Here is a 57,671-nt window from a genome sequence, read left to right on the forward strand (position 1 = left end):
TATGAATTCATCTCCGCCACCCTGGGATTCAGCCCGAACTCAATTGACGGGAAGAAGGATCCCGAGATCCAGATGCTCTTGGATCAGATCGAAGAGAATGCCAGTCAGGCGGTGGGGATTGGCGAAGCGGGCCTTGATTACTATCACACCAAGGATGCTCCCACCAGGGAACGGCAGGCAGAGATCTTCAAGAGGGTGATAGCAATAGCTGAGTCTTTTGGCCTGCCCTTGGTCATCCATTCCCGGGATGCGGAACAGCCTGCCCTGGATATGGTCAAGCATCTGGAGAAAGTAGTCTTCCACTGCTATAGCGGCACCCTCCCCACTATGAGAGAGGCGCAGGATAGAGGATTTTATATCTCTTTGGCCACCAATGTATGCCGATCCGGGCACCATCAGATCCTGGCTAAAAACGTCTCCCTCGACCACCTGCTGGTGGAGACGGACAGCCCATTCCTCTCCCCTCGCAAGGGCAGAAATGAGCCGGCAAATGTGCTGGATGCCGTCCGGCTGATCGCCAGGATAAAAGGGCTGGAGCCGCAGGATGTGGCGGCACAAACGGCTGCGAATACCAAACGAATTTATAACATCCATTGAAATGACCTAAATTGATGAGACGTCTTGGATTATGAGCCTCCGAGATCGAGACCTCAAGGCCGAGACCTCCTGAGGCCAAGACCTCCTGAGGCAAAGACCCCTGAGGCAAAGACCCCTGAGGCAAAGACCCCTGAGGCAAAAACCCCTGAGGCAAAGACCCCTGAGGCCAAGACGTCCTGCGCAGGGATGAAGATAGGAAATCAGGCCATGACATCGAGAAAAGGGTCAACATGGATCGGATGACAATGCCTTTCGAGCATATAATGAAGTATCTGGGCTCTAGAAAGGAAAAGGGAAGAAAGCGGATCGGCCTTCTGGTAGATGGACCCAATATGCTCAGAAAGGAGTTCCAGATGGACCTGGAGGAGATCAGGGACATTCTGAAGGATTACGGCGATATCAAGATGGGCAAGGTATTCTTGAATCAGTATGCATCTGAGAAGCTGGTGGAAGCAGTGGAGAATCAGGGATTTGAGCCGGTGATCTGCACCAGCGATGTGGATGTCAGGATGGCGGTGGAGGGGGTGGATATGATCTACAATCCAGTCATCGACACCCTGGCCCTGGTCACCCGCGATGCCGACCTCAAGCCGGTACTAATGAAGGCCATGGAGCATGGCAAAGAGACCATCATCTTCGGCGCAGAGCCCGGTTTTTCTGTAGCCCTGAGAAATTCGGCCGATTATGTTATAGTGCTGCGCGATGGCCAGTATGTTACAGAATGAAGCATTGATCCTATGAGGTAGAAAGTGCAATTGCAGTTTGATTTATGTCCCTCCGCAAGTTCCGCCCAGAAAGGGCCTGTCAGGGAGAGATGGGGCTGGCTGGGGCCGCTTCTGGCACGGGCGGGGAGAAGAGTGGATTATAGAAGGAGGGATGAGTGGGGTGATCCAATAACTCCCAGCACCGGCTTGCTGGATCGCATTGGGGCACTGATGCCCGTATCCTACTCGGGCGTGATATTGCTGATCTGCATACTGGTGTTCTTCCTGGGATATTATATCCCAATAGTGGAAGAATTTGTGCAGAACTACCTGATACTGGCCCGCAATCACGCTCTTGAAATGCCCTGGACGATTCTGACTTACATGTTCGTCCACGGCGGCTTCAATCACCTATTCTTCAATATGCTCTTTTTATTCTTCTTCGGCATGGAGCTGGAAAGGAGGGTGGGGCCGGGGGAGTTTCTGCAGATCTACATCCTCTCCGGGATTTTTGCCGCCCTAGCCCAGATGGCAGTCAGCAGCGTGCCGATGGTAGGGGCGAGCGGGGCGCTCTATGGCGTCCTGGGATGTCTGGCCATAATCGCCCCCGAGATCCGGCTGCTCCTCTTCTTTATGATACCGATGAGCATCCGCTGGGCAGTGGTGCTCTTTGCCCTGATCGACCTTCTCTTCATGGGCTCGGCAGACAACATCGCCCATATGGCCCATATCGCCGGGCTGGTGGTGGGGCTGGCCTTTGGGCAGATGATGAAGGGCCAGGCTCAGTATTATTATCGGTGATCATGAGCAGGCTGTCATTTCGAGCTGCTTAGGCCTGCCGCTCCGGCGGGGAGGCCATGAAGGACTCTTGTGAATATATGCTCCACAGGATTCATTCTCTCGTCCTCTTGCCCCCTCCCCAATCGAAGAGAAGAATCCTATTTATCCTATCCCGGCTATACTATATCTCATGCCCATCCTCAGAGATGACAGGGATCTGAAAGAGGCCCTGCAAAGCTGCCGCACCATCTGCGTGGTCGGCATATCCCCTAACCCCTACCGGCCCAGCTACTTCGTATCCGAGGCCCTGCAAAAGCACGGCTTCAAGCTTTACCTGGTCAATCCCAACTGCGCCGGCCAGACCATTCTGGGAGAGAAGGTCTTGGCCTCCATCCATGATATCCCGGAGGATATCGATATCGTTGACGTCTTCCGCCGACCATCCGTCGTCCCCGCCCTGGCAGAGGAGGCGAAGAAGAAAGGCTTTCGAGTATTCTGGATGCAGCCGGGAACAGAGAGCCCAGAGGCCATAAAAAGGCTGGACCGGGAGGGATACAGAGTGGTGGCGGGAAGGTGCACCAAGATAGAGTCCAACCGGCTCTTGTAAGGCTGGACTCTCAAGAGATATTTACATTTATGGATCTGAAGATCCCACATCTTCTCAGCAAAAGCTAAATAACTGGCCGGGACTATTGGAATCGATGTTCTCCGCCTGTGATGAGTATCACTTCATCAACAAAGAGCTTGCTGTGCTGGCGAGGAATCTGCCCGATTCCCCTCTAGGGGAGATACTGAGCTATATTCTCTCTGCTCCGGGAAAGAGGGTCAGGCCGCTCATCCTGATCCTATCGGCAGAGGCTCTGGACATCCCTCCAGCTCATTCTATGAGCGCAGCGATGGCCATTGAGCTGGTCCACGCTGCATCCCTGGCCCATGATGATATCCTGGATCACGGCGTAGAGAGAAGGGGCTCGCCCAGTGCTCTGGAGCGCTTCGGCCCGGAGGCCTCTCTCCTGGCGGGCGACTGGCTCATCTCCAGGTCGATCGAACTGATATCCGGCTACAGCCAGGCGGTGATACAGGCGTTCTCCCGCGCTTGCATGGATATGGCAGAGGGAGAGCTTATGGACCTATCCTGCACAGGCTCGCCTGAGGAGTACTATCAGTGCATCTCCAAAAAGACGGCCTCCCTCTTCGCCACCTCGGCCAAGATAGGGGGGCTGATCGGCGAGGGGAGGAGGGAGGATGTGGCCCGGCTGGAGAGCTACGGGCAGCATCTGGGCTTAGGCTATCAGATTCTCGACGATCTGGAGGAATATCTGGGGCTTGACCAGGGAAAGATCTCCCAGAAGACATCAATCACCCTCCCCAAGATCTATGCCAGCCGAAAGCCCCGCACCACTGCGATACAGATGTGCATAAGGGCCATAGCAGATCACTGCGATCAGGCCAAGGCTGCCCTTGAGGGTTTGCAGGCGGATGACGGGATTGTGCTCCAGCTGCAGGAGATAGTGGATGAGATGACCGGCCGGGGACTGGAAAGATGCAGATCGCAAAAAAGCCTCTGCTGAGGATCGAGGCCTCGGCGGAGGGAGAAGGGATCAGGCTTTCAGCCCGCGGCCCGGCTGCCCTCCTGGCCGGCCCCATAATCGAGCAGATCAACAGGGTCTTTGCCACAGAGAAGCCCATAAGCTCCGGTCCGGACAGATTCATCTTCTCCACCTGGATTCCCCCTGCCCCGAGCGCTGCCTTCGACCGGATGCTCTCTGCCCAGGTGGGGGCGATGATCCGCCGCCCGGTGCCCGATCAGTTCTCCATAGCAGTGATGAAGGCCTGCCCCAATGACTGCCTGCACTGCTCTGCCCCCTCCCGTCTGGGAGAGGTTCTGAGGAGCGATGTGATCAAGAGGGCCATCTCCCAGGCCCTGGAGATGGGCTCGTATCTGATCACCTTCGATGGCGGAGAGCCTATGCTCCGCCGGGATCTGCCCGATCTGGTCTCTTCTGTCGACCACAGGGCAGTGGCAGCAAGCTTCACCAGCGGCTATCATCTGACGGCAGATATGGCCAGGCAGCTGAAGGATGCGGGCCTATATGCTGTGCGAATAAGCATCGACAGCCCAATCGAGGAGAAGCACGACCATTTCCGGGGGAGAAGAGGAGCCTTTCAAGATGCCCTCTCAGGGATTCGGAATGCCCTTGAGGCCGGCCTTCTGGTGGACCTGTTCATGGTGACCTCGCCACATAATATCGACAGCCTTGAGGAGGCGTTCGGCCTGGCAGAGGATCTGGGAGTGCACGAGCTATCCCTCTATGAGATAGTGGCTATAGGCCGGTGGGCTTCACATCAGGATGAGGTGCTCACAGCAGGGGATGTGGCCCGGCTGGAGAGCTTCCACAAGCAGAAGAATCGGATGGAAGGACCACGGGTCTCAGCACTGCCCTACCTGTTGAGCGCAGAGATGTTCGGCTGTTTTGCCGGGCGGCGGTGGATTCATGTGGACGGCGATGGGGCGGCACTGCCTTGTGCCTATATGCCTTTGGACTTTGGGAATATCAAAGAGAAGGGGCTGGAGGAGATCTGGAGGGAGATGAGCCGTTATCCCTGGTTTAAGGGGAGATGCTCCTGCCAGATGAGGGAGGCAGGATTCAGGGAGGCGCATGCCGAGGCACTGGGAAAGCAGCGGGGAATTCACAAGGATATCTGATGATTTTTAATATAATAAGCATTATAATTATATTTATATATTCGTGAGAGGGAAAAGGGATCGGGAGATAAAAAAGCAGAGCGGGAATGATCCTCCCGGTCACTATGCCGTCTTCATCTCCGCCGCCTCCTCCAGCCCCAGCTCCTTGATCGAGTCCTCTCTCATCTTATACTTCTGAATCTTTCCACTGACTGTCATGGGAAAGTCGTCTACGAACTTGATGTATCTGGGGATCTTAAAGTGAGAGATTCTTCCCCTGCAGAAGGCCTTGATCTCATCCGGGGATATCGATGCAGCATTCTTGAGCTTGACCCAGGCCATCAGCTCCTCGCCGTACTTCTTGTCGGGAACGCCGATCACCTGCACATCGCTGATGGCGGGGTGGGTATAGAGGAACTCCTCGATCTCCCGCGGATAGATGTTCTCACCCCCTCTGATCACCATATCCTTTAGCCGGCCGGTTATCTTGCAGTAATCGTTCTCATCCAAGGTCCCCAGGTCGCCGGTATGCAGCCAGCCCTCCTCATCTATGCACTGCTCAGTTGCTACTGGATTGTTGTAGTATCCTCGCATGATCATATAGCCCCGGGCACAGATCTCTCCTGTCTCCCCCCGGGGGACGATCTTTCCCGTCTTTGGGTCCACGATCTTAATCTCCGTGTGGGGCATGGGCCTTCCCACAGTCGAGACCCTCAGGTCCAGGGAGTCGTCAGTGGAGGACATGGTGATGCCAGGAGAGGCCTCAGTCTGGCCGTAGGTTATCACCACATCATGCATGTTCATCAGAGTGTTCACCTTCTTCATGAACTCAATGGGGCAGGGCGATCCAGCCATGATCCCAGTGCGCAGGGTGGATAGATCGAATCTCTCAAAATCGGGGTGCTCAAGCTCGGCCACGAACATTGTAGGAACTCCATGCACTGCAGTGCAGCGTTCCTTCTCTATAGCAGAGAGAGTGGCTTTGGGGTCGAAGTGCTCCGCCGGCAGGACCATGGTCGCTCCATGGGTTACACTGGCCATATTGGAGAGGACCATGCCAAAACAGTGATAGAATGGCACTGGTATGCACAGACGGTCTCTTTCTGTGAACTCCATGCACTCGCCGATGAAGTAGCCGTTGTTGAGAATGTTATGGTGGGTCAGCACCACCCCTTTGGGAAATCCGGTGGTCCCCGAGGTATACTGGATGTTGATGGGGTCGTCAAAGTCCAGGCTCGCAGCCCTCTCCTCCAGCACCTCATCTGGAATCTCGTCGCCCATTTCGAGCACATCCTCCCAACTGTACATGCCCGGCTGCTTCTCTCCCCTGATCAGGACTGCTGTTCTCAGGAAGGGCAGCTTCTCGGAGTGGATCTCTCCTGGTTTGCTGGCTGCGGCCTCGGGGCAGACCTCATAGAACATCTTGACATAATCAGAGCTTTTGAACCTGTCCATGAGCAGGAGGACCTGGGCCTCGGATTGACGGAGGGCGTACTCCAGTTCATGAGTCCTGTAAGCGGGATTGATGTTCACCATGATGATCCCCGCTTTGGCGGTGGCGAACTGGGTGATGATCCATTCTGCTATATTCGTTGCCCAGATTGCCAGGCGGTCGCCCTTCTTCATCCCCAGGGCAATGAATCCCTTTGCTGCCCGGTCCAACTCCTTTTGCAGCTCGCGATAGGTATATCTTTTTCCCTGGTGGATGGAGACAATTGCATCATTATCCGGATACTTCTCAGCAATCTCACTGAACATGTCGCCGATGGTCTTTCCAATAAGCGGTTTTTCTGAGCCGCGAAATGCATAGCTGTGGGAGATTCTGCCTGGCATGGGGTTCCTCTCAATCCCTCAGGGAATATAATGGTATCTCAGGCAGAAGAGGATCATCCTATCATTTCATATGTAATTCAGTTTCGTTGATCTATTTATCCTCATCCATCGCTTTACTGAGCATGAAGAGCCCATTCTCCCTGATATTGATCTTAATGATGCTGGCAGTGATATATCCGGCATCCGCCCAGTATGCGCCTCCGGCTGGCTACAATACTGGCTACAATACTGGCTACGATACAGGCTATGATACTGGCTACGATACAGGCTATGATACTGGCTACGATACAGGCTATGATACTGGTTACAATACAGGCTATGATACCGGTTACGATACTGACTACTACACAGATCACAATGCCGACTACACCTGCTGGCAGTGTCCCGTCTGCGGATTTACCATCGGCTTGACATCCGCCGAGGCAGATAGCATCGATCCTTATGACCTCTGCCCGATCTGCTATTCCGCATATGCGGGCAGCTTCATTCCTGTCGACTGCTCAGAGAACATGAACTCTCAAGAGAGAGAGGACGTTAGCATCTCCGGCGGCAAAGAGGATTCATTGGACCGGACCGCCCCGATCGCCCCCATTCCATACCGCTCGGATAAGAGATCGGGCAATGATACTGCACCTGTCCGGGATGAACTCTCACCGAGAGGAAAGATACTGATGGTGCTCCCGCCTGACCAGTATCAGGAAGAGGAGCTGAATGTGCCCCGCAACTACTTCCAGAGCGCTGGCTACCAGGTCCAGCTGGCCTCCAAAGGGGTGAAGACGGCCACGGGGATGGACGGAGAGAAGACGGAGGTGGATCTGGATCTGGATGAGGTGAATCTCTCTGAATACATCGCCGTGGTCTTCGTGGGCGGCGAGGGGATCTACTCGGATGAGCTGCATAAAGATCCAGGCTACCAGAATCTTGCTCGATCAGCCCTAAGAGAGAAGAAGATCGTGGCCGCCATCTGTCTGGGGCCCTGGATCCTGGCGGATGCCGGCCTCCTCCAGGGCAAGAGGGCTACTGCATCTGATACCGACCACATCAAATCCAAAGGAGCAATAGTAGCAGATGAAATGGTGGTCCAGGACGGGATGATCATAACAGCCAGCGGACCCGATGCCTCCCAGGAGTTCGCCAGGACGGTGCTCGCCGCCCTGGAGGCCTCCTCCAGCACTGCCGACAGCCTAGATCTATCTCAGGAGCCAGATCAGTAGAGGAGAAGTAGGAAAACAATAGAGCACAGGTCACCTGTAGGCTGCGCGAGGGGGGGGGGGCAATTAGCTTTGGTGAACGGGGGGGGGGGGGGGGGGGGGACTCCCAATAAGAGCTAAGATTTTTATGCTTTAGAATTAAAAAGGGCACCAAATGACCGAGGTCCGAGACCCAGTGCACGGCTACGTCCGGCTGGAAGGCCTGGCCCTGAGGCTGGCCAACACCCCTCAGATGCAGAGGCTCCGCTGGATCAAGCAGCTTGGGCTGGCAAACCTGGTCTATCCCGGGGCCAACCACACCCGCTTCGAGCACAGCCTGGGGGCCTACTACATGGCCTCTCTCCTCACCGATCACCTGGGGCTGGAGGAGGAGGAGAAACAGGAGGTCTGCGCCGCCGCCCTCCTGCACGATGTGGGCCATGGCCCCCTCTCCCATGCCACGGAGTCGGCTCTCGCACCCTTTCTGAGGACGGAGCACGAGAGCGTCATCGATATCCTGAAGAGGGGAGAGCTGCGGGAGGTGCTGGAGGATCACGGCCTGAAGGCCTCTGATATCCAGTCCTTCATCAACGGCCAGGGCAACGGGCAGATCGTGAGCGGGGAGATCGATGTGGACCGAATGGACTACCTCATCCGGGACGCTCATTACACCGGCGTGGCCTACGGGGTGATAGATCATCTGCACCTCCTGCAGAAGATGACCTTCCATCAGGGCCAGTTAGCAGTGGAGGCAGGAGGAGTGCAGGCGGCAACATCGCTGCTCATCTCCCGGCTGCTCATGCACCCTGCCGTCTATTTCCACCATGTCTGCCGGATCTCGGAGTGTATGATCTCCTCCGGGATCAGAAGGATGATCGATGAGGGCGAAAGCCCTGCTCGGATAAAGAGGATGGACGACATCCAGCTCTTCACTGCTCTGGAAGAAGCAGGCGGCTATCCGGCGGAGATGGCCTCCCGCATAAAGTCCCGCCAGCTATTCAAAAGGGCGGTCTATGTCGATCTGGAGAGCCTGGAGCCATCACTATTGAGGGTCAGCGAGAAGATCATCGCCCAGGAGATAGCGGGGGAGGCAGGGATGGATGCCGACTGGATCCTGGTGGACAGGCCGCCCCTTCCAGACAGCCCCGAGGGCAGCTTTCCCGCCCTGGTGGGGGAGGAGATCAGGCCCCTGCGGGAGGTCTCGCCCCTGGTCAGCATCCTGGAGAGAGCCCAGAGGGCTACATGGCGCTTTGGCATCTACGCCCCGGCGGAATTGAGAGATGTGGCGGCAGGAGCTGCCAGAAGGTGCCTGAACCTGAAGAAGGGCACAGTGCAGCATACATTCTCGGACATCGATAACGGTTACCTTTAAGTCAATAGAAGTGAGATTGATTCCAATGGCATTTTCCGGAGAAGGAAGAGGATTAAACAAGAATATACTGGTCAAGACCATCCAGACGATGAACCAGCACCTGCCAAACAGAAGGCTCAACCTCACTGAACTGCTGGCAATGGAGAAGCCGGGAATCAGGGGAAAGGATAACACCTTTTTCGTGATGGATCGGTCCGAGCTCAAGCTGATCTCCGAGTCGCTTCCCAGATTCCTATGGAGCCGCCTCAGGCTGCCCATGCTCATTGAGATGTCGCCAGATTTCGGCAGTGGCGGAGCGCGCATTCAAGGTGAGGCAGAGGTGGAGCTGACGAGCAAGATCCTGGACAAGGAGAGGCCGTTTGGGTCCAGGCAGCTTGTGATCTACCTCCCAGATGTGCGGGAGCTTCGCCGGAAGCTTCCTACAACTACTCAATATGCATTCGTCACCAATCTCCGGGATAGAGAGTTTTAACGGCTGAATGAGCAGTGCCTTGGGGGCACTGGAGGATTCTATGGCAGAGGACAGGCTGACAGAAGGGGCAAGACAGTTTAAAGAGAGGATGAATGCTGGTGCCTATAAAGAGGCAGCAAAGATCAAGTCGGACTTCGGCCTCCCCAATTCCATGCTGATGGATGCAGTCAGTGCGGCATATGATGCCAACATGAAGAAGGGGGATTATTCCATTGCAGCCGAACTGGCCAGGCAGTATGATCTTCCCGGCGAGCTGCGCCTGGAAGCAGCTCAGAGATCATTCCATAGAAAGATTGACAGCGAGTTCTACCGGGCTGCAGCGGAGTACGCCAAGGAGTTCGGGCTGCCGGAGGATATGGTCAGGCAGGCGGCCACCCAGGCCTTCAATAAGAGCATGAGCATGGGGATGGTCAAGAATGCTGCCGAGATCGCCGATGACTTCGACCTTCCCAGGCCGATGAAAATGGAGGCGGCAAAGAGGTCCTTCGAGCAGCATATGCAGGCCGGCCTCTACCGCAAGGCTCTGAAGATCGCCCATAAGTACGACCTTCCAGAGGAGATGGTGGCAGAGGCAGAGAAGAAGATATCCTGAGGCCTCAAAAGAGGCTTCGGGCTTGAGATTAAAGGCTTGAAGCTTGAGGCTCGCACTGACCTCATCACTGGACACATGCCGAAAGTAGTGCTGACAATAGGCGGATCGGATTCCGGAGGAGGAGCAGGGATCCAGGCGGACATCAAGACCTTCTCCGTCCTGGGGCTGCACGGGACCTCTGCCATCACCGCCATCACCGCCCAGAACACCATGGGAGTGCAGCATATCTATCCCCTTCCCCCGGAACAGGTGAGAGCGCAGCTTACGTCGATAACAGAGGACTTCTCCATAGCCTGGGCCAAGACCGGCATGCTCCACTCAGCACAGATTGTGGGTGTAGTGGCCGATCACCTCTCAGCAAATGAAATTCCTCTGGTCCTGGACCCTGTGATCGAGGCTGAGGCTGGAGGAAGGCTCCTCCGGCCGGAGGCTGTATCCGCCCTGATAGATCATCTGATACCCATAGCAGGGGTGGTAACCCCCAACATATTCGAGGCTGAAGCGCTCACCGGCATAGCAGTCTGCGATATGGAGAGCGCAGCTCATGCCGCCCGGAACATCATAAGCCTGGGGGCGCAGGCGGTGATCATCAAGGGAGGGCACCTGGATTGCACCGATCTGCTCATGATGAAGGATAGGAGCATCCTGTTGCCCTCAGAGAGAATACCAGGAGAGAACCATGGCATAGGATGCACCTTCTCTGCCGCATTAACCTCTTTTCTTGCCGGGGGCTGCTCACTGGAGGAGGCCGCCCGCAGGGCGAAGGAGTTTGCAAAGAGCGCCCTTCGCGGGAGCCTCAGGCTGGGAAGGGGGGCGGGCCCGGTGAATCAATCTGCTGCTCAAAGGGCTGAGGCAAGCCGATACCGGGTGCTCTGCGACCTGGAAAGGGCAATGGACCGGCTGGAAGAGAATCCCGATCTCCTCGATCTCATGGCAGAGGAAGGAGCTGGACCGGCCATGGCCGTTCCCGGTGCCAGCTGCCTTGAGGATGTGGCAGAGCTGAAGGGAGGAGTGGCGAGGATCGGGGATAAGATATGCCGCCGGGGAGGCCTTCGCTTTGGAGAGAAGAGCAATAAGGCGGCTGTGATCCTGGCGGCAATGAGGATAGATCCCCGGGCCAGGGCAGCCCTCGAATTGGCGCCTTCTGCTCTCTCACTCTGCAGGGAGTCTGGCTTCTTGATAATGGACGGCACTATGGGTAGCACTACGGACAGCACTTCGCGGCACAAGATGGGAGCAGATGGCCGGGGCCAATTGAGGGGGGAGGAGGGATCAAAGGGGAGAGGGTCGAGCAGAGAGGCGCCAGGCCATTTGCAGGCCGGCTCAACACTGCTGCCCATTGCGATATGGGATGAGGGAATTCATGGAAAGGGGCCCAGGCTTTATCTGTTAGGGAGCTCAGCATCCTCTCTGATCGAATTGGCGGCCAGAATGTCCGGCAGCCACGATCCTGCGCCAGGGTTATAGCAGTCTGTCAGATGATAGTAAGATATAAATTGTGGGGCAGGGATGCACAAAGGAATTGCTCTAGCTGGAGTGTTGATTATGGGAAGCGTTAAGCCTAGTTATATCAAGAATTTCGCGACGGATCTATTAAGAGAGCATGAGAGCTCATTTAGCGCCGATTTTGAGCAGAATAAGTTGATGGTATCCGAGTATACCGATATCAAAAATAAAGCCATCCGCAACCGCGTAGCAGGCTACATATCCAATGTGATGAGACAGAGAAATACGAGAAGAGAGGTCGAGGTTGATGTATAGCGGCGTGTTTCCTGCGATCATCACGCCATTCTTAGAGGACATGAGCCTGGACGAGGAGGGGCTGAAGAGAAATGTGTTGCACCTTTGCCAGACAGGTATAGCGGGGATAGTGCCCTGCGGAACCACTGGCGAGGCGGCCACTCTTACCATTGCAGAGCACAAGCGAGTGATAGAGATCACAGTGGAGAACTCGAGCGTGCCGGTGATAGCAGGCACTGGCTCCAACAACACCCGTGAGGCAGTGGAGCTGACCTGCCATGCTGCAGAGGCGGGCGCTGATGCTGCCTTGCTGATAACTCCCTACTACAACCGGCCCAATGATCGCGGCATGTTCGAGCACTTCAAGACCGTGGCCGAGAAGTGCAATATCCCAATGGTGCTCTACAATGTTCCCAAGAGGACGGGAATCGACCTCAAGCCGGAGCTGGTGGCAAAGCTCTCCCGGATAAAGAATATCGTAGCAGTAAAGGAGGCCAGCGGAAGCCTCTCTCAGCTATCTCAAATAATTGAGCAGACCCGGGAAAGTGACTTTTCCGTCCTCTGCGGCGATGATGACCTTACGCTTCCATCCATAGCCCTGGGGGCACAGGGCGTGATCTCTGTAGTGGCCAATGTCGCCCCCAGAAAGACAGTGGCCATGGTGAATGCCATGCTCAAGGGCGATCTGGAAAAGGCGAGATCATTGCACTATGAGCTTGCCCCTCTGGTCCGGGCGATGTTCCTTGAGACCAACCCCATCCCTGTGAAGAGCGCCCAAAAATATCTGGGATTGGCGGGCGGGCCGTTGCGCCTTCCCCTGGCGGAGATGTCCCCGGATAAAGAGAGCATTCTCAAGGGGGTCCTGGAGTCTCTGGGCGAGAGGGCATGACTCGGATTGCAGTAACTGGGGCTCTGGGTCGCATGGGCACTCTGGTCATCCAGGAGGCGGCCAGGATCGAGGGAATGGAGCTGGTGGCGGGCCTGGATGTTATCGGGGCAGGGGAGCCTCTTCCGGGGGGCCTTCTGGTCAAGGATGCCTCCCGGCTGGAGGAGGTGATAATAGAGAGCAAGCCGGATGTGCTAATCGACTTCACCATCGCCAAAGCAGCAGTGGAGAACGCCTGCACTGCGGCCTCTCTTGGTGTGGATCTGGTGATAGGAACCACGGGCATCTCTCCTGAGCAGCACTCCCAGATGAGAGCAGCAATCGAGGGCAATGTGGCAGCAGTTATAAGCCCCAACTTCGCTGTGGGAGTGAACCTCTTCTGGAAGCTGGTGGCAGATGCTGCCGCCTCTCTCAAGGGCTATGACTTCGATATAGAGATCATTGAAGCCCATCACAACCAGAAGAAGGATGCACCAAGCGGCACTGCCCTGGCCACTGTGCAGGCCATAAGAAGGGCGCGGGGAGAGCCGGATTCGCTTGACGCTTCCAGCGTGGTTTATGGCCGGAAAGGGATTATGCTCCGGGGCAAGGAGATCGGAGTGCATGCTGTGCGAGCCGGGGATATTGTAGGAGATCACACTGTCCTCATGGCAGGTCCGGGGGAGAGGCTGGAGATAAAGCATCAGGCTCATAGCAGGACGGCCTTTGCCAGTGGTGCAGTGCGGGCAGCCAGCTGGGTGGCGGGAAGGGATCCAGGAATCTACAGCATGGGAGATGTCCTTCAATCGAGATGAATCGAGTAGCTGAAAGGAGCCTGTCCCTTTTATATGGGAGAGAGCAGCTGGACCCTTTTTCTCAGTCGAGGAATGTGATCGGCTTCTGTGGCATTTGCGATTCAGAGCTGGAGAGCCTGGCATACTACTGCACAGACCAGGAATGGCTGATCTCAGCCCGCTGCAAGAGAGGGCATCTGGCACTGCTTCGTTACGACAGGGAGTGGAACTGGAAAGAGGACCTCCCTTTAGAATTTGTTAAGGAAGAGATCAGAGTTTCCGATCTGGACGGGGAGATGCTTAATTCCGTCTTCACCCCGGCAGAGATCAGGGATATGATCGCCTGCCAGCAGGGTCGGCCCTACACCAGGCAGAACATCTACCGCGCCAGGGCGAAGTACGAGAGGTTCGAGAAGCTATTTGGGATCAAGATCGAGATTTAGTCCTCCACAAGTCTCAGTGGCGTTTTTCCGTGAATACAAGCCTGACATTGAGCAACTGGCCCTCCTCGCAAGACTCCCTTATCCCACCTTCAGTAGAAACGGATGTTGTTGGCACCACCAGAACCCTGAGATCGGCGAACCCAAAAGTCATGATCTTAGAGGGCTTCAAGGATTACATACCACATAGCATTACGTTATTGTCTATCTCATCTTTGAAGACTATGTGATATTTATAAATCTAGAACACATGATAAAGCCTACGAGGCAACAGAAGGTCCAATGAATCGCATTTTAGAGGATGATAGAATGCTCACCGAACTAAAGCAGGCAAATATTCCAACAGAAGAGTTTGCCAGAATCATAAGAACCATAGGTAGACGCTGAGATCGTCCTCCTCTTCACCTTTTTCTCTTCTTAATTCTTAAGGATTAGGTCATATGCATTAAGGATTAAGCCATATGCATTAAGGATTATGTCATATGCATTAAGGATTAAGGGAAATGATCTCAAGATAATAAAAAAGGTCAGCGGATTTAACCGCTTTTCAAATGCTCCTCACTTCGGGCTCACAGGATTTATTTGCTGATTTTTTTCTCCAACTAAGCATCTGCAGGTCGCCAGCCCTCATCGGTGGAATAGGGAAGAGCCTTGCCGTCAAAAATTATGCGTATGCGCCTTTCGCCCTGGCTACCAGTGACCTCCTCAGCAATGATCGTAAAATCTATCGCTGACATGATAGCGTCTCCGAATTGCTCGTTCATCCATCGTTGGATAGCTGGTGCATATACATCAACTGCCTCGTGAAGGCGGTAGATTGCTCCAGCTTTCCATCGTACTGGTGGAGTGCGAAGTGGATCTAGCGTCCCTGCCTTCAAGTCGAGCTGCTTTTCTAGGCACTCTTGCGTGGTCGCCTCCAATGGAGCTTGTCCGCTCAGGATCGCTCCAATACGAATCGGTAGTAGGTTGCAATTTTCTCCCATCGCTTCGAGGGTCAGTCCTTTATCCCGCGCTGCCTTATTCGCAATATCGAGAGCCTGCAGACGGGCCTGATAACTTTCAATAGCGAGGTCATCGCCCTTACTGTTCATTAGTTGTTTCATCTTCTTCTCCTTTCTACTATTGGCCCAAATGCCCCCTTCATTCAAGTACCTTTGCATGCGGATTCAAGCATTGTTGGCATGGGTATGATGAGGCGGCAGAGGCATTTGGAAGGACGATCGAGCTAAATCCAGCAGAAAATCCTTTTGATTGGATCCTGAAGGGTAATGCCCTCCGTGATGGAAAAAGATATGATAAGGCCATTTCGGCATATGAGCACTCCCTGCAGATCGACCCCGATTATCCCGATGCGTGGATGGGAAGGGGCGAGGCCCTCTCCGCCCTTGGAAGAGGCGAGGAGGCCGAGGCTGCTCGTGCCCGAGATTGCGGAACTACATCTTCTTTTTCCGCTCAATATCTCAAGGCGACGTGTTGCATACGACTTCAGCCAAGAGCAGCCTCGGCCTTGAGATCTTCTACTGGACGGAAGGTGTCTGCGCCGTAGCCGGCAAGCTTGGCCAGGAAGCGCGTTCTTGGTATTCCTGGGGCTGCCCCTGAGGGCCATCTTCCCAACTCGTAGAGCTTAATTGGGGATAGGAAAGCTCGAGTTCAATTACTCACATAAAGCAGCGAAGAGCCATTTTATTGGAGTGAACCTCTGATAGTAGACAGGTAGTTAAGCAACGGCATTTAAAGCAACCTCCAATTCGAACTGATCCAGAGACATGTAATTCAGTGCCGAATGCAGTCTCTTCTTATTGTAAACCTTCTCAATAAAATGCCAGATGGTTTCATAGGCATCAACAAATGTCCCGTACTCATTAAGATATACCTCCTCGACCTTTTGAGTCTTGATAAAGCACTCCGCAAACGCATTGTCATATGGATTTCCTTTTCTGGACATGCTGATCAGAATATTATGGTTTTTAAGACAGTCAACATAATCTTTAGATGCATACTGCACCCCTTGATCTGAGTGATGGATGAGCCCAGTTAGAGATTTTGACCATCTATTCCTCAATGCCTTGGCCAATGCATTCATGGCCAGTTGGCCTCCCAAACTCCGGCCCAGATCCCAGCCGATACACTTTCTGCTAGCGAGATCCAGGATCACTGCCAGATAGATATGCTCATGCCGCAGTTGGATGTATGTGATATCCGACGCCCAGACCTGATTCACTCCGGTCACAATGGTGTTCTTCAGAAGGTTTGGATACACCGGCAGTCCATGGCTGGAATCGGTTGTTACTGGCTTGAACTTTTTCTTCTTATGGCACAGCAGGTTATCCAGATGCATGAGCCTTAGCACCCGCTTGTGGTTGACGGGATAGCCGCGATGATGGAGCTCTGCAGTTATCCTTCGATAGCCGTATCCAGGAAATTCCAGAGCAATATCTCGAATCTCATCTCTGAGAACTGTATTTTCGGCGATCTCAGAGGCATCTGAATTTTGCTCTATTCGCCATTTGCAGTAGCCGCTGCGACTCACTTCCAATGCCTGACATGATTGAGATACGGACAACTGAAGGCTGCTCGAATGAGCTTCCTGGATGATCATATACTGCCTCCTAGCGTCGGTTTTAGTCTCTCCTCCCGGACCTTCTTCTGGGTCATGGCGAATGCTTTTTTTAAAAGCTCGTTCTCAGCATGAGCTTGACCTAGCAACCTCTCAAGCTCGGCGATCCTGGCCTCGTACTTGCATATGTTGCCATTGCCGCTGAATGCTCTTTCTGGATTCTCGGCCAGTTCGTCTCGCCATCGGGATGGAAGGCTGGGGTGGACACCATATTCGCGGGCAATCTGGGCCAGGGGTTTGCCGGACTCAAGCTCGGCTACTACTGATATCTTGAATCCTCGGTCGTAGCGCCGTCTGGTCTTTTTCATATGATTCCCTCCATGAGTTGCCATTGCTTAACTCATTGTCCACTCGGAGGGGTTCACTCCACATAATAGTTAATAATAATTATAGTATATAAATTATATTAAAAAGTCTGCTGGTTTATAGGAGTTCTCTTCGAGCGTTAAGTTCTTCATCAGAAAGATCAACTGAACACGCGATTCGATTAAAGTAGGAAGGATCTCGTTGGCTGGAGCTATTCTTAGAGTTAATGTAACCGAGATTGGAGAGTTCATTCGCTATCAATCATGCGATCGCCGTTTCAAGTTAGATTATAATAATCGCGAGGAGGCAAAAAATGGAATTCCTTTCTTTGATCGGCTTTTTAACCCTTTGGATCTTGTGTTAAAGAGGGCAGGGGATGAAAAGGAGGACGAATGGGAGAGGCAGCTTAATAGTGCTGGCTTCAATAGCATTGTTTTCAACTCACAAAGTTTAAGCTTCAATGGACCGACTCTTGATGATGAGCAGGGTGCAACCTGGGAGGATTTTGCTCGAAGCATCCAGGATCTTGATATTAATCAGCCTGCATATGCACGTCAAGTTAAGATCGAAGCGGCAATAGGTACTTTTAATGTTGTGGGGAAAATCGATTTTATTCTAGTTTTATGGGAAAATGGGCTCCCTAAGCTAAGAATCATTGAGTGCAAAGCAAGTCGAAGAGATCGTACGTATCATCGGATTCAAGTTGTGCTTTATCGCATGATTGTGCAACGCTTGATGGAAGATGCTGCTTTATATGCTGGTGAGATCGCAATCGATCCACAGACTATTGAGTGTGTAGTAGCAAGGATCGATGAAAACACAAACGGTGTCCAAGATATACTTGCGTTGAACCCTTTAGAAAGTTTAGATCAAGAGAGAGAGGATATCGAGCGTTTGCTCGCAGAAGATGGCAGGCTTATGCAGATAGCACAGCAAGATATCCAGGATTTAGAATATCAAATTAATGAAAAATGTAATACGTGTGTATTTAATGTTTACTGCCTGCCGGATAGTGGAATTAGGCATAGGTTAGAGCTTCTGGGCATAGAGCCATCAGTAGTTCGAGCTTTAAAAAAAGTAGGTATATTAGATATTGACCAGCTAGCAGATTTCGATTTGGAGGGAACGCTTGCCGACCGCATAAGAAGACAACCGGGGTTCTCAGAAAACCTAGAGATACTGAGGCTAAAGGCAAGAGTCCGCCTACGAACTCTTCCTGGAGGGGACACAGATATCGACTCCTATGAAGTCCAACCTTTGCCATTTTATTCAGATCGTGGGCAACTTCCAGAGCACACAATTAATGATCAGAGATTAATAAGAGTATATCTTTCTATAGATTATGATTACGTAGAAAATAGGATAGGCGCACTTGCCGCACATATAACCAAGAGTGAGGGCTTAATATATACTCGATTCATCGAGGTTGATGGAAAATGGCAACCCGATCCGGAAATAAAGGAGGCCTGGCTAACAGAGCAGGAAGGAGACGAACAAGCCTATAATGACATTAGGCCTTTGAGCAGATTTAATGAAAGCATAGCGCGCTTCAAGACCTCTGAATGGACGGGAAGATATGATGAAGATACAGCAGCTGAAAGAGAACTAATCCAAGGTTTCTTGCATGAGCTTACGGTTGCAATTTCCGAAATCGCAGAGGTAGATCGGGCCCCGATCCATTTTTATGTCTGGTCTCGGGCAGAAATGTCTCATCTCATTGAGGCTTGCTCACGAGCAGGCTCGGCGCTTCTGAGTCACTTAAATGAACTCCTCGGATGTCGCCAGGGGCTAGAGCAGCTCATCTACTCTTGCCTTCAAGAGGAAATTAATAACCGCTTTGCGTTGGGATGGACCGGACGCGGACTGGTAGTTGCTACAAGCCTTAAATGGTTTGGGTGGCGCTACCATTGGCGCCGTCGTGTTGGCGGATCGGATGTAGATCTAGATCGAATATTCACACAGGATCTATTTGATTTTAAAACAACTTTAGCCATTAAAAGAAGTAGGATGAGTGCAGACGGGACTCTTCAATTTGAATGGGCAAATCCCCGTGATAATGGTGCTTTTAATCATCAATTTGAGATCCGCGGCAGGTTCTTTGATTCCCTTCCAGCTCCCTATTGGCATGCTGTCTGGAGATCACTTCCTAACTCAACTGAGCTTCGAGATAGGAAAGTTGCAAATGCCATAGAAAGGTATAATGCAGCAAGAGAGCCTCCTGGACTCTTGAAAGCCTACCTGAAAGCAAGGACGCATGCATTAAGATGGATAGAAGAGAGAGTCCGCTTCAAAAACCCGGACATTGAAAAGCCGCCTATAGTCATATCCGAAATAATGGAGTTTACGCTTGGCGTAGATAGCATAAGGAGATCGGCAATTGACTTCCTCCAACTCGACCAGCATGTTAGGATCACTGATTGGATTGCGTCTCACCTTGTACCTCCCGCAAATAGAGTCCCCTTAGGAAGGACCATTCCAGTTAGAAATGTTTTCGTAAGAGATGGCGACGTAATTGCACAGATAAGCCTTGAAGGGTATGGCTTTGATTACGACGTGATGGAGGCCAACTGTAGTATTGGTGAAGGATCTTTCATCCGCTTAACACCATGCTCAGATGATCCTTTCCAGGGACAAACCATTAGGCAGTTGCTTAATGCAGGTAGCACTTGCATAGTACGCGCCATTAACTGGCAGGCGAGAAAAGTCACTTTACATATTCTACCCATGAGAGAACCAGATAACTATCGCCTGCGAAGCATACCTCACTCAGAGGAAGGTAAAGTATTCGATTTCGCCACAATAGATGAAAGTCCGTCCGACTTCGTTGCTCCACGGGTTGAAAAAGCATTAAGCGTCAATGGGCTTTCTCCCATTTATCAATGGCTTGATCCACAAGATCCACGTATACCTCCACAGAATCTCATAGAAATGGATAGACAATCACGATTTAGAGGCTTTCTTAAATCCTTAGTCCTGCCGGATGGCAATAGATTAGATGAGGATCAGATCGCGGCATGTATTAGCGGTCTAAACACTCGAATTCAGCTGCTCCAGGGACCGCCTGGAACGGGGAAAACCAATACAGCCGCGGTTGCTTTGCTGTTAAGAGTTCTTGCTCGCTTTGCGGTCGTGAGCCTCTAATGGGTTTGAGTTTTGTAATATGGAAAAGTCAAGAGTTCCTGCAAGCTCCAGACATGATCGATTAAGCCAGCTTGCTTCGCGGGACTATTGAACTTCGTTATGCCCATCTCATTTCTATATTTTAGAGCACGATGCTTTCGGCAGTAGTTGAAGTGCGCGAAATATAGGGTCATTTGGTTATTCAATTCTGCAGTCTCCTTAGAGAAACCTATGGTTTTCCTTGATATGCGGTTATTATCTTGTCTGCATGTCAGGTTTTGCCGTTCAATGTAGCTGGTAGATATCATTTTGTGGTCTATATCTTTTCCAAATATGATTCTCTTGACCACTTTTTTAGTCTACCGTTGACCCTCATTTTAATGACTTGAGCATATTGTAATAGTTCATCTACGATTAATTTAGACTTCGAGGTCGCCCTCGCTTGCCTGTTGGTGCGAACGGCTGTAGTTTTCCATATTGCTTTCGAAGAGCTGCTGCATATAGTCTTAATCCATCTGTCACAAAGAGCGGCATTGATCTGAGTCTTTTGGCAGTATTTGAAACGAACTGATCTGCATTTTCCTGAGATCGCTCACCGATAACATGTGAAAGCACCAACCTGCAATTTGCAGCCATGCTTATCCAGATCCAAGTTCCTTTATCTTCGTATTCACCTTCTCTGGGTAGTGTTTTTCCCCACAAAAGTCCATGCCTCGTCCATCTCTACCTTTGGGGTCTCTACATCCTTCAAGACAACTTCATTGACTTTTTCACTATGCTTTGCTGCTTTCGAGATCCAAGTGCTTACAGTAGATGGTTTTGACTCAAGGATCTCAGCTATTCCTAAGACACTCATTCCACGCATGGCCATTTTTAGAGCCAGCTTGATCTTTTCTTCGTTTGTTCTTGTGTCATAGAATGCAGTGTTAGTTCTATCACAGAATCTGGTACCACATGTGTGGCAAATATATTTCCTGACCTTGCCGGAGCTTATCTTGTAAGTTCCGTACACAGTGACGTTTCCTTTCCCAGCAATTCCAAATAGATTGCACTGCTCATTCGGGCATGCTACATCCAAGAATCGAGGCTTTGGACCTCTTTTGCCCATTTTGCTACACCCCATGTAGCATATAGGAATAGGTTATATAAATAACAGCCGATTGTAGATTCACGACCGATATTCGACGCATGGTTAATATGAGTGACGATTCTGAGTTTTTCAGGACTGCGTCTCAACTTAATATAAATATGTATTTGGAAATAACCAACAATAATGGATCATACATTATCGATGAAAAAATATATCAACGCCTATATGAAAGCAAGATGATAAACTACTTCGATCATCGCTTTGGGACTTTTAGTGGTGTATCTGAAAAAGATATTAAAGCCGGACATTGCAGAGAATTAACAAAATCCGAAAGAGATTATTCAGATCAAATCGCATTGCCCAGATATTGGATGGAATCTGCAGTTGTTAAGGAAAAATTAGATAATATCGCTTGTGGAAGAGGATGGCTCTTCATTTATCGAATGATAACAAATGTAACAAATGAGCGCACATTAATAAGCAGTGTGATTCCTAAAAATCCTGTAGGGAATTCTGCATATCTTATTTCATCAAAAGAAAATGGTTTTAAAATTGCGTGTCTATTATCTAATTTCAATTGTTTCGTGCTCGATTATTTTGCAAGACAAAAATTAGGTGGAACAAACTTAAATGTCTTTATATTGAAACAACTTCCTGTAATCCCCCCCAAATTCTATAAATCTAATAGTCTAGGTGTCATAGTTCCTAAAGTATTGGAGCTCACCTACACCGCCTGGGACATCAAAGCCTTCGCTGACGACCTCTGGCGAGAGGCCGACGAGTCCCTCCGCGCCGCCCTCAAGCAGCAGTGGGACGAGAACGTCGCCGAGACCGATGGCGGCCATGCAGGCACAGAGGCCCCTTCCTGGGCTGAGATAGCGCCGGACGGCTTCCCCTATCCGCCCTTCAAGTGGGATGAGGAGAGACGGGCCAGGCTGCGGGCGGAGCTGGATGCCATCTATGCGCATCTGTATGGGCTGACAAGGGAAGAGCTGGATTATATTCTGGAGACCTTTCCGATAGTGAAACGGAAGGATGTCGAGAAGTACGGGAGCTATCGAACCAAAGAATTAATTTTAGATTATTATGAAGAATATTCTGATAAATTAGATTATGTGCATGTGGAGGTAAAATAGATGGAAGGGCAGCAGGAGAAAGAGAGGCTAAATCCCTTTGGAGCTCTAGAGGATATATGTACGGCTTATCGAAAATACGTCACCTCCTTCCAGAGGTTCAAAAACCCCACCATCAGGAACTGGGTCGATGAAAAGTTGAAAGAAGGGACTCTCATCTCTAAAGGACCCTACATAGAGCTTAACCGAAGATATCTCCACGGCGATTCTTTCGACCAGCTCGTGAGCGAGGGCCTAATCCATCCCAACTCGCCGAGGTGCTTCACAGCCAAAGCTGAGGACAAAGAGTCGCCGCTGGTGGACCTCCATAAGCATCAATCCGACGCAGTGAGGACGATCGCCTCAGGCAAAAATACTATTATCGCCACCGGGACCGGCAGCGGGAAGAGCTTCTGCTTCGGGATACCAATCATTAGTGAGTGCCTCAGGCTCCAAGATGAAGAGGTCAAGGGTGTCAAGGCGATCATAATCTACCCGATGAACGCTCTCGCAAACTCCCAGTATGATGATTTTGCCTCCAGGCTCGAAGGGACTGGGCTCAAGATTGCCCTCTACACTGCCGATACCCCCAATAGCCGCGAGAAAGCCCTAGCCAATTACGCCTCTACGACAGGAAGGGAGAAGCCACGAGACTCCGAGCTGTTGTCGAGAGATGAGATCAAAGATACGCCACCAGACATACTTCTCACTAACTATGTGATGCTTGAGTATCTTCTCACCCGGTTCGAGGACCGTAACGCCATATTTCCTGAGGGCAGAACCGCTCTCAGATTCTTAGTGTTGGACGAGGTTCACACTTATACGGGAAAGCAGGGAGCCGACGTCGCTTACCTCATCAGAAGGCTTAAGCAGCACACCAGAACCGCAGGCGATCTTAGATGCATAGGCACCAGCGCCACGGTTCAGAGCTCCGAGGGAGGGAACGCATCAGAGGCCATATCAAAATTCGCTTCTCGGCTATTCGGCGAGCCCTTTGAACTAGACTCGGTGATCACCGAGACCCACTCCGAACCGGTTATTGATGGCGAGCTTTTCCTTCCGGAGAACGTTTTGGTCACTGAGGAAATGGTCGATAAGTATGATGGCACCCAGGAGACTACCATACCTCTCATCATGGCCTTGACAGGCTCCGACCACCTGCAAGAGACCGATGCCAAGAGCCTTGGCAGGACATTGGGTGAGCAGAGGACTATTCAATTTCTCGAAAAGTCTCTCTTCGAGAACCCTATGAGCCTTTATGACCTCGTCGAAACCTATAGGTTACAGGTTAGACCGAACTCAACAAAAGAGGAATGCGACCGAGAGATCAGAGCCGCTCTTCTTGCTGGGATGAACGTTGAGATCGAGGTAAGAGGCAAGTCCCAGCCCCTGATGATACCTAAAGTCCATGCATTCTTCAGCCAAGGAGGCGAGATCAAAAGCTGCATCAGCCCTGAGTCTCCACATATGAACGGTGCAGGTGAGGTGATCTGTCCGGATTGCTCAAGAAACGAGAAGATCAGAAAGACCTTCCCCCTGGTCTTTTGCAGAGCCTGTGGCCAGGACTATTACTCCATCGAAATCACACCAGAAGGCAGTCTCAAACCTAGAGATATGGACGATCTCGATATCGAGGGCGACCCAGCCTACATCCTTCTCGGAAGATACAACCGAGAGATCACGCCACCTCCAGACCAATGGCTGAATCCCGGCGGCACACCAAGAAAGGAGTACAGAGAGTACGTTGATTTGGATGAGGCTGAGTATTGTCCCGACTGCAATAGGCTTTATAGAAAAAAAGATGTTGAAAAGTGCATCTGCAGCTCAAAGGTCCTAGTTACAATAGTGCCTCACCCCTTCCTCTTCTGCCCATCTGAGGATTGCGGCGTCTATTACAACAGAAGACCCAGAGAATTCAACAAGCTCTTCTCCTTCGGCACCGTGGGAAGGTCAACAGCCACTGATGTTATTGTATCTCACAACCTTAACACCCTTCCCCGTGATGAAAGAAAAATTCTGGTATTTAGCGATAATCGCCAGGACACCGCCTTGCAAGCCGCCCATATGAACAACATCCAGAAACGGCTCCATTTCCGACGTGGGCTATACAGAACCCTGGAAAGAGCTGGAGAGCCAGTCGAGCTCCTCGATATAGGAGACATGATCTTTAAACTTCTCAACGAAAAAGGTGCGTTGCCCAAATACACCAAGTCCACTTCAGATCAAAAATTCTCGGTGTTCTCCAGCAAGTCAGGAGATACTGCCTTTAAAGAATATCTTCGTTTCAACACTGTCCTTGAACTCGGCTCGTCTCCTAGGAGGAACCAACAGAACCTAGAGAACGTGGGACTCCTTCAAGTGACTTACGACGGACTCACCAAACTCGCACAGACTAACGACTTATGGGCAGAAATTCCAGAATTCATGGAACTTAGCGAATCTGCACGTGAAGATTATTTGACTGGCTTTCTGGATATCATGCGCTACAGGACTGCGATAGCATACGACTACCTTCTCGATCACGATGGATTTAAAACTAAAATAGAGGACAGGCTCGACGAGGATGTTCTCTTCCATGACGAACATAGGACCTACCAGCCTGAGGGCTACAGCGATGACGCCGTCAACAATACCCGAAAAGCGCAAGTCCATAGGCTCTCGTGGAAAACAGGACCTCATGTTGTGTGGACGATGAAGATTCTCGGTGCTGATAGAATGCGGTCTGAGAAGATCGTTAAAATAGTGGCTCATGTACTAGTTGAAGCTGGAGAGCTTCAATGGGTGTACGTCCACAAGTGGTTGCGTGGAAAATTGCTAATGATCAATCCAGAAGCTATACGTCTCTCCGCCATTAAAGATATTGTTCTGACACATAAAGCTTGCAAGAAATGCGGAACTGTCCACCACTTCAAAGAAGTGGGTGTCTGCACCGGTGCCAAATGTCAAAATCTCGTAGATGAGGACTTTTCTAATAACTATTTTAGGTACGAATACACCCGGAACTTCGATCAAGTAGTTGCTCTTAAAGCTGCAGAGCATAGCGGCCAAATCGATGGCGAAACCAGAAAGGAGCTCGAGACAAAGTTCAAGGATCCGAAAGATCCTCTCAACGTAATTGTCTGCACCCCTACCATGGAGCTAGGAATAGATATTGGATCTCTCTCGGCAGTCTATATGAGGAATGTCCCTCCCTCTCCCTCCAACTACGCCCAGAGGGCAGGAAGAGCCGGCAGAAAGTCCCAAACCTCGATCATCAACACCTTTTGCGGCGGTGGATCTAAGCGAGGCCCCCACGACCAGTATTTCTATCGGTATCCTACGAAAATAATAGCTGGAGAGATCAGCACGCCTAGATTCCTCCTGGATAACAAGGCTCTCGTCATGACCCACATCCATTCTTTTGTTCTAGAAAAGATAGACGAGAAGGTCCCCCAGAAGATTGGGGAGATCCTGGATATCGAGACCGATGAGCTTATGATGAGGTCCGACTTCAAAGAAGCCCTCGATCAGGCGGTCAAAGCGAGACGAAATGATATAGTTAGATCGATCATGGAAGGGTTCAAAGCCGAGATCGAGGAGTATGACTGGCTCGATGAACAGTTCATAAAAAACGTCGTCGATCGTTTTATCCTGGATTTTGACAGATCCTTCGATTTTTTTAGAGATGAGTACATCCAACTTCAAAAGGAGTGGTATGAGATTAATGTTTTAGCGAGGAGAAGTCCACCCTCCAATGAACAAAATTGGAGAAGAACCTCGATAGAGAAGAAAATGCATAATATGCGTGAAGGCAAAGAGAATTATTTTACTTACCGCTACCTCGCAAGTCGGGGATTCACACCTAATTACGGTTTTCCAGCAAATGTGACCACTCTCTTTCTCGATCATAGGGGTAAACGAATCGAAGAATCCGACCTACAGAGAGATAGGGCTACGGCGATAAGAGAATATGCCCCAGGAAACAGTATCTACTACCGAGGAGGCCGATACCAGATCATCGAGGCACGTTTAAAACAAGATCGTCCGGACACAAGAAAGCTGGTAATATGCCCAAATTGCGAAACTTATTACATTGGAGAAGATATTGCGATCAATGCAGCCTGTAGAGTATGTAGGTCACCTCTTAATGAAATTATTCCATACGATGCCATCGAGATACCTGATCAATTTGCAGTGAGGCGTCAGGGCATAACCAGCGACGAGGAGGAGAGGATGCGACGAGGATACCACATAAACAGGCATTATCATCAAGGCCCCAAGGTGAGATTCTGGGAAGCTGTGGACATCGCGGGGCGGATCTTTTCTCTGTGTTATGAACATAATGGTAAAATTTTAACTGTTAATACGGGGACGAGGAAAGCTGAAAAGGATGATCAGGAAAACGGGTTTACTTTATGCAACGCCTGTAAGAGATGGATATTTGGTGATGAAAACATCGAACGTCATATAGATCCCAATGATGATAAGAAATGCAGACGGAATGGAACAGAAGATGAAATAACCCGTAGAGTTGTTCTTTACGCAGAATCCTATCATGATGTGATTACAATCGATTGCGATCTTCCTAGAGAAATCGATTCCGAATACTCAGAAGGATTCTATCAGACTCTCTCTCAGGCGATAATCCAAGGTCTACAGATAAAAATGAATATCAATGTGGATGAGGTAGAAACGTTCCTCATGCCTAATCCCGAGAGGGAAGGAACCTTCCGCATCGTTCTCTATGAGGGTGCAGAAGGCGGAGCTGGATTCCTCAGATCACTTCAAGAGACCGGCGAGATGCATGAGGTTGTGGGGCTGGCCCGCGAGATACTCCATGAGTTCGACCCCGATGAGGCGAAATGCGATCGGGCATGCTATAGCTGTCTATGTAACTACTATAACCAATCTGTTCATGAGATTTTGGATCGCAACCTGGTTCTTCCGTTCCTCGCAAGAATAGAACGATCCAAATTGATACAGGTTGAACCATCACCCGACAGATTCGATGACCTTCTAAAGCAATGTGAATCTCCGTTAGAACGAAGTTTTCTTGCTGTCATTAGAGAGCGAAAGCTACCATTTCCCACAGAAGCTCAAAAAACATTATACGAAGGTGATGCGCCAATTGTGCAGGCCGATTTCTATTATGAGGAGGATAGATTAGCTGTTTTTGTAGATGGGCCTAATCACGACAAAGATTATGTAAAAGACAGTGATAAGAAAAAGCGCGAGAAGCTTGATGAACTTGGCTATCGCGTTTTCGTAGTTAGATTTGATGAAGACCAAAATGAGAGAATAGATGCTTTGGCGAAGCATCTCGGTATTAGCGAGAGCGAATAATTGGATGGATTGTTGACGATATTTTATATCGTTCTACAGTCCGACTTGCCTGACTCATGAGCTGGGTATCATTAAAACCGCAGTGAAGAGGGGATGAAGAAAAGGGGCTGGCGGCACTTGGTAGTCGAGGAAGGTAGAATTCGACCGGAACGGTTTGTAATGCGGTCTTCCGCTGAGATCGAGCTCATCCGCAAGGGCCAGCCTCTGCAGATTAAAAGTTGATATCATTCTAATGTGCAATGGCTATCTTCAAAGGCGAATTGCCTAGCCATTAGCGAAATCATGTATCCGCCGGTCCAAATTTGACCCCCCGCGCCGATCCGATTTTGACCCCCTTAGACGACTAACATGACTCATAGAGTATAAGTTCACGTCTCGCTACTTTCTGCGGAAACTCTCTCCGTTCATGTTCAGTATCAGCGCGCGGTGGGTAATCCTATCCAGAATTGCTGCGGTTAGAGTCCTGTCATGGAATACCTTCACCCAATCTGAAAATCCCAGGTTCGAGGTAATGATAATACTCATAGTCTCATATCGTGCTGCAAGCAACTGAAATAGCAATTCAGCGGCAGCGAGATCAAATGTTATGTACCCAAGCTAATCAATTATGAGGAGATCAATTTTTTTCAACTCGATAGTTCCCCTCGCATGCTCTGATCCCTACCGAAATAGCCATATGAGTCTTGCCGGTTCCGGAATTTCCGATGAGAATAACATTCCCCCCCTTCTTTAAGAAACGCAAGCGTTTCCTCCAACCCGCGATCTCCCCATCAGCGAACTCCATGCCATCAGCCCCGAACTTTGTCTCAGTGGCGGAGCCACCTCTCCTCCGCCATCGGCCCTCTCACTCGATATATATCGCCGGCCTTCCCGGCTCCGCCTGACGGCTTTTCCCCTTGGGGTCTGCTCCTGGCTCCTCCGCCGAAAAGACCTCCACCGGCACGCCCATGCTTGCAGCCAGATATACCCTTCCCTGAAGAGCGTCTCGTACTCGTCCAGCTCCAGGGCCTCTGCGCTAAGAGAATGGGCCGCTTTGGCCAGCTTCTGAGCATACTTGGGAGCATCCTTCTTGTGCGCGGCTATAGCAGGCGACGCCATGGCCTCCTTCATCAGAGCACCCATGTCCAGCCTTCCGCCACTGGCCTGAGCAGTGCTCAGAGCCAGGCGCAGCATCTCCTTCTTCCACTGGGGGGTGGTATAGAGAGTGATCTTAGCAGGCTGGGCCCCGGTGACATTGATGATCTCCTGCACATCATCTATCGTCCTCTCCAGGAGATCCTCCGCCCGCTCCGCCTGCTCATCGATCAGGGAGTCATCTGCCTTCGGCCACTCTGCCAAAGAGGCATAACCTCCCCCAGCCCGGAGGCCCAGATCTCCTCACATACATGCGGGGTGAAAGGAGACATCATCCTCACCCAGGCCGAGAGAACAGCACGAAGCTGGTTTCTCCCTCCCCGGCGCTGATACCAGCGCAGATCGCCCATAAGCAGATAAAAGGCACTCTGCAAGGCCCGGCGGGTGTGAACCTCCTCCATGGCCTCAGTGGCCTCAATGATGCGCCTTTGCAGCCGGGAGAGCATCCAGCGGTCGATGAGAGTCTTCTCAGCATTCTCGTCGATGCTCCCATCGGCCAGTATCTCCCGCGCCAGATTGTAGAACCTCTCCAGATGAGCGCGGGTGGACTCAACCCCGTCGTTTCTCCAGTCCACATCCGCCGTCCCCTCAGCATTGCCCAGAATGTAGAGCCTGGTCACATCCGCCCCGTTATCGGCCACCGCCTGGCGCAGCGTCAGGAGGGGTCCTTTGGACTTGGACATCTTCTCCCCCTCCAGGGAGACGAAACCGTTCACAGCCATAGCCCGCGGCCAGAGCTGCTCGGGGAATATGGCCACATGATGATAGAGGAAGAAGAGAAGATGGTTGGCCACCAGATCCTTCCCCGAGGTACGGAGATCTACGGGATACCAGTAGGCAAAGTCGTCATGTATCTGCTGTACCATCTGGGCAGACAGGCCGGTGAGTTCAGCAACATCGGCGGCATTGCCATTGTCCATGAAGATATACTCGAAGAACTCCGGCGGCAGATTGTCGACCTTCATTCCCGCATTGACATACTTGGCCAGGATGTAATAGGCCATGTAGATGGTCGAGTCTCCCAGGGACTCAATCAGCCACTGCTTATCCCAGGGCAGACGGGTTCCCAGGCCCTTGCGCCTGGCACAGGCCTTGTCCTTCAGCCAGTCGATCTTGTTCTCGAACTCCGCCCGGTACTCCGGCGGTATTATATCCATCCTGGACAGGCACCACAGGACCCTGCCCTTCCACTGTGGATTGGAGTACTCCAGGAACCACTGGTCCCGCACCATCATGATGACACATCTGTTGCCGCAGCGACAGATCACCGGGGTGTGGGAGAACTCATAGAAGATCTCTGCTATCCCCTGGTCGATCAGATCCCGGAGGAGGAGATCCTTGATCTTGCTCACCGCCACGCCCGCATAGCGGCCGGTATTGGGCTTTAAGACTCCATTATGAAACTCCCGCCGGTAGACCATCTTGGTTGCTTCCTCCGCCCGGGGATCATTCTGATCCACAACCCCCAGTTCTCTTACTGCATCCACCGCCGGGAACTCGCCATAGCCCGGGGACTCAATCAGGGATATGAACTCGATCGCCCTCAGATCCTCTTTGATGCCGTACTGGCTGAGGTCTTCATCATAAAGATCCTTCAGAGCCAGATAATCGTAGGGGGCATGGGCGGGAACGGACATGACGATACCTGAGCCGCTGTCCGGGTCCACGAAGCCTGCGGGCAGAATGGGCACCTCCGCCCCGGTGAGGGGATTGGTCACCCTCTTGCCGATGAGATCCTTTCCCGCTATCTCTGCCCCCCAGGCCACAGTCCTGTCGGTATAGGTCAGCTTCTCATAGGCCTCAGGAGAGATTATCCAGCTCTCATCGTTCACCCTCGCTATAACATAGGTGACGCTCGGGTTGAGCCAGAGGTTGGTCACTCCGAAGACCGTCTCCGGCCTGAGGGTGGCACAGGGCATAACAGTATCTCCCATCCTGAACTTGATCAGGGCAAAATCCATGATGGTGGCATCCTCGCCCTTGAGGATGTCGTGATCCTCCACTGGATTCCTGTCGTGCGGACACCAGCGCACTGGATGGCTGCCCTTGACCACATACTCCTGCCTGTGGAGTATGCCGTACTGCCATTCAATGAACTTGCTGTAGGCGGGATCGGTGGTGGTAAACTCCCGCCTCCAATCGATGGAGTAACCGATGGACTGCATCGCCGCCTTCGCCTGACGGCGGAAGTAAAGGACTATCTTCTCCGGGGTATTCAGGTTGGCCAGCTCCTCCTCGGGGATGCCGTGCAGCCTGGTGTAGACCTCCCAGATGAGAGGATCTTTGTTGGCTATCAGCTCCGAGAGGCCCACAATGGGGGTTCCTGTGGCATGAAAGCCCATGGGAAAGAGGACATTGTAGCCCCTCATCCTCTTGTAGCGGGCCAATGTATCTCCTATGGTGAAGGTGCGGGTGTGGCCAGCATGCAGATTGCCATTCAAATAAGGATAGGGTATGGTCAGGAGATACTTCTGCCGCCCGTCGGGCTCTGGCTCGTAGACTGCATTCTCCTCCCAGGCCCTCTGCCACTTGGCCTCGATATTTTTTGCAGAATACTTTTCAAGCAACTCAATTTCCTCCAGTCTCTGTGGCCCGGATCCGCCTGGTTTTCATCTTCTCCAGGCGCCTTGCTGCCTCTTCCACCCTCTTCGTCTCCCGGGTGATGGAGAAGCGGATGTAGCCCTCGCCATGCTCTCTGAATCCCACTCCCGGGGTGGCCACAATCCCCGTTCTCTCCAGCAATTCAGCAGCATAATCGATGGAGCTTCCTCCCACCCAGGCCCAGAGATAAAGGGTCGCCCTGGGCCTCTCCAGCTCAAGGCCGATATCCCTGAGGGCTCTGTACAGTATATCTATCCTCTGCTGGTAGACCTGGCGGATCTCATCCACCACCTCTCTTGGGCTATTCAAGGCCGCAATCCCCGCATCCTGTACTGCACCGAAGGTTCCCGAATCGATGTTGCTCTTGATCTTGCCTATTCCTGCTATGACATCGGCATCTCCGACCACCGATCCTATCCTCCAGCCGGTCATGTTATAGGTCTTGGAGAGGGAATGAAACTCCACTGCCACATCCTTTGCCCCATCCACCTCCAGGAGGCTGGAGGATCGATTGCCATCGAAGTAGATCTCAGAGTAAGGGTTGTCATGCATTATGATGATACCATTGTCCCGGGCAAAGTCGACCAGCTCTTCGAAGAACTTCCTGCTGGCCGTCGCCCCGATGGGGTTGTTGGGATAGTTGAGAAACATGATCTTCGCCCGCCTGGCGATCTCTGCCGGTATGGCATCCAGGTCAGGCAGAAAGCCGTTCTCCTTTAGCAGTGGCATGACGACCGGCTCTCCGCCGGCAAAGGCCGTGGCTGTCCGGTAAACCGGGTAGGCGGGATCGGGAACCAAAGCCAGGTCACCGGGGTTGATAAAGGCCAGCGGCGCATGGGCAATACCCTCCTTGGAGCCGATCAGCGTCAGCACCTCATCCTCTGGATCCAGGTCAACATCGAAGGTCTTCTTATACCAGTCTGCAACAGCCTTCCGGAAGGCCAGCTTTCCCTCATATGACGGATACTGGTGGTTCGATGAGTCATCCACCGCCCGCTTCAAAGCTTGAACAATGTGATCGGGCGTCGGCAGATCAGGGTCTCCGACGCTCAGGTCGATCACATCCACTCCTCTTGCCCTTGCCTCCTGTTTCGCCTTATCGATGCCGGCAAAAAGGTACGGCGGGAGATTCTTTATCCGATCGGCATACATTAGGTTCTCTCCATGGAAGATGCATTTATATGATGACGGTCATTCTTTTTTTGGTTCCAGTCCAGGTCATTATCCCGCAGGTACTACTTTCACGTAGTATTTAAGATCAGAGGGGCCCGGAGAGATCTTTGAAGGCCTGAGCGGATCTGGATGGATCTGGGTGGATTGAAGATACATCAAAATAGCTGCTGCAGTTCAAGGGAGATTGATGCTGGAGATAAAGGATTTAAGCCGCTGGCTGCCCCAGGAGGTCATTGAGTTTTATGAAGGGCAGGGTTATAGAGAGCTTTATCCTCCTCAGGCAGAGGCCATAGAAAGAGGTCTTCTGGAGGAGAAGAGCATGTTTCTTGCTCTGGCGACGGCTTCTGGCAAGACCCTTCTGGCAGAGCTTGCCATGCTCAAGGCCGCTCTGCAGTCCAGGCGCTCCCTTTATATCGTCCCACTGCGTGCCCTGGCGGCAGAGAAGTTCGACTCTTTTCAAAGGTTCAGGAGGCTGGGGATAAGCGTGGGCATAAGCACAGGCGACTTCGACAAGAAGGATGAGCGCCTGGGCAGAAATCAGATAATAATCGCCACCTCAGAGAAGGCGGACTCATTGATGAGAAATGCTGCCTCATGGGTGCGGGATCTTGCCGTTCTGGTGGTCGATGAGATCCACCTCTTAAACGATGTCGGCCGGGGTCCGACCCTGGAGATGACCATCACCAAGCTGCGCCACTCCAACCCCGGATTGCAGATCATCGGCCTTTCAGCGACTGTCGCCAACTCCCGTGACCTGGCAGACTGGCTGGATGCAGAGCTGGTGAGCAGCGATTGGAGGCCCATAGCCCTCAAGGAGGGGCTCATCTGTCAGGGAAGGCTGGTCTTCCCCGAGGAAGAGAGGGCCCTTGAGGGGAAGAAGGAGGATAAGAAGGACGAGGCCATTGCCCTGGTCAGGGACACCCTCTCCCAGGATGCCCAGATACTGATATTCGAGAACTCCCGCAAGAATGCTGAGGCGGCAGCCATAAAGATGTCCAACCTCATTCCTCTCCAGCCGCTCTCAGAGGCCCTCTCGGAGAGCATTCTGGCCACAGGAGAGAGCGAGACCTGCCACCGCCTGGCCTCATGTGTCTCCAGGGGCATTGCATTTCATCATGCTGGCCTTCTCCCCGAGCAGCGCAGGCTGGTGGAGCAGGGATTCCGGGAGAACAAGATCAAGGTCATCGCCAGCACACCCACCCTGGCTGCCGGCCTCAACCTGCCGGCCAGAAGGGTGCTGATAAAGAGCTATCGGAGGTATGAATACGGCTTGGGCATGGTCCCCATTCCGGTGATGGAGTACCGCCAGATGGCGGGCAGAGCAGGGAGGCCAGGCCTTGATCCTTATGGCGAATCCTTCCTCATGGCCAAGAACAACTCGGAGATGCTCAATCTGAAGGAGCGCTACATAGAGGGCTCGCCTGAGGAGATCTGGTCGAAGCTGGCCAGCGAGAGTGCTCTGCGCACCCATATCCTCTCCACCATCGCCGCCGGCTTTGCCCGGACAGAAAGAGAGTTGAAGGACTTCATCGCCACCACATTTTATGCTCATCAGCAGGACCCCTGGCACCTGGATGCTGCATTGGAGAAGGTCCTGGCCTTCCTTGCAGATAACGGGATGATAGTTGATGGCCCGGAGGGCGATCTTCTGCCCACCAGGCTCGGCTCTCTGGTCTCTAAGCTGTACATCGATCCCTTGAGCGCAGTTATAATGCTGGAGAACCTGGGCAGTGAAGAGGGAAATGGGGATAGGAGCAAAAGGGAGAGGGTGGCGAGAAGGCCCTCAGATCTCTCCCTCATCCATCTCATAACCATGACCCCGGATATGTCCCTGCTCTACATCCAGTCGGCAGACGGCTGGGTGGAGGAGTTCATCGATCTGAATCAGAAGGAGCTTTATGAAGAGGAGAACTACGACTATCTCCTTCGCGAGGCCAAGACCTCGGCCATGCTTCTCGACTGGATCGGGGAGGTTAGAGAGGAGCTTATAAGCGACCGGTATCGCATCGGACCGGGCGACATCCGCCGTTCTGCCGAGACTGCAGAGTGGCTGATGCACTCCCTGGCAGAGCTCTCCAAGCATCTTGACCTGGGGATCACCTACCGGGCAGAGCAGCTATCGGTTCGCCTCCATTACGGCGCCGGCCAGGATCTGCTCACACTGCTGGATCTGAAGGGCATAGGAAGGGTGAGGGCAAGAAAGCTCCATCAGTCCGGCATAACCAACCGGGAGAAGCTCAGGAGCGCCGATCCGGCGGAGGTGGCCAGGCTCATTGGCCCGAAGATCGCAGAGAAGGTCCTCCTTCAACTGGACCAGGAGGAGAGGGCAGAGAGAGCAGAGGGGGAGAAGAGTATGAAGGAGATAGGCCTGACGGGAGCGGATGAGCCCCCCTGGGGATATGACAGGAAAGGAGGAGGGGGAGGAAGGGAAGAGGGAAGAGGAGCAGAGGCGAACGGGGATATGAGATATCAGAAGACAGGTCATCTGCAGGCGCAAGGAGAGCTGACGGCCGAAAGAAAGAGGGCTGCACGAAGATCAAAGCAGGGGAGGCTGCCTTGAACTGGCTGAAGAAGATCTTCTCTGGATCTGGATCAGGGGCAGAAGAGAGCCTGAGGCTGGAGGATGTTGATGCCTGGCTGGACGATAAGGAGACTGCAGTTGGCTGGGAGGAGAGCCTCTCCGGGCTGTACCGCCGGCTGGAGGAGCAGGCAGAAGAGCTTTCCGGAGATCTCTCTCTTCTGGCCTCTGCCGAGCCTGATCCGTCCACTCCCCCCAGGCTGCTCCGGGCAGGTCTTGCTGCACGGGGAGAGGTGGTCAAGCAGATGGGATCGCTGCAGGAGAAGATCGATCCGCCCAGGAAGCGGGACCTTGAATCGGCCAGCGAGCACCACTGGGCTTTGGTCAAGGGCCTGGAGAGGACAGCCACCACCTTCGGGCGGGCGCAGCGCTATGTGGCAGCCCTCTTTCCCAAGAGCCTGGAGGCTATAAACTCCGATCTGGGCCAGATCAGCCGCACTCTGGTCGATCTGGAGGAGGTGATCGGCAGGAGAAGGAGGCTGTCTGAGGAGATCTGGTACTCAAAGGAGCTCGCCGAAGAGCTGCAAAAAGGGTTTGCAGCCATGGAGTCTTTGAGGGAGAAGCTGGCGGGAGAGGAGGAGCATCTCGCCCGCACCTCTGCCCGGCTGAGGGAATATGAGCAGAGGGAGAAGAGCCTGGCGGCAAGCGATACGGGCAGAAGGGCAGAGGAGCTGAAAGCGATCTTAGAGGAGAAGAGAAGGGAGAAGACGAAGACGGAAGAGGAGCTGAGATCTCTGATCTCTCCCCTGACCAAGGCCCTGGGCAGGATCACCAAGCAGAGTTCAAGCGAGAGGATCAGACTTGAGCATGGCGAGGTCTTTCTGAATCTTTTGAAGAGCCCTGCCCAGGTCTCAAGCGCTGAGATCGCCGGCTCCCTGAGAGAGCTGCGCTCTCATCTGGCTGCTCTGGGGCTGAAGGATAGAAAGAAGGAGAAGGTTCTGGACCATATCGACCAGTTGATCAGCAAAAGGTCCCTGGAGCTGGCCCGCTCCCGCCATTTTGCCCTGGCAGAGGAGATAGAATCCCTGGAGGGGCAGTACAGGGAGAGCAGCAAGGAGGCTTTGCATTTGAGGGAGTCCATCTCTCAGGATAAGAGGGCTCTGCGCAGCCTGGAGGGGGCAGCGGAGCAGAGCCGCCGGGAGCTCCTGCAGCTGGAGGAGAGGATGAGATCAAAGCAGTCCGAGCTTAAGGAGAGGCTGACCAGGATCGCGGGAAGAGAGATGCGCCTTGATCTGTCAAAGAGAAGCGGGTGATGGACTGCTGGTCAACCTGGGGGGGATAGTACCCCTGTCCACAGTGGACTGGCGGGGACGGGCGGCCATGGTGGTATTCCTGCGGGGCTGTCCCCTCCGCTGCCCTCACTGCCACAATTATGCTCTGCAGACCGGAGAGAGCAACATCGAGTTTCATGCCCTTGCCTCCCGAATAGTATGTCGGATCAAGGGCCTGCAGACGCCTGCTATTGCATTTAGGGCCAGCACCCGGCAGATCAGCCTTGAGGATGCATCAGTTCGGGCAGCATCCCGGCCATTTGTTGATGCCTTTGTCCTCTCAGGAGGCGAGCCTCTGCTACAGCCAGAGGCCTCTCTCAGGCTGTTTGGCCTGGCAAAGAGCCTCTCTTTGGCCACAGGCCTGGAGACCTCGGGCTTCTATCCCGGCCGGCTGAGGGCATTGCTGAAGAGCGATGTGGTGGACAGGGTCTTCTTGGACCTGAAGACGGAGCTCAATGAGCCTGCCTACCAGATGGCCACAGGCATAACCGGTGTGGCCGACCGGGTGCGGGAGAGCCTGGAGATCTGCTATCAATCCGGCGTGGCAATCGATGCCCGCTGCACAATCTTCCCTGAGCTGCCCTCCAAAGACCAGATAAGAGAGATCGCCAGGACTCTGGAAGGGCTGAGCCGGCTGTACCCTGATAGCCATCTGGAGAGCCTCACCCTTCAGCAGGGCCATCCCAGAGAGGGGGAGCCGTGGTTCGAGCCGGTGGCTTTAGAGGAGATGCAGGAGATGCAGGAGATCGCCCAGGCTGCAGGAGAGGGAATTGCAGTCCAGGTAGGAGCGCCAGCAGTGATCAAGTGGGCTGGCCAGATCGCCAAGAGCATATGAATAATGAGAGATGAAGAGAGGATGAAGATAATCGGTTTTGTGGGCCTGCCGGGCTCGGGAAAGGGCGAGGCCTCGAGGATTGCCAGAGAGCGGGGCCTGGTCGTGGTGGTTATGGGGGATGTCATCCGGCAGGAGGCTGCCCGGCAGGGATTGGAGCCGACCGACCAGAACCTGGGCCGGATAGGAAATGCTCTGCGGGAGAGGGAGGGTCCGGAGGCCGTAGCCAAAAGGACGCTGGAGATGGCCCAAAGGACGGGAAGGGATCTGGTTGTAGTAGACGGCCTCCGTTCCCAGGCAGAGGCGGACTTCTTTCGCTCCCGGGCAGAGGAGTTCTACTTAATCGAGGTTCAGGCAGCAGCAGACGTCCGTCTGAGGTGGCTGGAGAATAGAGGGCGTCCGGACGATCCAAAGGGATGTGAGGAGGATAGGGGCGGTGCCTCTGCTGAGGCTTGGGCAGTGGACAGCGCCGCCTCTGCCCTGAAGGAGAGGGAGGGGCGGGAGAAGGGCTGGGGGTTGTGCCAGGCTATGGAGAGGGCGGACTACAGAATAGACAACTCCGGAAGCCTGGAGGACCTGCGCCAGAGGGTGGTGCAGCTATTGGACCGGATCACTGCAGACGGCGGCAAAAATTGAGGAGCGGGACCGTCGAATACCGGACCGCAATAACCTTTTTCCCCTGCCAGCACCTATCCAGTTGGTATGACCGCCAGCCTCGCCATCTATAGCGGCCTGAAGCATGCCGGGATAGACTTTGCCGTATCCGTCCCCTGCGTCAACCTGCAGGAGCTGCTCGTACTGGTGGAAGAGGACCCGGATATCATTCATCTGCCGGCCACCAGAGAGGAGGAGGGGGTGGGCCTTTGCGCCGGCGCCTGGATGGGGGGGAGGAGGCCCGCCCTTCTGATGCAAAACTCCGGCCTGGGAAACTGCATCAATGCCCTGGCCTCTCTGGATATGCTCTATGGCATACCTCTGCTCATGATCATCAGCCATCGCGGCGGCAAGGGGGAGCCGATAGCCGGCCAGGTGCCCATGGGAGATCTCACCATTCCTCTCTTGCAGACCCTGAATATCCCCTATAAAACGCCCGCCCGCGGAGAGGGTGAGGAGGCAGTGGTGGCATCCTGGAAGGAGGCCCGGGAGAGGCGCCGCCCAGCCTCCGTTCTCCTGGACCTGGAATACTGGAGGGAGAGATGAGGCGTATTGAAGCCATTGCTCTGGCTGCCAAATCCGCTCAGGAGCGAAATGCGCTATTGATCTCGAATATTGGCTATCCCAGCCGGGAGCTGTACTCCGTCCACGACCGCCCGGAGAATTTCTACATGCTCGGCTCCATGGGCATGGCCTCCTCCATCGGCCTGGGCCTCGCCCTGGCCCGACCGGAGAGAAGGGTGATGGTCCTTGATGGCGATGGCTCAGTTCTCATGAATCTGGGAACATTGGCCACCATCGCCCAGCATGCACCGGACAACTATCTGCTCGTGATCCTGGACAACGGCTGTTACGGCTCCACCGGCTCTCAGCCCACCTGCACCTGCTATTCCACCGACCTTGCTGCTGTTGCCCGTGGAGCGGGGATCAGGAATGTTCAGAAGACCGATGATCCCGAAGGCCTTTCCCGGGCTCTTCAGGGGCAGGGGGTGGTGGTGGCAAGGGTGGAGGCGGGAAATGCCAGCGTTCCCGTAATCGATCTGCTCCCGGAGGAGATTATCAAGAGGTTCATCAGATCCATTCTACCGGCTGGCTCATCCTGAAAGAGCCATCGAGAATCCCGCTCTTCAGCTCTTCTGCCAGCCTCAGTGCCCGCAGCTTGTCCGACTGGCGCAGGACCACAGGCACAGTGCGGACTGTTCCAGAAGAGCTCCTCATCCTCAAGGCCCCCAAACGGCAGCGGAAGGCACCATTTGGGCATTCAGTCACGCACAGGCCGCAGTGAAAGCAGAGCGATGTATCCCTGCAGGCCGATCCCGCTCCCTGATTGCGGCGGACGGCCTGCATGGGGCAGGCCCGTTCCACCAGGCAATGCCCGCAACCCCTGCACCTCTGGGGATCGAACTCGACCTCCAGGTCCACCCCCTCCCCCCAGACATCTCCATAATCTGCCTGACCGATTCTCCTTCTGCTGTTGATATCATTGACCGGCAGGGGAATCTCCCCGTCTTTGCGGGCAGTCTCATCGATTATGGTGGGGCTTATCACGGGGATGGGCACAGCCAGAGAGCAGATGCATTCCGGGCCCGCGCCGGTCATAAAGCCGCCCATATACTCTGCAGACATTTTATGCATATCCGCAAATCCAGCCAGATTTGGCCAATCCCGGCTGCTGCGGGTTCCTCTTCCCAGGACAAAGCCCTCGGCAGCATTCAGAAGAATGCGTGTTCCAATGCCGATCGTCTCCAACAGGGGATCGCATTTCAAGGGATTGATCTGACCGCAGCCTGAGAAGGTGGCTTCCTGGCAGTGAGGCTCAAAGCCCCGGGCATGAAAGATGGTCCTGACGGGCACAGAGCCCGGATTGACGAAGGCGGAGTAGTTCTTGAAGGCATGGCGGGAGCCGAACAGCATTGCCTGGGGCATATCCCCCAGCCCCACCTCCGCCTGCAGCAATCCTCCCTCATCCTTCTGCACCTCCACAAGAATCCTCTTCCCCTCCACCAGATCCCGAAATAGATGGCCTCCGCCGTAATCTGGCTGCTCATGGCTGTGGGCGGTCCCGAAGACAACCAGATCCAAAATACCCAGGCTCTCATTTGGGCAGGGTCCCACCTGAGCGGGAATGCCGTTCAGCCAGACATTCCTTGCCCTCCGAAAAGAGCCCTGTCCGGCCACGGGGAAGGAGAGAAGGGCATAGGTCCCGCTCATCACCGCCCGGGTGGCAGTGGTGACCACATCCACCTCATCTAGAATCGAACGATCATCCTCCTCCGCCAGACAGGCTACCTCCTCTGCAGTGAGAACAACTGCCTCCTTTCGTTCAATCCTCTTCAGTATCTTCAAGAACGCTTCATTTCCCTTAAGCCTGCCTGCCATCTCCTCCATACCACCTACCATCTCCTCCACCTCTGCCTGCCATCTTATCCACCCTGCCTGCAATCTTCATCATCCCCGCCAAACCTCCCATGATCCCAGATGGGGTATTGAAAGCAATATCCCTTCAATCTGCCGATACTTGCCCGTTTCTTTATCCTTATTGTGTCACAGAAAAAGGTAATTGTCCAAATACAGAACATACTGGAAAATGGCCGGAAACTGCTTTATACCGATCTCTCCTGAATTAAATCAGGTGATTGCATTGAGAAGATTCGTTTTCATGGCCATCCTGGCAGCAGTGGTGGTGCTATCTTTGGGCTGCATCTCCCCCACTGATGAAGGGGGCAAGGCAGCAGAAAAGAAAAGCGCCGGCATAACCACCCTGCGCATAGGCTACCAGCCCAGCACCCATCAGATCGCAGAGATAGTGGCAGCAGAGAAGGGATGGTGGAAAGAGGACCTCCAGCCCTTTGGAGTGAGCAGCATCGAAGAGAAGGAATTTCAATCCGGACCACCGGAGATGCAGGCCATGCTGGCTGGAGCGATAGACATCGCCTATGTGGGAACAGCGCCCACTATAACCGCCATCGCCGAGGGCCTGGATGCCAAGATTGTGGCATCGGTGAACACCAATGGCTCGGATCTGCTCTTGAGGCCGGGTAAAGAGTATAGCGGTCCCAAGTCCCTGGAGGGCATGAGCATTGCCACCTTCCCCGCCGGCTCCATCCAGGACATAGTCATAAAGAAGTGGCTGGAGGATAATGGAGTTGACATATCCAAGATCACATTCCATGGCATGGGCCCAGGCGAAGCTGTAACTGCCATTGAAGCGGGAAAGGTAGACGGCGTCTTCCTGCCCCATCCATCGCCCTCCAAGATCGAGCTGGATAAGAAAGGCATAACAGTGGTCCAGTCGGGTGAGATGTGGCCGCACCATGCCTGCTGCAGCCTCCTGGTCAGCGGAAAGCTCCTGCGCGAGCAGCCGGATCTGGTGGATCAGATAATCAAGACCCACATCAAGACCACAGAGTATGTCAATGCCAATCCGGATGAGGCGGCAGAGATCTATGCCAAGAGGACGAAACAGGATCTGGCAGTGGTCAAGGCCTCGATAGAGAGATGGGATGGAGAATGGGTCAGCAATCCAGAGATTCAGATCTCATCCACAGTTGAGTATGCCAGAGTGGACAAGCAATTGGGCTACATCAACAAGAGCCTGAGCGAGGATGATCTATTCGACAGCAGCTTCTATCACCAGGCCTTGGCACCGGCATAAGGCCATATTTTGCCGGCGAATAGCCAGGGGATAAGATGCAGATATAAAAAGGAGCAATAGAGGGCCGGAAGATGCAGAAAAAGGCGGGAAAGCAGCGGCGAATAAGCACCAGGGAGAACGAAGACCGAACATGAGCGAGAGCAAGAAGATCAAGATACGGGATCGTATAGCCAGACGGGGAACTGAAGCCCTCTCCATACTGGGCCTGATCATCATCTGGCAGATCGCCGCCCTGGCCATAGATGACAAGCTCCTCCTCCCCAGCTTTTTTCAGGTTATTGAGGCCTTGTCAAGGGACTGGCAGACGATCTTGGAAAGAGACCTTCCCACCAGCCTCATCCATTTCCTCATAGGCATGGGCGGAGGGCTTCTAGTGGCCTTGCCTTTGGGGATGAGCATGGGCTGGTTCAGATGGGCGGACAGGGTTTTAGACCCCATTGTGGAGATCTTCCGGCCCATACCCCCCCTGGCCTGGATTCCCTTTTCCATCGTCTGGTTCGGCCTCACAGATGAGGCGGCTGGTTTTATCATCTTTGTGGGAGCTGTCTTTCCCATCCTGATCAATACCTATATCGGATTTCGCAACCTGCCTCGGGTCTATGTGGAATCGGCCAAGGTCCTGGGAGCGACAAGGGATCTGGATCTGGTCAGATATGTGGCCTTTCCCTATGCTCTGCCCTCCATTGCCGGCGGGATTCGAATCGCCATGGGCATAGCCTGGATGTGCCTTGTGGCAGCGGAGCAGTTCGGGGTGGCCTCATCAGGCCTCGGTTATAAGATCTGGTCTTACTATTATCTGCATCAGATGGAATATGTGCTTCTTTACATCCTGATACTGGGGATGCTGGGACTGATAATCGATAAAGCATTCCGTTTCATTGTAGAGGAGAGGATGCTCAAGTGGCAGGTGGGCCTGACCCAGTGAGCCGAAAAGACTGTTAACGATAATAGCACTTGAGGAAGATATCATGAAGAGAAACATCAAGGTTGAACGCCTCAACCAAAGGCCTTTGGAGCAGCAGGAGATAGAGCTGGTGGAGCGCAAGGGCATAGGCCATCCGGATAGCGTAGCAGATGGCCTCGCAGAGTCCATAAGCCGGGCTTTATGCCAAGAGTACATCAATCGATTTGGGGCGGTGCTGCACCACAACACCGATAAGACCCAGATAGTGGCTGGAAGGTCCAAACCAGCATTTGGAGGTGGTGAGGTCATCTGCCCGCTATATATCCTGCTCACCGGCAGGGCCACCAGGGTCTTCAAGGAGGAGGAGATCCCTGTGGACACCATCGCCATCAAAGCCGCCCGCCAGCTCCTCGCAGACTCCCTCTCCAACCTGGATGTCAACAACCACATCATCCTCGATGCCAAGATCGGTATGGGCTCCTCCGATCTGCGGGATGTCTTCGGGCGGAAGGTTCCATCCGCCAATGATACCTCTTTTGGCGTGGGCTATGCCCCCCTCTCTCAGACTGAGAAAATCGTCTTTGAGACTGAGCGGGAGCTCATGAATCTCAAGAAGAGCATTCCCGCCATTGGCGAGGACATAAAGGTCATGGGAATGCGCCAGGGGGATGCCATCAACCTCACCATCGCCTGCGCCCTGGTGGACAGGCATGTGGCAAATCTGAAAGAGTATGCAGACACGAAAAGGGAGATCGTGGAGCATGTGATCGATTTCGCCCGGCAGTTCACCTCTCGCAAGGTATCAGCCCAGATGAATGTGGCAGATGACATCGAGGAGGGGTCGATCTATATCACAGTCACAGGAAGCTCAGCAGAGATGGGAGATGACGGTGCAGTGGGCAGGGGCAACCGGGCCAATGGCCTCATCACCCCCAACCGCCCCATGAGCCTGGAGGCGACCTGCGGCAAGAACCCCATCAACCACGTGGGCAAGATCTACAACCTCCTCTCCATCGAGGCGGCAAAGCAGATCGCTGCTGAGGTGCAGGGAATCGAGGAGGTCTACATCAAGATTCTCTCTCAGATAGGAAGGCCCATCGATGAGCCCCATATCGCCAGCGTGCAGATAGTTCCCAAGGAGGGAGTGGACATAAAATCGCTGCAGGCGGGGGCAACTGAGATCCTGGACGACTGGCTGGCAAACATACCAAAGCTGCAGCAGATGCTCTTCCGGGGCGAGCTGAGCACCTATTGAGATGTAATCAAGACCATTTTTTTTAAATTTTTTGCTATCTCAGGATATTCTCCAGCCTCTCCACAATAAGGCGGAAGCTATCCGCAGCCGGCGCCTCTCCCTCGACGAAGGTCTGGCCGGCATCGCCCAGGGAGCAGATCCGGGGATCGATGGGAATGGAGCCCAGAAATCTCACATTCATCTCCTCTGCCATCCTCTCCCCGCCGCCGCTTTGGAAGATGTCTATCCTCTGATGGCAGTGGGGACAGGCCAGGCCTGCCATATTCTCGATAATGCCAATGACCGGCAGCTTCATCGCCCTGACCATGTTCACTGCTTTGCGGGTGTCGAGCAGTGCGACCTCCTGGGGGGTGGTGACGATTATCGCCCCGCTGAGGTCGGGTATGAGCTGGGCCACGCTCAGAGGCTCGTCGCTGGTGCCAGGCGGAAGGTCTATGATCAGATAATCGAGCCCTCCCCAGGTCACATCCTGGATGAACTGCTTGATGGCCGCCATCTTCATCGGCCCCCTCCAGACCACGGGCGAGTCCTGGCGGGAGAGAACAAGGGCCATGGAGGCCACCTTGATGCCCCCGGCATCGGCGGGCTTTATCCCATCTGCCCCCTGCACCAGCCCTTGATCCTCAATCCCCAGGAGCTTCGGAATATTCGGGCCGGTGATATCGGCATCGAGAATCCCAACCTTATATCCCTCCAACTGGAGGGCACGGGCCAGGTTGACAGATACTGTGCTCTTGCCCACTCCGCCCTTGCCGCTGGCGACGATGATCTTATGCTTGATGCCGTCTATTTCATCAGCCATGCACGTGACTGCCTCTTCACTGCCCTGATCGGGGCAAGAGCCCTTCAGGGGGCATGTCTCGCATATCTCATTCTTCTCATTCATCTCAGTCATCGGAAATCATCTATTTATAAATAACGTTTTTATTTTTCACTCCTCACTTTTCCGCCGCCTGCTCTGTCTCTGCTGCTCTGTCTTTGCTGCTCTGAAAGCAGAGCTTTCCCTCAATGATCCTTCTGGTTATAAGGCCATCGTTCTCCAGGATCTTGCAGTATTTGATAGCATCGATGCTGCTCAGATGATGAAGGCGGCAGATCTCCTCCAGGGTGCAAAGGGTGCTGCTCAGGCTCTCTAAAATTCTTTTGCTGATATCAGCCGGGACCCTCCAATCCCAGTCAGGAATCAGCTCCGCTCCGGGAAAGATCTCCAGCATCCGAAGCATCTCCTCCTCGCTCAGGGGCAAGACTGGCTCAGCAGGCCTCCTGATCACAGTGTTCAGCTGGATTCTATCCGGCTCAGTCGATTCCGCCACCCGGGCGATCAGATCTGCCTCATGATCGTTTATCCCGGCCACCAGCATCACCTCCAGCCAGATCTCTCCCGAGAACTCCCGGCGAAACTGCTTGATGCCCTGGATTATCTCCTCGATCTTCAGGCCCTGAGCCGGACGGTCTATCTTCTGGAAGACGGCTGGGGAGGCAGCATCAAGGGAGGGAAGAACCACATCCGCAGCAGCAACCTCCCTTCGTACTGCAGGGCTGACCAAAAGGCTGCTATTCGTGATCACCGCCACAGGGGCGGACACCGTCCTCTTGGCGAAAGCCACTGCTCGTCCCAGATCCTGGCTCAAAGTCGGCTCGCCCGATCCGGCAAAGGTCAGGTAATCGAAGGGCTCATTCCTCTTCTCCCTGATCTCCTGCAGCAGCTCTTGCAGGGGGACGAACCTCTCCCGTCTGCAGCTCAGACAGCCGGTCCGGCCCAGCTCGCAGTAGATGCAGTCCATATTGCAGGTCTTATGCCTGAGCAGGTCCACCCCCATGGAGAGCCCCAGGCGGCGGGAGAGCACAGGTCCGAATAGGTATTCCATGCTTTCTGTTCCTGTCTAATCTCTGCCGAAGCTGCCTTTCATGCTTAAACATTTGCCTTGAGATCCAATTGATATAGATCCAGTTGATATAGACCCAGTTGATATAGACCCAATTGATATAGATCCAATTGCATAAAGCTTAATAGACTGAGCTGCCCATGAATCGACATGGACAAGGCTCATGAACTTATAAAGAAGCTCGGCCAGAGCGATGACTATTTTGAACGGCAGAAGGCAGCATGGGCCCTGGTGAACCTGGGTGAAGAGGCGGTGGATATCGTTGCTGAAGCTTTGGAGAAGGGGGAGTTCTCCGACCTGCGCTATAAATCCGCCTGGATCCTGGGAAAGACGGGATCTCCAAGAGCAATCAAGCCCCTCTGTTATGCCCTGCTCAGCGACCCGGATCATGTCGTTCGCGAGTGGTCTGCTGCCGCCCTGGAGGCTCTGGGCAACCAAGAGGCGGTCCAGCCCCTGGTACTGGCTATGAAGAGGGATGGCTCTCGGGATGTCCGTTTGCGGGCGGCTATGGCCCTGCGCTCTCTTAAGGCTGCAGAGGCCTTCCGGGAGCTATTGAGCTATGATGATCCTGAGATTCGGGGGATGGCAGTCACCGGCCTGGGGAAGATCGGGGACCTGGAGGCTCTATCGGATGTTGCCCGGCTGATCGGAGACGAGAACGCTGAGGTGCGGAGGAGGGTGGCGGCCTATATGGGGGATATTGCCCGCGAGGAGGCATTGGAGCATCTGGCGGCGCTCCTCAGGGATGGCGATGTGGATGTGCGCTGCGAGGCCCTGAAGTCCCTGGGAAGAGTAAAGGGGGAGAGGGCGGCTGATCTTGCCCTTGCTTCTCTGCCGGACGAGGAATGGAAGGTGCGTTATACTGCAGTCACCGCCCTGGGGGAGATAGGACATGAGAGAGCCTTTGAAGCCCTGGTGGATGTGATGTTCGGCAAGGATGATGAGGAGATCAGGGCCTGGGCGGCCTGGAGCCTGGGAGAGATCGGGGACGAGAGAGCAATAGAGCCCTTGCAGCAGGCATTCAGGACCTGTCCTACAGAAGTGATGAAGAAGGCGAGGGATTCGCTGGTGGAGGTATTCGGGCAGGAGATCTAGGATGGCATCATAAAGGCATCAATATCATAAAAGCATCACCGAAGCATTACAGGCCGGCGCTAAAGAAGCGCTTCTATATGCTTCATCTCCTGGATATCCGTAAGGTCGCTGATCGACTCGTGCATCAGCTCAATCCCGCACTCCTTCGCTGCAGCCACCAGATTGGTTCCCCCTACCAGTGCCATCCCCACATGATCCCTCTCCACTGACACCCCCAGAACATCCATATTCGGCTGGCCCAGCTCCAGCACTCCGGCGAATCCTGCCCGGGCCAGGATCGTGAGCAGATCCTCAATCCTATTGCGGGCGAGCATTGGGGCCTCATGAAGGTTTCCCAGGATCCGGCCGTTTCCAGTGCGCATCATTCCAGTTATATCCATCAGGCCCTGAGCAGTGAGGACATCGATGGGATCGATAGTGGTAGCCCAGTACATGAGCATATCTGTGAATCTGGTAGGCTCTCTTTTCACCACCTCCACCAGCCCCCCTCCTTTGGGATGGACTGGTATGCCATTCTTGAGCATGACGGCACAGAGGGTTAGGCTGCAAGCGGTCTTGATCTTTGTCATCCTCTTTCCCGGGATGATCTTGATCATCGGCGATACTGCAAGGCCGCTCTTGATGGTATCACAGAAGACAGAGAGGATCTCATCCAGTGATTCATTATTGACCCTGGTTGTATTGGTGATGATCCTGCCTTTCATATCCACTGGATCAAAGGTCGCCTGATGCATCAGATTCTCGATTCTGGCCAGGGTGAAGATCAAAGGTTGCACAGCTGCCACAACCTACCATCAGCAATAGGGATTTATTAGCTTTTTTAAGGGGCCGCTTTTTCCTGGCCTTTCTGGAAGCAATCTTATATCACCTGATGCATTACATTCAGCAATGTTGCGCCAAAGGTTCGTTCTGGATACAACAGCACTTACAGACTCCATGGCCTGGGAGAGCGAGGGCGCCAGTGACATCTGTGAAGGAATGAATGCCATACTGGATCGTATCTCTGAGGGCAGGCTGCATCTGGGAGTCAGCTGCTATATACCATATCCCTCCGTCTACAATGAGATCAAGGATTTCGCCAGGCATAATAACTGCGACTCCCGCGTCCTGGGAAAGGTGGATACCTGGCTGGTCAAGAAGACTCCAGACAGATATAAGGTCAAGGTGCCCTCAAAGATCTTTTATGAGTACGTGGACTATATGAGAAGCCGCATAAACAAGGGGATGAACATATCAGAGGAGGCAGTATGGGAATCGGTCTCCAGATGCATTGCATTGTCGGAGAGAGAGGGCGATCTGAGAGAGATGAAGGATGAGATCGAAAGAGAGGTCGTGGGAAGCATTATCAGGAAATTCCGGGAGAAGTACAGAGCAGCACTCCGCTATGGAATCCTGGATAGCGCGCCGGACATCGATGTTCTTCTCCTGGCCAAGGAACTGGACGCTGCTGTCGTCTCCCAGGATCTGGGAATTCAGCGCTGGGCTGAGCAACTAGGCCTGAGATTCATGGAATCCAGGTCGTTTCCCATTATGATTAAAGAGTACTTGAATGCTCTGCCTGAATTTTATATAGAAGATAGAGGGGAGAACAGGATGATATGAGCCCTCATCATCTCCCCACGTCATTCCTCTACACCATACCTTCACATCTGCCCTGGCACACCATCTCCCCACGTCATTCCTCTACACCATACCTTCGCATCTGCCCTGGCACACCACCCCCTCCATATCATCTCCCTGATTTCTTTATGCACAATGAAGATCAGCAGGATCAGCAGTGTTTTTTCAGCAGCCTTTTCAGCTCATCCATCCGCACTGGCTTGCTGATATAATCGTCCATTCCGGCGGCAAGGCATCTCTCTCTGTCTCCCTGCAGGGCGAATGCCGTGAGGGCTAATATCTTCGTCCTTCTATCTGGCCAGCGCTTCCGGATGGCCTCTGTGGCCTCAAGGCCATTCATCCCCGGCATTCTCAGATCCATCAGAACGATATCATAATCGCGATTCTCCATAGCCTTCAGCGCCTCGATCCCATTGGAGGCCAGGTCTGTCTGATACCCCAGGCGCTTGAGCATGGCAACAGTCACCTTCTGATTGGAGATATTATCCTCTACCAGCAGTACTCTTCTCCCAGAGGAGTCACAGGCCTTCTGGGAAGCAATCAGACTCTCTGCCTGAAGAGGCAGGGGGGCGAGGGCCCTGGTCAGGGCATCGTGAAGACTTGAGAGCTTAACCGGCCTTTTCAGGAGCAGATTCGAAAGATCCATTCCGGAATTCTCTTCCTCGGTTGAGAGGATGATCAAGGGAATGGATCGATTGCATTTGCGAATCTCGCTGACGATGTCAAGATTGATGTCATCTGCCCCCCCAGGTATCGAGTAGGATGAGGTCGAAGGGTATGGCGCTCTGGATCAGATTTCTCGTCGATTCGCTCCATTCAACAGCTACTGGGAGGATACCCCAGTCCAGAGCGATATGGCGGAGAATATCTTTATTGGTCGCGCTCTTCCCTATGATGAGAATTCGTTTTCCTTCCAGCCTGGGCTGGATCCCTGAGTAAGGGGATTTGAGATCAGCCTGCCGTGCCTTGATGAAAAAATGAAATGTCGATCCCTTTCCGGGAATGCTCTCTGCCCAGATTCTCCCTCCCATCATCTCCACCAATCTGCGGCTTATGGCAAGGCCGATGCTGGCACCTGGATTGCCTCCCTGGGGGGAGTCAATTCCGCTGAACGACTCAAAGTCCGTCTGACAGAAGGAGCGGGAGAGCCGATCCATAACCTCGCTGTATGATTCGAAGAGTATTTCCATCCTCTCGGGCGTTATGCCCGTACCCGTATCGCTGATGGTAAAATGAACCTCGCAATAGCCTGCGCAGTCCTTGGATGATGCTGATATTAGGACCTCGCCTTTCTCAGTGAACCTGACGACATCATCCAGCAATCTGACCAGTATCTGCTTTAGCTTATTGCGATCGCTGCAGATCCCCGCCGCCATGGCCCTGTCTATCTTATATGCCAGGTTCAACCCCTTCTCCCCTGCCATCAGGGCCACAGAATCGAGGGCCTCTTCGATGCAGTCGCTCAGGATGAATTCCTCCAGTTCAATAGCTGTCTTTTCCCTCTCTATTCTGGAGAAATCGAGGATGTTGTTGATAATGGACATGAGGGCATCACCGCTCACCATTATCGCCTCCACGAAGTCCCTCTGCTTAGGGGTAAGCTTCTCATCCAAAAGCAGGCTGGTCATGCCTATGATGGTATTCATAGGGGTGCGAATCTCATAACTCATATTGGTCATCATCTGCTTGTAGGTAGCGAGAAGCTCGATCACACTATCCTTATCGTTTACAAAATATTTTTTCTCCCTGCCGGACCTTTCATGGTATATAATTTTTTTATCTTCCAATATATTAATGTGTTTTGAGGCTGTGGAGGGACTGATGGACAGGCTGTTGACGATCTGGGAGAATTTCAGGCCGGGAGATTCAATCAGAATGAGAATTATATCGCGAAAGCGCTTCTGCTGAAGAAGGGGTGCCAATGTCTTCTCCATGGGTTTCAGCTTGCCTTGAACAAAATAGACCTTCAAATTGTTCTGTCTTTGGCAGACAATAGAGCCCTTCTTCTCCAGATAATCAAGGTGGTAGCGAAGAGTGGATAGACGCATATCAAGGTCCCTGGCGATCTTTCTCATATGTGAGCCGGGGTTATGCGATATATAGTCCAGAACCATACTCCTGTTATCAAAGGACGGGGCCTCTTGCATACTCTTTTGGGCGCCCTTCTGCACATTTTTAGGCATGCCCTTCTGCACATCTTTAGGCACGTTCTTCTGCACATCTTTAGGCACGCCCTTCTGCACATTTTTAGACGCGCCCTTTTGCATCCTCCTTTGCGCACCCTCCTGCGCGCCCTTTTGCATATCCTCTTGCATTCTGTCAGACCCTCTTATGCCCGAATTCATAGAGGAGAAAGATCAAAAATGCTGCAATTCCGGAATTATCCCAAGGATCGGTAAATAAAAGTGTCACAATTCCAGAATGGCGGACCTTCTTCAGGCATATTGTTCCGAACGACTCTCTCTTATTAATAGTATATGCCCTTTTCTAATGCCTCTTGCCATATTCAAAGGGGAATAATGAAAAAATAAGAGATCTGCAAGCCCGATCTTTGCTGGAAATTCCACAGCCCTATCCATTCATCCGCGATAGCCTGGTCCGAGGCCATCTTGAGGGCGGAAAAAGTAGATATGATACATCCTCCATCCAAATAGGCGATGCCTAATTTCAACGTCTTGCTGGAGGGTGCCTGGCTGGTAAGAGATGTCAAGACTGAGGATGATGCCATTGGTGTGGCCATCTCTGAGGCGGGCAAGAGATTGAACCAGAGAAAGATGGACTTTGTGGAGGTGGAGGTGGGCCAGTGGGATTGTCCGGAATGCAAAGAGCCATTAAATGGCGTCTTTCTCGTTGCCAGCACAGCGCTGGTGGCCCTTCTATTCGAGATCAAGATATTCAATGCAGAGAGCGAGGAGCATGCAGGCAGGATCGCCAAGTCCACTGTAGGAAAGGCTCTGGGCACCATCCCGCTGCGGGTGATCGAGGTCGATCAGATCGATTGAATATTTTCACATTAAATAAATTTTATAGTTTAAAAATTATATGACGGCAGGATCTATCCTCCAGACCGGCCCGAACCCCTGGGGGCGGCATTGCCCCTGGGGCTGTGACCGCCCAGGCCCAATGATCTTGCCAGCTCCCTCAGATCCCTCTTGCTCCCCCTTCGCGCCCCTCTCCTCTTATGAGGCCCAGCCTTTGAGCCTCCATCCGGGATGATCTCTGAGCCTCCTCCGGGATCGTCCACGGCTTTATTCTCTCCTCCCCATCCCTTGATCCTCTCCCGGATCAATTCCCGTCCCTCTCTGGCATCAACAACGATCAGCTCATCTCTCACCCAGCTGGGAAGGAATCGATTGACCCCTCCCAGATCGTCATCCTTGAAACGGCGGTCGCAGAACAGCAGAACGCCCCTCTCCGACTCCGCCCGGATGACCCTTCCAGCAGCCTGGAGCCCCCGGTTTATTGCCGGGAGGGTATAGGCGATTAGCATTCCCTTGGTCCTGCCGTATTTCATGGTGTAGTAGCTGTTGATCTCCCTTTGGATCTCATCGTAGGCCGCCAAAGGCAGCCCGACCACTGCCACCCCCTTCAGGGCCTCGCCTTTATAGTCGATGCCCTCTGCCAGCTTTCCTCCGCACACGCCTGTCAGCACTCCGCCCCCCCTAGCCCCCAATGAGAAGAACTGATCCAGGAGCTCGGGGACCTCCTCGGCACTGCGCGGCTCGACGCAGAGCCTCTTTCCAACCCTGCGGGAGGATGCCAGGCAGAGGTCCCGGTAGTTGTTCATCATGGGATAAGAGGTGAAGAATACAGCCACATTTCCCGGCACACACTCGATCAGCGACCGGATATGTCCTGATATCTCCTCTCTATTGTCTATGTCCTCCCTCTGCTCCAGATAGGTGGTGGCCTTCTTAGCCGCTAAAAGGAGCCGGTTCTCCCTGGGGAAGGGATTGGGCAGGCTGAGCTTCTTCGCCCTCCCCTCCTCTCCCAGGCAGTAGAGCTCATAGGCCTCCAGAGGAGAGAATGTGCCTGAGAGCATGATAGTGGCATTGATATTGTCTGTGATCCTGCGGATGTTCGCTGCCGGATCGATGTTATTGACCTCCAGCCGGACGAGCTTCTTTTTGCCTGAGCCGGTGACAACGATCTTTCTCTGCAGAGCTATATCCTTCTCTGCCGCCTCCACATCCCTGAGAAAGAGAAGCACCAAAGCCAGGCTGGGCTGAATATCGCCCTGCAGGTTCTCTCTGTCCCCCTCAGCCAGGTTCAGATCGGCGACCGCCACTGCCACATCTGAGAAATAGGATAATGCATCATCGATGTCATCGATCCCATCATAGAGGAATGCACGGAACAGATCGGCATCCATCAGGGCCTCCCCCTCCGGCATCCTCTCCAATCGGCTGGAGAGAAACCTCCTGAGCCTGGGAAGGAGCAGGCGTATGACTCTGATCCCCTCTCTCCTCCAGGAGGCCTCCTCTCTGCTCTCATCCAGCCTCGCCTGCCCTAGTGTCCCCTCAAACTTCTCCACCTCAGTCTCAGAGAGGTCTATCGTCCTCAGGCTGAGGTGGCGTGAGTTCATCGAGCGTACTGCATCTCCCAGATTATGGGCCTCATCTATGATCAATGTGACCTTCTCTGCATCCATCTCCAGCCACTGGAAGATGACATCCTGAAAGTCCGGACTGAAGAGATGAGAGTAGTTCATGATCACAATATCGCTGTTCTTGGCATAAAGGCTCATGATCTCATAGGGGCAGATGCCCTGGCAGGAGCTCTGAAGGCCGGAGGGCGGGGTTATCCTTCGTTTGAGGCCCTCCACCACATCCAAAGCGCGGGAGGAGCGGCGGAAATGCACAGTCCCATTGATCTCAAAAGCCTCTCTGCTTCGCAGGTAGTACGGACAGAACGTTCTGTACCCTGGCTCCTCCTCGGGCATGTTATCGGCGAAGGGATCGTAGACGCTGGCATTGCCCTTTGCAATCCGAGAGGAGACATAGTTCTTGCTCCACTCTCGAAGCCGGGAGCAGCCGGCATAGACGCTCTCCCCCCGGAACTCGCCCTCCAGAGGGCAGATCCTCTGCTTTCCCACCATATAGGCGATCTCCGGTTTATGGCGGGTCTTGGACCAGATGCGATTGATCTCATCGATGTAGATATCGATCTGCGAGACCGTCCGCACCGCCACCACGATCTTCCCCGGAGCGGCGGCAAGAGCGGCGCTGATGCAACTGGTCTTCCCCGTGCCGGTGGGAGCATCAATCATCAGAATACCCTGCTTGCCTCTGCTCACCACATCATAGACTGCATCCAGCATCCTGTCCTGTTGAGGCCGGAGGGACTCATAGGGGAAATAATCCAGGTACACAGAGGCATGATCTCCCTGGGAAGAGATAAAGGCTATCCATAGAAAAGTTGAAATTGTATTGAGGACATCAATTATTTTGTAGCATTGATGGTGGGGATGATGAGAGCTGAGATTGCAATCTTGATTATGCTTATTGTGGCATTTATTTTCCCGGCACTCTCTTCTGTCAGCCAGAAGGATGCTGTGTCGGGTGGCCTGGGAGAAGATCAGAGCTTCAGGTTATCGATATTGAGTTCAGATAGCAAGAGGCTTGAGGAGAGGATGGCTGAGGCCTTGGCGAATATGATCTCTCAGGGCAATTCGCCCAGCGGAGGAGAGAGAGGCTGGAGCAGCTCTGTCGCCCCCGGCTCGAGGGGATCAAACCCTCTTCATGGGGGATCTTCCAGCATCGGCCAGTCTCTTCTTAATAGATCAGCCGCCAATATATCAGCCATTAACACAACTGATGCCAACTTATCTGTCATCGATTTCCAAGCCGCCAATGCATCAATCAGCCATTCACTGACCAACCTATCTGCTATCAGCTCCCAAAGGGCAGATGCATCCATCAACCCCTCATCATCCGGCCTTTCTGCCATAGGCGCCTCTGCCAATCAGCAGACACCGGAATCGCCTCCTCCGGCCGGCGGAGGGGAGCAGGGCATGGGGGCCATCAGCAGCTCGAAGTTCAATGGCTACTATGGAATCACATCCTCTCAGCATCAGATGGGCAAGAACAAGATCGACTCCAGCACTTTCCTCAGTGGAAGCTTCTCTATGGAAAAGGCTGTGAAATTCCAGGATAGAGGCATCTAGCACTCGGGGATATCATGAAGAGATCAGCCACCTCGCTCTCTCCTGCGGGCAGATCAAAGGCCGCCGTCTCACCCTCGAAGAGGCAGAGATTCAATAGCTGCCTGAGGTCAAAGTACCATCCGCTTCATTTGATCCACCGGCCAATTCCCCTCCTGGCACCTATTCTCTTCTTCATCCCCATCTTTGTCTTCATCTTTATTATCTCCATCCTCATCTCCATCAACTGGATTCATCCATCCACTGCTTCCCTTTATGGCTGTGAGCTGGCAGAGGAATGGAACAGGACCTACGGCGGAAGGTATGGCGATGGTGCCTGGTGCGTGCAGGAGACAGCTGACGGTGGCTATATCCTGGTGGGAAACACTGCCATCCGGGGAGAGGGGAGCGATCTGTGGTTGATTAGAACCGATGCAGATGGAGGCTCCCTCTGGAGCAGAGTTCTGGGAGGATCGAATGAGGACGTGGGATATTTTGTCCGGGAGACGGCTGATGGGGGCTATATCATCGCCGGCAGCAGCTATTCCTTTGGCATGGGCGGGGAGCGGCTATGGCTTATCAGGATGGATGGGAATGGAAGCCTGATCTGGGACAGGACATTCGGCGGATTTGTGCACTCCTCCGGTGACGGGGGCTGGTCTGTGGACGAGACCGATGATGGCGGATACATCGCCACCGGCTACACCCAGTCAAAGGGAAATGGAAGAAAGGACCTCTGGCTCCTTCGCACCGATGATAAGGGAGACTTGCTCTGGGATAGAAGCTACGGAGGAGCAGGTGATGATGTGGGCCTCTCCGTCCTGCAAAGCCGGGACGGAGGTTTTATCGTTGCCGGCAGAACGGCATCCCTGAATAAGAAGGGCGATGATGATATCTGGCTCTTGAAGACAGATGACCGGGGGGTCATGACCTGGAATGCAACCTACGGAGGAGATGGGGACGATGCCGCCTTTCAGGTGGTGGAGCTGGCAGACGGCTACGCCCTGGTGGGCAGGTCCGAGTCTGGGGCGGAGAAGGAGAGGATCATTCTCATCCGGGTGGATCACCTGGGCCGGAAGATCTGGGAGAGATCATACCTGGGAGGCTCAGGCGCCTCCCTGCAGCAGACGGCAGATGGTGGCTTTGTGATCGGCGGAAGGATTGATAGGGAGGAGTCGGGGAGGGATGGCCTGATCATAAAGACCAATTCCGTTGGAGAGGAGATGTCCAGATTGGTCCTGGACGGAATGAGGGACGATATCTGCAGCTTCGTCATTCAGAACCGGAAGGGAGACTATATCCTGGCGGGAATAACCTCCTCATACGGATCTGGAGCAGAAGATGCCTGGCTGGTCAAGGTGATCTCAAAGGATCTGAGAGAGATCAATGCTCACCGGCTGGAGAACCTGACGGCATCGCTGCAATATCGGGCCGGGCCGAGAAGATCGCTCTAGACACCTATACAAAAATCTTTTAAAGACGGAGGGTCTTAAGAGAGCTGATGCGACCTGCAGTCAGGATCTCCGATATCGGCCTGTATCTGCGCTGCCCCAGGCTTGTTTATCTCGATTCCCTGGGAAAGCTGCCCAGATACAGCAGTGCGAAGCAGATACTGATGCGCAGCCTGGCTCTCTCTTTGCTGCAGAAAGAGGATCTGGAGGGGCAGCTCAAAGAGGCTCTGCAGAGGTTGAGGGTGGAGCTTCCCCTGGTATACGATCTGGAAGACGGTGAGCTAGAAGCCGCCCTGAAGGAGGTGGATGGTGAGATTGGGTCGATGGCCGTCGGCCTTATCGGCCAGATGGAGCACCTCATCCCCTTCGAGGCGGATGTGGAGCTCTACTCTGAGAGGCTGGGACTCTCCGGCCGGCTGGACAGGCTGGCTCCCGGAAAAACGCCATCGATCATCCGCACCGGCCGGCCGCCAGAGAACGGGATATGGAAGAGGGATCGGCTCATGCTGGCCGGCTATTCCCTCCTTTTGGGGGAGAGGGATAGAGCAAAGGTGGAATGGGGCCAGGTGGAGTATCCCGGCCTGGGGATGGTGCGGAAGGTGGCGATCCGCAGCACTGATAAAGCGCGAGTGCTGCGTCTTCGCGACAGGATCTGCTTGATAAAGGACGGCCAGCTTCCCGACCGGCCGGAGGGCTCCCCCTGCCAATCATGCCAGGCGCAGCAGCAATGTGAGATGAGGCACTCATTGGCCTCAAGGTTTTTCTGATAGCCTGCATATGCTCGCCTGCATATCTCGCAGCTGATGTATGTGATATCGATACCCGGAGCTGATGGGCCCTCTTCATGGCCTCCCTGATGGCCTGGGCAGCTGGGGCTGAGAGGTCCGGGCTGCCCGCTCCCCTCATCGCCGGCCTGCTCCATTATCAGTTCGTCACCATCCACCCCTACTACGACGGCAACGGCAGAACTGCTCGCCTGCTGGCAACCTTCATCCTGCACAAAAGCGGCTATGGCCTGAACGGCTTCTTCTCCCTGGAAGAGCACCATGCCCGCGATCTGCAGGGCTACTATCGGGCATTGACCGTCCATCCTCACCACAACTACTACTTCGGCAGAAGCGAGGCTGACCTCACTCCCTGGCTGGAATACTTCATCTCCGCCCTGGCCGCGGTCTTTGAGTCCGTCCGGCTCGCTGCCCAAAAGTACGCTGCGGAGGGCCAGGAGGCCGAGCCGGAGGACCTCCGCCGCCTGGATCACCGGGCAAGAGCCGTCTTCGGCCTCTTTGCCGGAAGAGAGACCATCACTTCTCCCCAGGTGGCCGCCGAGCTGGGCCTCTCCGAGCGCATGGCCAGAAACCTTCTAAAAGATTGGGTGAAAGATGGTTGGCTGGAGGTAGCCGATCCCTCCCGGCGTGCTCGATCCTACCGTTTATCGGCAAAGTATCGGCAATACATCGGCAGCTTATCGGCAATAACTCAGAGATGAGAGAACAACGAGCAGTGATTACGCCGATTACTCTGAAGACGGCATAATCGAGCAGCCCGCCATCGGGATGGAAGGCTGGGGTGGACACCATATTCGCGGGCAATCTGGGCCAGGGGTTTACCGGGCTCAAGCTCAGTTATTACTGATATCTTGAATTCTCGGTCGTAGCGCCGTCCGGTCTTTTTCAGGTGATCTCCTCCATGAACTGCCGTTGTTTAACTCATTGTCCACTCGGGGGGTTGCCTCCATACATATGATAGCCCCATCCCATAACTTATAAAGGAGGAGCTCTATTCCTCTTG

At 53.5% G+C, this 57,671-nt stretch carries 48 protein-coding genes and 5 pseudogenes; 35 read left to right on the forward strand and 18 right to left on the reverse strand.

Annotated elements, in window-relative coordinates:
- The 6 genes from IPI63_RS09615 to IPI63_RS09640 all read left to right on the forward strand — a co-directional run.
- The coding region (locus IPI63_RS09615; RefSeq protein ID WP_292478224.1) for a TatD family hydrolase at positions 1 to 597 on the forward strand (597 nt) is incomplete at its 5' end.
- A 239-nt stretch (positions 598 to 836) separates the two neighbouring features.
- The gene (locus tag IPI63_RS09620) at positions 837 to 1,322 is read left to right on the forward strand and encodes a TIGR00288 family NYN domain-containing protein (RefSeq protein ID WP_348528251.1); all 486 of its coding nucleotides are present in this window, start codon (positions 837 to 839) and stop codon (positions 1,320 to 1,322) included.
- A gap of 24 nt (positions 1,323 to 1,346) precedes the next feature.
- Positions 1,347 to 2,102: a rhomboid family intramembrane serine protease gene (locus IPI63_RS09625; RefSeq protein ID WP_292478226.1), complete on the forward strand. Its 756-nt coding sequence runs from the start codon at positions 1,347 to 1,349 to the stop codon at positions 2,100 to 2,102.
- A gap of 169 nt (positions 2,103 to 2,271) precedes the next feature.
- Positions 2,272 to 2,688 carry a CoA-binding protein gene (locus IPI63_RS09630; protein WP_214064707.1) on the forward strand — a complete coding sequence of 139 codons (417 nt, stop codon included), beginning with the start codon at positions 2,272 to 2,274 and terminating at the stop codon, positions 2,686 to 2,688.
- Between the two features lie 94 nt (positions 2,689 to 2,782).
- Complete coding sequence (locus IPI63_RS09635; protein ID WP_292478227.1) at positions 2,783 to 3,652, forward strand: polyprenyl synthetase family protein; 870 nt, start codon at positions 2,783 to 2,785, stop codon at positions 3,650 to 3,652.
- On the forward strand, positions 3,625 to 4,788 hold the full coding sequence (locus tag IPI63_RS09640) for a radical SAM/SPASM domain-containing protein (protein WP_292478228.1): 1,164 nt from the start codon (positions 3,625 to 3,627) through the stop codon (positions 4,786 to 4,788). Before IPI63_RS09635 ends, IPI63_RS09640 begins: the two co-directional genes overlap by 28 nt.
- A gap of 102 nt (positions 4,789 to 4,890) precedes the next feature.
- Here IPI63_RS09640 and IPI63_RS09645 read toward each other — a convergent pair whose 3' ends face one another.
- Positions 4,891 to 6,600 carry an AMP-binding protein gene (locus IPI63_RS09645; RefSeq protein WP_214079917.1) on the reverse strand — a complete coding sequence of 570 codons (1,710 nt, stop codon included), beginning with the start codon at positions 6,598 to 6,600 and terminating at the stop codon, positions 4,891 to 4,893.
- A gap of 122 nt (positions 6,601 to 6,722) precedes the next feature.
- Here IPI63_RS09645 and IPI63_RS09650 point away from each other — a divergent pair, with 122 nt between their 5' ends.
- The 9 genes from IPI63_RS09650 to IPI63_RS09690 all read left to right on the forward strand — a co-directional run bounded on the left by IPI63_RS09650 (position 6,723) and on the right by IPI63_RS09690 (position 14,068).
- On the forward strand, positions 6,723 to 7,814 hold the full coding sequence (locus IPI63_RS09650; protein WP_292478229.1) for a DJ-1/PfpI family protein: 1,092 nt from the start codon (positions 6,723 to 6,725) through the stop codon (positions 7,812 to 7,814).
- 151 nt (positions 7,815 to 7,965) lie between these two features.
- A complete protein-coding gene (locus IPI63_RS09655; RefSeq protein ID WP_292478230.1) occupies positions 7,966 to 9,162 on the forward strand; it encodes an HD domain-containing protein in 1,197 nt (398 codons plus the stop codon).
- 25 nt (positions 9,163 to 9,187) lie between these two features.
- Positions 9,188 to 9,634 carry a DUF61 family protein gene (locus IPI63_RS09660; RefSeq protein ID WP_214079918.1) on the forward strand — a complete coding sequence of 149 codons (447 nt, stop codon included), beginning with the start codon at positions 9,188 to 9,190 and terminating at the stop codon, positions 9,632 to 9,634.
- Between the two features lie 7 nt (positions 9,635 to 9,641).
- Entirely contained in the window at positions 9,642 to 10,226 is a 585-nt protein-coding gene (locus tag IPI63_RS09665; protein ID WP_292478231.1) for a hypothetical protein, read from the forward strand.
- A 36-nt stretch (positions 10,227 to 10,262) separates the two neighbouring features.
- Entirely contained in the window at positions 10,263 to 11,693 is a 1,431-nt protein-coding gene (gene thiD / locus IPI63_RS09670; RefSeq protein ID WP_292478232.1) for a bifunctional hydroxymethylpyrimidine kinase/phosphomethylpyrimidine kinase, read from the forward strand.
- A gap of 78 nt (positions 11,694 to 11,771) precedes the next feature.
- Positions 11,772 to 11,987, forward strand: a complete 216-nt coding sequence (locus IPI63_RS09675; protein WP_214065729.1) for a 30S ribosomal protein S17e — start codon at positions 11,772 to 11,774, stop codon at positions 11,985 to 11,987.
- Positions 11,980 to 12,855 (forward strand): 4-hydroxy-tetrahydrodipicolinate synthase, encoded by an 876-nt coding sequence (gene dapA / locus IPI63_RS09680; protein WP_214065728.1) that lies wholly within the window; start codon positions 11,980 to 11,982, stop codon positions 12,853 to 12,855. The genes IPI63_RS09675 and dapA overlap by 8 nt, the downstream gene beginning before the upstream one ends.
- Positions 12,852 to 13,646, forward strand: coding sequence for a 4-hydroxy-tetrahydrodipicolinate reductase (gene dapB, locus IPI63_RS09685; RefSeq protein WP_292478233.1), 795 nt, complete (start codon positions 12,852 to 12,854; stop codon positions 13,644 to 13,646). Before dapA ends, dapB begins: the two co-directional genes overlap by 4 nt.
- Before the next feature lie 74 nt (positions 13,647 to 13,720).
- Positions 13,721 to 14,068, forward strand: coding sequence for a hypothetical protein (locus IPI63_RS09690; RefSeq protein WP_292478234.1), 348 nt, complete (start codon positions 13,721 to 13,723; stop codon positions 14,066 to 14,068).
- A 13-nt stretch (positions 14,069 to 14,081) separates the two neighbouring features.
- Here IPI63_RS09690 and IPI63_RS09695 read toward each other — a convergent pair whose 3' ends face one another.
- Together IPI63_RS09695 and IPI63_RS09700 are read right to left on the reverse strand one after the other, a co-directional pair.
- On the reverse strand, positions 14,082 to 14,237 hold the full coding sequence (locus IPI63_RS09695; protein WP_292478235.1) for a hypothetical protein: 156 nt from the start codon (positions 14,235 to 14,237) through the stop codon (positions 14,082 to 14,084).
- A 430-nt stretch (positions 14,238 to 14,667) separates the two neighbouring features.
- Positions 14,668 to 15,168 (reverse strand): hypothetical protein, encoded by a 501-nt coding sequence (locus IPI63_RS09700; protein ID WP_292478236.1) that lies wholly within the window; start codon positions 15,166 to 15,168, stop codon positions 14,668 to 14,670.
- A 95-nt stretch (positions 15,169 to 15,263) separates the two neighbouring features.
- Here IPI63_RS09700 and IPI63_RS12980 point away from each other — a divergent pair.
- Positions 15,264 to 15,611, forward strand: a pseudogene (locus tag IPI63_RS12980) (tetratricopeptide repeat protein); the annotation flags it as partial.
- Here IPI63_RS12980 and IPI63_RS09705 read toward each other — a convergent pair.
- A complete protein-coding gene (locus IPI63_RS09705) occupies positions 15,551 to 15,679 on the reverse strand; it encodes a hypothetical protein (protein ID WP_292478237.1) in 129 nt (42 codons plus the stop codon). The pseudogene IPI63_RS12980 and the gene IPI63_RS09705 overlap by 61 nt on opposite strands.
- 103 nt (positions 15,680 to 15,782) lie before the next feature.
- Positions 15,783 to 16,990 (reverse strand): annotated as a pseudogene (locus tag IPI63_RS09710) (IS3 family transposase).
- A 199-nt stretch (positions 16,991 to 17,189) separates the two neighbouring features.
- Here IPI63_RS09710 and IPI63_RS09715 point away from each other — a divergent pair.
- The gene (locus IPI63_RS09715) at positions 17,190 to 20,129 is read left to right on the forward strand and encodes a PD-(D/E)XK nuclease family protein (RefSeq protein ID WP_292478238.1); all 2,940 of its coding nucleotides are present in this window, start codon (positions 17,190 to 17,192) and stop codon (positions 20,127 to 20,129) included.
- On the opposite strand, the pseudogene IPI63_RS09720 reads toward IPI63_RS09715, so the two are convergent.
- A pseudogene (locus IPI63_RS09720) lies at positions 20,126 to 21,216 on the reverse strand (IS1 family transposase). The gene IPI63_RS09715 and the pseudogene IPI63_RS09720 overlap by 4 nt on opposite strands.
- Before the next feature lie 89 nt (positions 21,217 to 21,305).
- Here IPI63_RS09720 and IPI63_RS09725 point away from each other — a divergent pair.
- Together IPI63_RS09725 and IPI63_RS09730 are read left to right on the forward strand one after the other, a co-directional pair.
- The gene (locus IPI63_RS09725; protein ID WP_292478239.1) at positions 21,306 to 22,334 is read left to right on the forward strand and encodes a hypothetical protein; all 1,029 of its coding nucleotides are present in this window, start codon (positions 21,306 to 21,308) and stop codon (positions 22,332 to 22,334) included.
- Positions 22,335 to 27,632: a DEAD/DEAH box helicase gene (locus tag IPI63_RS09730; RefSeq protein ID WP_292478240.1), complete on the forward strand. Its 5,298-nt coding sequence runs from the start codon at positions 22,335 to 22,337 to the stop codon at positions 27,630 to 27,632.
- 378 nt (positions 27,633 to 28,010) lie between these two features.
- Here the strand turns inward: IPI63_RS09730 and IPI63_RS12985 are convergent, their stop codons facing one another.
- The 4 genes and pseudogenes from IPI63_RS12985 to IPI63_RS09745 form a co-directional block, all read right to left on the reverse strand.
- Positions 28,011 to 28,193 (reverse strand): ATP-binding protein, encoded by a 183-nt coding sequence (locus tag IPI63_RS12985; RefSeq protein WP_366850935.1) that lies wholly within the window; start codon positions 28,191 to 28,193, stop codon positions 28,011 to 28,013.
- A gap of 55 nt (positions 28,194 to 28,248) precedes the next feature.
- Complete coding sequence (locus IPI63_RS12990; protein ID WP_366850937.1) at positions 28,249 to 28,416, reverse strand: ATP-binding protein; 168 nt, start codon at positions 28,414 to 28,416, stop codon at positions 28,249 to 28,251.
- Positions 28,417 to 28,476: 60 nt separating this feature from the next.
- Positions 28,477 to 31,333, reverse strand: a pseudogene (gene leuS / locus IPI63_RS09740) (leucine--tRNA ligase).
- 1 nt (position 31,334) lies between these two features.
- Positions 31,335 to 32,519 carry an LL-diaminopimelate aminotransferase gene (locus tag IPI63_RS09745; RefSeq protein ID WP_292478243.1) on the reverse strand — a complete coding sequence of 395 codons (1,185 nt, stop codon included), beginning with the start codon at positions 32,517 to 32,519 and terminating at the stop codon, positions 31,335 to 31,337.
- A gap of 208 nt (positions 32,520 to 32,727) precedes the next feature.
- On the opposite strand from IPI63_RS09745, the gene IPI63_RS09750 reads away from it, so the two are divergent.
- The 6 genes from IPI63_RS09750 (at position 32,728) to comE (ending at position 38,978) form a co-directional block, all read left to right on the forward strand.
- Positions 32,728 to 35,100 (forward strand): ATP-dependent DNA helicase, encoded by a 2,373-nt coding sequence (locus tag IPI63_RS09750; RefSeq protein ID WP_292478244.1) that lies wholly within the window; start codon positions 32,728 to 32,730, stop codon positions 35,098 to 35,100.
- Complete coding sequence (locus IPI63_RS09755; RefSeq protein ID WP_214066355.1) at positions 35,097 to 36,371, forward strand: hypothetical protein; 1,275 nt, start codon at positions 35,097 to 35,099, stop codon at positions 36,369 to 36,371. The genes IPI63_RS09750 and IPI63_RS09755 overlap by 4 nt, the downstream gene beginning before the upstream one ends.
- On the forward strand, positions 36,346 to 37,224 hold the full coding sequence (locus IPI63_RS09760; protein WP_292478246.1) for a radical SAM protein: 879 nt from the start codon (positions 36,346 to 36,348) through the stop codon (positions 37,222 to 37,224). The genes IPI63_RS09755 and IPI63_RS09760 overlap by 26 nt, the downstream gene beginning before the upstream one ends.
- A gap of 3 nt (positions 37,225 to 37,227) precedes the next feature.
- A complete protein-coding gene (locus IPI63_RS09765) occupies positions 37,228 to 37,857 on the forward strand; it encodes an AAA family ATPase (protein ID WP_292478247.1) in 630 nt (209 codons plus the stop codon).
- A 66-nt stretch (positions 37,858 to 37,923) separates the two neighbouring features.
- Positions 37,924 to 38,421, forward strand: coding sequence for a sulfopyruvate decarboxylase subunit alpha (gene comD, locus IPI63_RS09770; protein ID WP_292478248.1), 498 nt, complete (start codon positions 37,924 to 37,926; stop codon positions 38,419 to 38,421).
- Positions 38,418 to 38,978, forward strand: coding sequence for a sulfopyruvate decarboxylase subunit beta (gene comE / locus IPI63_RS09775; RefSeq protein WP_292478249.1), 561 nt, complete (start codon positions 38,418 to 38,420; stop codon positions 38,976 to 38,978). The genes comD and comE overlap by 4 nt, the downstream gene beginning before the upstream one ends.
- On the opposite strand, the gene IPI63_RS09780 is transcribed toward comE, so the two are convergent.
- Complete coding sequence (locus IPI63_RS09780; protein WP_292478250.1) at positions 38,947 to 40,317, reverse strand: methanogenesis marker 16 metalloprotein; 1,371 nt, start codon at positions 40,315 to 40,317, stop codon at positions 38,947 to 38,949. The genes comE and IPI63_RS09780 overlap by 32 nt on opposite strands.
- Positions 40,318 to 40,507: 190 nt before the next feature.
- Between IPI63_RS09780 and IPI63_RS09785 the strand changes: the two genes are divergently transcribed.
- The 3 genes from IPI63_RS09785 to IPI63_RS09795 all read left to right on the forward strand — a co-directional run bounded on the left by IPI63_RS09785 (position 40,508) and on the right by IPI63_RS09795 (position 43,689).
- Positions 40,508 to 41,530, forward strand: coding sequence for an ABC transporter substrate-binding protein (locus IPI63_RS09785; RefSeq protein WP_394357588.1), 1,023 nt, complete (start codon positions 40,508 to 40,510; stop codon positions 41,528 to 41,530).
- 130 nt (positions 41,531 to 41,660) lie between these two features.
- Positions 41,661 to 42,455 (forward strand): ABC transporter permease, encoded by a 795-nt coding sequence (locus tag IPI63_RS09790; protein WP_214066360.1) that lies wholly within the window; start codon positions 41,661 to 41,663, stop codon positions 42,453 to 42,455.
- A 43-nt stretch (positions 42,456 to 42,498) separates the two neighbouring features.
- Complete coding sequence (locus IPI63_RS09795; protein ID WP_214080442.1) at positions 42,499 to 43,689, forward strand: methionine adenosyltransferase; 1,191 nt, start codon at positions 42,499 to 42,501, stop codon at positions 43,687 to 43,689.
- A gap of 34 nt (positions 43,690 to 43,723) precedes the next feature.
- On the opposite strand, the gene IPI63_RS09800 is transcribed toward IPI63_RS09795, so the two are convergent.
- On the reverse strand, positions 43,724 to 44,575 hold the full coding sequence (locus tag IPI63_RS09800) for an Mrp/NBP35 family ATP-binding protein (protein ID WP_214066367.1): 852 nt from the start codon (positions 44,573 to 44,575) through the stop codon (positions 43,724 to 43,726).
- Positions 44,576 to 44,627: 52 nt separating this feature from the next.
- Positions 44,628 to 45,557 (reverse strand): radical SAM protein, encoded by a 930-nt coding sequence (locus IPI63_RS09805; RefSeq protein ID WP_292478252.1) that lies wholly within the window; start codon positions 45,555 to 45,557, stop codon positions 44,628 to 44,630.
- 168 nt (positions 45,558 to 45,725) lie between these two features.
- On the opposite strand from IPI63_RS09805, the gene IPI63_RS09810 reads away from it, so the two are divergent.
- Complete coding sequence (locus IPI63_RS09810; protein ID WP_292478253.1) at positions 45,726 to 46,670, forward strand: HEAT repeat domain-containing protein; 945 nt, start codon at positions 45,726 to 45,728, stop codon at positions 46,668 to 46,670.
- 59 nt (positions 46,671 to 46,729) lie between these two features.
- Here IPI63_RS09810 and IPI63_RS09815 read toward each other — a convergent pair whose 3' ends face one another.
- Positions 46,730 to 47,455 carry a DUF128 domain-containing protein gene (locus IPI63_RS09815; RefSeq protein WP_292478254.1) on the reverse strand — a complete coding sequence of 242 codons (726 nt, stop codon included), beginning with the start codon at positions 47,453 to 47,455 and terminating at the stop codon, positions 46,730 to 46,732.
- A 103-nt stretch (positions 47,456 to 47,558) separates the two neighbouring features.
- Here IPI63_RS09815 and IPI63_RS09820 point away from each other — a divergent pair, with 103 nt between their 5' ends.
- Positions 47,559 to 48,272 (forward strand): RNA ligase partner protein, encoded by a 714-nt coding sequence (locus IPI63_RS09820; RefSeq protein ID WP_214066364.1) that lies wholly within the window; start codon positions 47,559 to 47,561, stop codon positions 48,270 to 48,272.
- 169 nt (positions 48,273 to 48,441) lie between these two features.
- Here IPI63_RS09820 and IPI63_RS09825 read toward each other — a convergent pair whose 3' ends face one another.
- Positions 48,442 to 48,936, reverse strand: coding sequence for a response regulator (locus tag IPI63_RS09825; RefSeq protein ID WP_292478255.1), 495 nt, complete (start codon positions 48,934 to 48,936; stop codon positions 48,442 to 48,444).
- A gap of 88 nt (positions 48,937 to 49,024) precedes the next feature.
- A complete protein-coding gene (locus IPI63_RS09830; RefSeq protein WP_292478256.1) occupies positions 49,025 to 50,605 on the reverse strand; it encodes an ATP-binding protein in 1,581 nt (526 codons plus the stop codon).
- 342 nt (positions 50,606 to 50,947) lie between these two features.
- Here IPI63_RS09830 and IPI63_RS09835 point away from each other — a divergent pair, with 342 nt between their 5' ends.
- Positions 50,948 to 51,292 (forward strand): DUF555 domain-containing protein, encoded by a 345-nt coding sequence (locus IPI63_RS09835; protein WP_214065894.1) that lies wholly within the window; start codon positions 50,948 to 50,950, stop codon positions 51,290 to 51,292.
- A 53-nt stretch (positions 51,293 to 51,345) separates the two neighbouring features.
- Here IPI63_RS09835 and IPI63_RS09840 read toward each other — a convergent pair whose 3' ends face one another.
- A complete protein-coding gene (locus tag IPI63_RS09840; protein ID WP_214065893.1) occupies positions 51,346 to 53,661 on the reverse strand; it encodes an ATP-dependent DNA helicase in 2,316 nt (771 codons plus the stop codon).
- Positions 53,662 to 53,796: 135 nt separating this feature from the next.
- On the opposite strand from IPI63_RS09840, the gene IPI63_RS09845 reads away from it, so the two are divergent.
- The 4 genes from IPI63_RS09845 to IPI63_RS09860 all read left to right on the forward strand — a co-directional run bounded on the left by IPI63_RS09845 (position 53,797) and on the right by IPI63_RS09860 (position 57,369).
- Entirely contained in the window at positions 53,797 to 54,456 is a 660-nt protein-coding gene (locus IPI63_RS09845; protein ID WP_292478257.1) for a hypothetical protein, read from the forward strand.
- Between the two features lie 14 nt (positions 54,457 to 54,470).
- Entirely contained in the window at positions 54,471 to 55,886 is a 1,416-nt protein-coding gene (locus tag IPI63_RS09850) for a hypothetical protein (RefSeq protein ID WP_292478258.1), read from the forward strand.
- A 47-nt stretch (positions 55,887 to 55,933) separates the two neighbouring features.
- Positions 55,934 to 56,650, forward strand: coding sequence for a hypothetical protein (locus IPI63_RS09855; protein WP_214065890.1), 717 nt, complete (start codon positions 55,934 to 55,936; stop codon positions 56,648 to 56,650).
- A 77-nt stretch (positions 56,651 to 56,727) separates the two neighbouring features.
- Positions 56,728 to 57,369, forward strand: a complete 642-nt coding sequence (locus tag IPI63_RS09860) for a Fic family protein (RefSeq protein ID WP_292478259.1) — start codon at positions 56,728 to 56,730, stop codon at positions 57,367 to 57,369.
- Positions 57,370 to 57,422: 53 nt separating this feature from the next.
- On the opposite strand, the pseudogene IPI63_RS09865 reads toward IPI63_RS09860, so the two are convergent.
- A pseudogene (locus tag IPI63_RS09865) lies at positions 57,423 to 57,557 on the reverse strand (transposase); the annotation flags it as partial.
- Between the last annotated feature and the right edge of the window lie 114 nt (positions 57,558 to 57,671).

Source organism: Methanothrix sp. (assembly GCF_016706325.1).
In the GTDB taxonomy this organism is placed as follows: domain Archaea; phylum Halobacteriota; class Methanosarcinia; order Methanotrichales; family Methanotrichaceae; genus Methanothrix.

Coding starts and splice junctions, on each gene's coding strand:
- IPI63_RS09660 (WP_214079918.1), top strand. CDS start 9,188: ATGGCATTTTCCGGAGAAGGAAGAGGATTAAACAAGAATATACTGGTC.
- IPI63_RS09745 (WP_292478243.1), bottom strand. CDS start 32,519: ATGTATGCCGATCGGATAAAGAATCTCCCGCCGTACCTTTTTGCCGGC.
- IPI63_RS09855 (WP_214065890.1), top strand. CDS start 55,934: ATGCGACCTGCAGTCAGGATCTCCGATATCGGCCTGTATCTGCGCTGC.
- IPI63_RS09850 (WP_292478258.1), top strand. CDS start 54,471: ATGAAGAGATCAGCCACCTCGCTCTCTCCTGCGGGCAGATCAAAGGCC.
- IPI63_RS12990 (WP_366850937.1), bottom strand. CDS start 28,416: ATGGAGTTCGCTGATGGGGAGATCGCGGGTTGGAGGAAACGCTTGCGT.
- IPI63_RS09700 (WP_292478236.1), bottom strand. CDS start 15,168: ATGAAACAACTAATGAACAGTAAGGGCGATGACCTCGCTATTGAAAGT.
- IPI63_RS09860 (WP_292478259.1), top strand. CDS start 56,728: ATGGCCTCCCTGATGGCCTGGGCAGCTGGGGCTGAGAGGTCCGGGCTG.
- IPI63_RS09805 (WP_292478252.1), bottom strand. CDS start 45,557: ATGGAATACCTATTCGGACCTGTGCTCTCCCGCCGCCTGGGGCTCTCC.
- dapA (WP_214065728.1), top strand. CDS start 11,980: ATGTATAGCGGCGTGTTTCCTGCGATCATCACGCCATTCTTAGAGGAC.
- IPI63_RS09725 (WP_292478239.1), top strand. CDS start 21,306: ATGAGTGACGATTCTGAGTTTTTCAGGACTGCGTCTCAACTTAATATA.
- IPI63_RS09790 (WP_214066360.1), top strand. CDS start 41,661: ATGAGCGAGAGCAAGAAGATCAAGATACGGGATCGTATAGCCAGACGG.
- IPI63_RS09825 (WP_292478255.1), bottom strand. CDS start 48,936: ATGGATCTTTCGAATCTGCTCCTGAAAAGGCCGGTTAAGCTCTCAAGT.
- IPI63_RS09620 (WP_348528251.1), top strand. CDS start 837: ATGACAATGCCTTTCGAGCATATAATGAAGTATCTGGGCTCTAGAAAG.
- IPI63_RS09830 (WP_292478256.1), bottom strand. CDS start 50,605: ATGCAAGAGGATATGCAAAAGGGCGCGCAGGAGGGTGCGCAAAGGAGG.
- IPI63_RS09630 (WP_214064707.1), top strand. CDS start 2,272: ATGCCCATCCTCAGAGATGACAGGGATCTGAAAGAGGCCCTGCAAAGC.
- IPI63_RS09835 (WP_214065894.1), top strand. CDS start 50,948: ATGCCTAATTTCAACGTCTTGCTGGAGGGTGCCTGGCTGGTAAGAGAT.
- IPI63_RS09750 (WP_292478244.1), top strand. CDS start 32,728: ATGCTGGAGATAAAGGATTTAAGCCGCTGGCTGCCCCAGGAGGTCATT.
- IPI63_RS09765 (WP_292478247.1), top strand. CDS start 37,228: ATGAGAGATGAAGAGAGGATGAAGATAATCGGTTTTGTGGGCCTGCCG.
- dapB (WP_292478233.1), top strand. CDS start 12,852: ATGACTCGGATTGCAGTAACTGGGGCTCTGGGTCGCATGGGCACTCTG.
- IPI63_RS09640 (WP_292478228.1), top strand. CDS start 3,625: ATGCAGATCGCAAAAAAGCCTCTGCTGAGGATCGAGGCCTCGGCGGAG.
- IPI63_RS09810 (WP_292478253.1), top strand. CDS start 45,726: ATGGACAAGGCTCATGAACTTATAAAGAAGCTCGGCCAGAGCGATGAC.
- comD (WP_292478248.1), top strand. CDS start 37,924: ATGACCGCCAGCCTCGCCATCTATAGCGGCCTGAAGCATGCCGGGATA.
- IPI63_RS09795 (WP_214080442.1), top strand. CDS start 42,499: ATGAAGAGAAACATCAAGGTTGAACGCCTCAACCAAAGGCCTTTGGAG.
- IPI63_RS09635 (WP_292478227.1), top strand. CDS start 2,783: ATGTTCTCCGCCTGTGATGAGTATCACTTCATCAACAAAGAGCTTGCT.
- IPI63_RS09645 (WP_214079917.1), bottom strand. CDS start 6,600: ATGCCAGGCAGAATCTCCCACAGCTATGCATTTCGCGGCTCAGAAAAA.
- IPI63_RS09730 (WP_292478240.1), top strand. CDS start 22,335: ATGGAAGGGCAGCAGGAGAAAGAGAGGCTAAATCCCTTTGGAGCTCTA.
- IPI63_RS09800 (WP_214066367.1), bottom strand. CDS start 44,575: ATGAATGAGAAGAATGAGATATGCGAGACATGCCCCCTGAAGGGCTCT.
- IPI63_RS09675 (WP_214065729.1), top strand. CDS start 11,772: ATGGGAAGCGTTAAGCCTAGTTATATCAAGAATTTCGCGACGGATCTA.
- IPI63_RS09820 (WP_214066364.1), top strand. CDS start 47,559: ATGTTGCGCCAAAGGTTCGTTCTGGATACAACAGCACTTACAGACTCC.
- comE (WP_292478249.1), top strand. CDS start 38,418: ATGAGGCGTATTGAAGCCATTGCTCTGGCTGCCAAATCCGCTCAGGAG.
- IPI63_RS09650 (WP_292478229.1), top strand. CDS start 6,723: ATGAAGAGCCCATTCTCCCTGATATTGATCTTAATGATGCTGGCAGTG.
- IPI63_RS09655 (WP_292478230.1), top strand. CDS start 7,966: ATGACCGAGGTCCGAGACCCAGTGCACGGCTACGTCCGGCTGGAAGGC.
- IPI63_RS09665 (WP_292478231.1), top strand. CDS start 9,642: ATGAGCAGTGCCTTGGGGGCACTGGAGGATTCTATGGCAGAGGACAGG.